Origin of the sequence: Microbacterium stercoris (assembly GCF_017592545.1) — a bacterium.
GTDB lineage: Bacteria > Actinomycetota > Actinomycetes > Actinomycetales > Microbacteriaceae > Microbacterium > Microbacterium stercoris.
The window spans coordinates 340,046-395,957 of record NZ_JAGFOA010000004.1 but is presented as its reverse complement, the minus strand read 5'-3'; the positions used below and the strand labels follow the sequence as shown (position 1 = coordinate 395,957).

Below are 55,912 nucleotides of genomic sequence, written 5' to 3'. Positions count from 1 at the left end.
GCCCCCAGAGCTGCTCTGAACGCCTCTCCTAAGGAGCACCTATGAGCCTTCGTCTGTTCACGTCCGAGTCCGTCACCGAGGGCCACCCCGACAAGATCTGCGACCAGATCTCCGACAGCATCCTCGACGGCCTCATCGCGAAAGATCCGGAGAGCCGCGTCGCGGTCGAGACGCTGGTGACGACGGGCCTGGTGCACGTCGCGGGCGAGATCCGCACCGACGCGTATGTCGAGATCCCGGCGATCGTGCGCGGGGTCATCAACCGCATCGGCTACACGTCGAGCGACATGGGGTTCGACGGCGACTCCTGCGGCGTGAGCGTCTCGATCGGCGAGCAGTCGGGCGACATCGCTGCGGGCGTCGACAACGCGCTCGAGACGCGCGACGGCTCCTCCGACACGTATGAGCAGCTCGGGGCGGGCGACCAGGGCATCATGTTCGGCTTCGCGGCGAAGGAGACGCCGCAGCTGATGCCGATGGCCGCGTGGACCGCGCACCGCCTGGCGGAGCGTCTGACCGAGGTGCGTCGCAACGGCGAGATGCCGTTCCTGCGTCCCGACGGCAAGACGCAGGTCACGCTCGGCTACGACGGCTTCACGCCCAAGACCGTCGACGCCGTGGTCATCTCCACGCAGCACCATCCCAAGCTCACCCAGGAGGAGATCCGGGCCGAGATCGAGGCGCGCGTCATCCGCCCGGTGCTCGAGCAGACGGGCCTCGACTTCGAGGCTCCCAAGCTCTACATCAACCCCGCGGGCCCCTTCGTGACGGGCGGCCCCAAGGGCGACGCGGGTCTGACGGGGCGCAAGATCATCATCGACACCTACGGCGGGGCATCGCGTCACGGCGGCGGCGCCTTCAGCGGCAAGGATCCGTCCAAGGTCGACCGCTCGGCGGCTTATGCGATGCGCTGGGTCGCCAAGAACGCCGTGGCGGCCGGGCTGGCCGACCGGCTCGAGGTGCAGGTCGCCTACGCGATCGGCAAGGCGAACCCGGTGGGCCTCTACGTCGAGTCGTTCGGCACCGGTCACGTCTCCGACGACGTGATCATCACGGCGATCCAGGCGGCGTTCGACCTTCGCCCGGCGGCGATCATCGAGCAGCTCGACCTGAAGCGCCCGATCTACGCCCAGACCGCGGCGTACGGCCACTTCGGTCGAGAACTGCCCGATTTCACCTGGGAGCAGACCAACCGCGTCGACGAGCTGCGTCGCGCCGCCGGTCTCTGACCGTCGCCGCGCAGGATCCGGGCAGAGGATGAGCGGGACCTCGCGGCGCGTCGCGCGTGTGCTGATCGACTCGCCGTTGCCTCAGCTCGACCGGCTCTTCGACTACGCCATCCCGGCGGAGCTCGCCGACCAGGCGGCTGCGGGGGTGCGTGTGAAGGCGCCCCTGCGCACCGCCGGTCGTGTGGTCGACGGCTACATCGTCGAGGTCGCGGATGAGGCCGACGGCGAGCGGGCGCTCTCCGAGCTCGATGCCGTCGTGTCGGCCGCAGAGGTGCTTCCGTCTCGCCTGCATGCGCTTGCGCGACGTGTCGCCGACCGGGCGGCGGGCTCGGCGGTGGACATCCTGCGCCTGGTGATCCCCAAACGCCAGGTGCGCGTAGAGAAGCAGTGGCTCGCAAGCGCTCCGGTCGAGTCACCCTCCGTTCAGGCTGAGATCCTGCTCGCCGCGCACACGGTGCTCGACGCCTATCCGGGCCTCGCCGACCGCCTGGCGGGCGCCGGGCGCATCGCTCTCGACGCGCCGGCCCGGCTCGAGGGCGATCGGCCCGCGTGGACGGCCGTGCTCGCCGCCGCCGCCGTCTTCACCCTCGCGGCAGGGCGGTCGGCCGTGCTCGCCGTGCCCGACTATCGCGATCTCGATGTCCTGCATGCGGCGCTCGAGGAGATCCTGCCCGCCGAGGCGGTGGTGCGTCTCGACGCCCGGCAGAGCGGGCCCGAGCGCTACCGCGCGTTCCTTCGCACGCTGGAGCCCGCTCCGGTCGTGGTGATCGGCAACCGCTCCGCTGTCTACTCACCCGTCGCGAACGTCGGCCTGCTCGCGATCTGGGACGACGGCGATCCGCTCTTCGAGGAGCCGCTGGCACCGTACGTGCACGCCCGGGATGCCGCACTCGTGCGTCAGGAGATTCCCGATGAGACGACGGGGGAGAAGCCGGCCCTGCTGCTGGCGGGGCACACACGCACCTCCGATGTCGAGCGGCTGGTGCTCCTCGGCTGGGTCGACGACGTGCCGGCGGCGCGTCGGTACGCTCCGAAGGTGGTGCTGAGCGCCACGAATGAGAGCGAGACGCCCGGCACGCGGATCCCGTCGGCGGCCTATCGAGCCGTGCGCGAGGCGCTCGAATCAGGGCCCGTGCTCGTGCAGGTGGCGCGGCCGGGTTATGCGCCGACGCTCGTCTGCGCCGACTGCCGTCATCCCGCGCGCTGCAAGCACTGCGGCGGCCCCCTTCACGCCAAAGGTCGGGGCGCGGTGCCGGTGTGCACCTGGTGCGGACGCTCCGCGACAGCGTGGGCCTGCGCCCAATGCTCATCGCCGCGCGTGCGGCTCGCGTCCTCGGGCAGCGAGCGCACCGCGGATGACCTGGGACGCGCGTTCCCCGGGACGCGCGTGATCGTCGCCGACGGCGCGCATCCGGTTCTCCGGGTGGATGCGCGGCCGGCGCTCGTGGTCGCCACGCGCGGCGCCGAGCCCCTGGCAGAAGGCGGGTACCGTGCGGTGCTGCTGCTCGATGGCGACCGCATGCTGCAGGCGCCAGAACTGCGCATCGGCGAGTCCTGTCTGCGCTGGTGGTCGAATGCGGCGGCGCTCGCGGCGCCGGACGCGCCGGTGCACCTCACCGGCGTCGAGGGCTCGGTCGCGCGGTCCCTGGCGACCTGGACGCAGGCCGCTTATGCCCGGGCTGAGCTGCACGACCGCGCCCCGCTGCGCATGCCGCCGACCGCGCGGGTTGCTCGCCTCGAGGGCGATGCGCCCGCCGTGGACCGGGCGCTCGCGACGCTTCGCTCGGATGTGCCCGAGCTGTCGGCCGACGCCGTGCTCGGCCCGGTGCCGATCGATCGGCAGGGGTATCCGGGGGCCCGCGCGCTCGTCCGGTTCGACTACGCACGCGGGCCGGCGGTGGCGGCGAGCCTGCGCGCGTCCGTCGTGACCGAGGCGGTCAACGCCCGCTCATCGCGACGCGGCCCGGCGAAGTCCCGGGCGCCGCGGAATATACTCACGACCAGGCTCGACATCGTCGAGCCGGAGTTGTGAAGAGCCCCGCTTCCGCGCCTCGTGCGCGTGATCGGAGCGGCTGGACGGGAGACCTGTGAGCACTGGATTTCGGATCGTCTTCGCAGGGACACCGGAGGTCGCGGTCCCGTCGCTGAAGGCGCTGCACGCGGCGGGGTACGACATCGCCGCCGTCGTCACGCGACCCGACGCCCCGCTCGGCCGAAAGCGCGTGCTGACGCCGTCGCCCGTCGCCGCGGCCGCGGCCGAGCTCGGTCTGCCCGTCATCAAGGCGGCCCGCCTCGACGATGCCGCCACCGCCCGGATCGCGGCCCTCGAGCCCCAGTTGGCGGTCGTCGTCGCCTACGGCGGTCTTGTGCGCGAGCCGCTGCTCTCCCTCCCGCCGCACGGCTGGATCAACCTGCACTTCTCGCTGCTGCCGCGCTGGCGGGGTGCGGCCCCCGTCCAGCGCTCGCTGATGGCGGGCGATCGCGTCACCGGCGCGGCGGTGTTCCAGCTGGTCCCGGCGCTCGACGCGGGCGATGTGTTCGCCCAGCTCGAGTACGAGGTGCCGCAGGACGCGACAGCCGGCGATGTGCTGGATGCTCTCGCCGACCGCGGCGCGACCCTGCTGGTCGACGTCGTCGCAGGCATCGCGGAGGGATCCGCGGTCGCGAGGCCGCAGGAGGGCGAGCCCACACACGCGGCCAAGCTCACGATCGAGGACGGTCTGCTCGACTGGACCGAGCCCGCCGAACGGGTGCTCGACCGCTTCCGGGGAGTCACGCCCGAGCCCGGCGCGCACACCGTCCTCGACGGCGCGCGCTTCAAGATCCTGGCCGCGCGGCGTGCCGAGGGCGCTGATGCGCTCCCGCCCGGTGTGGTGTCGATCGTGAAGGGCGGTGCCCTCGCCGGCACCGCGACGGAGCCGATCCTCGTCGAGCGGGTGCAGCCCGCGGGCAAGCCCGCGATGGCTGCAGCCGACTGGGCGCGCGGTGCCCGCGGCGACCTCGTGTTCGAGACGCGCGCCTCCGGAGAGAAGGCCTGATGGTCGAGCACCGCGACGGCGGACCCCGCCGTGAGAACCGCTCCGCCGGGCGCCCGAAGAGCACTCCGGCCGGTGCCGGGCAGCGTGAGCGCGCGCGTCCCAGCGCGAAGTCGTGGCGCCAGGTGCAGCCTGCGCGCCGAGCCGCGTACACGGTGCTTCGCGCCGTGCAGGAAGACGACGCCTACGCGAACCTGCTGCTGCCGAAGGAGCTCGACCGCCTCGGCCTGTCCGGCGGCGATGCGGCCCTCGCCACGGAGCTGACCTACGGCACCCTGCGCCGCCTCGGCACCTACGACGCGGTCATCGGCCTCGCCGCCGACCGCGATCCTGCGACGATCGACGCCGCCGTGCTCGACGCGCTGCGCCTCGGCGTGCACCAGCTCATGTCCACCCGTGTCGCCTCGCACGCGGCGGTGAACGAGTCTGTCGAGCTCGCTCGTGAGGCCTCCGGATCCGGCGCCGCGGGCTTCGCCAACGCCGTGCTGCGGCGCATCGCCCGTGACAACCCGGGCGACTGGCTGACCCGGGTGGCCGACACCGCCCGCTCCGACGATGAGCGGATCGGTCTGGAGTCGTCACATCCGGTCTGGATCGTGCGCGCCCTGCGTCGCGCTCTGGTCGCCGAGGGGCGCGGGGAGGAGCTCGACGACCTGCTCGACGCCGACAACGTCTCACCGCGGGTCACGATGGCGGCTCTGCCGGGGCTCGCCGAGCCCGACGGAACCCGCACCGCGTACTCGCCGGTGGGCTTCCGCCTTCGGGCGGGCGACCCCGAGCCCCTCGTGCGCGGATCGGGTGGCACCGTGCGCGTGCAGGACGAGGGCTCGCAGCTCGCCGCCCTCGCGCTGACGCGCCTCGCGCCGGTCGAGACGGGGGAGAAGTGGCTGGACCTCTGCGCGGGCCCCGGCGGCAAGACCGCGCTGCTCGCCGCCGACGCCCTGGCGCACGGTGCGACGCTCGAGGCCAACGAGCTGGTCCCGGCCCGCGCGGGGCTCGTGCGCAAGGCGATCGCGCCCGTGCCGCTCGAGGTCGTGGTGCACGAGCGCGACGGCCGCGAGCTCGCCGAGGAGCGGCCCGGCGCCTATGATCGCATCCTCGTCGACGCGCCCTGCACGGGCCTCGGCGCGCTGCGTCGCCGGCCCGAGGCGCGCTGGCGCAAGCAGCCGTCGGACGTCGCCGAGCTCGCGACCGTGCAGGCCGGCCTGCTGCGCGCGGCCGTCGGTGCGCTCAAGGTCGGCGGCACCGTCGCCTACGTGACGTGCTCGCCGCATCTGGCCGAGACGGCCGCGATCGTGAAGCAGATCACGGAGGAGCTCGGCGACGCCGTCGAGGAGCTCGACGCCCGCGCGGTGCTGCGTCGCGTGTCGCGGGGCGCGATCGACCTTCCCGCGCCCGCGTCGGGGGCCGGCCACGCCCAGCTGTGGCCGCACCGCCACGGCACCGACGCCATGTTCATCGCGCTGCTTCGCCGCGTCCGCTGATCCACGCCAGAATCGAGATCATGTCCCTGCCTGCCGCGCCGCGCATCAACCCGAGCATCCTCGCCGCCGACTTCGTGAACATGCAGGCCGAGCTGGCCCGCATCGCGAGTGCCGACTTCGTGCACGTCGACGTCATGGACAATCACTTCGTGCCGAACCTCACGTTCGGCCCGCAGATGGTCGAGCGCATCCAGGCGACGAGCCCCGTGCCGCTGGACGTGCACCTGATGATCTCCGATCCGGACCGCTGGGCGCCTGGGTACGCCGAACTCGGGGCCGCATCCGTGACCTTCCACCTCGAGGCGGCCGCTGATCCGATCCGGCTCGCGCGTCGCCTGCGCGAGATCGGGGCTCGTGCCGGGGTCGCGGTGAAGCCCGGCACCGAGGTCGAGGGGCTCTTCGAGCACCTGCACGAGTTCGACCAGATCCTCGTGATGACCGTGGAGCCCGGCTTCGGCGGCCAGGGGTTCATGCCCGAGACCATGCCGAAGCTGCGCCGCCTGGCCGAGGAGACCCGCCGCCGGGGCGCCGATGTCTGGCTGCAGGTCGACGGCGGCATCGCCGCCGACACGATCGGGCAGGCCGCGGAGGCGGGTGCCGACACTTTCGTGGCCGGATCAGCGGTGTTCGGGGCGGGGGACATCGATGCGGCGATCGCGGGTCTGCGCGAGACCGCGTCCGCGCACCACCGTCACTGACCTCCTGCCGCGAGCGGTAGCCTGGAGGGGTGAAGACTTTCGACGACCTGTTCGCCGAACTGAGCGAGAAGGCTCAGACGCGACCGGAGGGATCCGGCACCGTCGCCCAGCTGGACGCGGGTGTGCATGCCATCGGCAAGAAGATCGTCGAGGAGGCTGCCGAGGTCTGGATGGCCGCGGAGTACCAGTCGGACGACGAGGCGGCCGAGGAGATCTCGCAGCTGCTCTACCACCTTCAGGTCATGATGATCGCGAAGGGCCTGACACCGGCGGACGTGTACCGACATCTGTGAGCTCCGCTCCGGATCCGTCGACCTCACCCCTGAAAGCTGAAATGCTCCGCATCGCCGTTCCCAACAAGGGATCCCTCTCCGAGACCGCCGCCGAGATGCTCTCCGAGGCCGGTTACGCCGGCCGCCGGGACTCGAAGCAGCTCCACCTGATCGACGCGGCCAACGACGTCGAGTTCTTCTTCCTCCGCCCCCGCGACATCGCCACGTACGTCGCCTCGGGCGCGCTCGACGTGGGCATCACGGGCCGCGACCTTCTGCTCGACGTGCGGATGCCCGCCGCGCGCGAGATCGAGAAGCTGGGCTTCGCCGGCTCCACGTTCCGTTTCGCCGGCCGCCCGGGCCGCTTCGCGAATGTCGAGGACCTCGAGGGCCTGCGGATCGCGACGGCGTTCCCGGGGCTCGTCGACGCCTTCCTCGACGAGCACGGCATCGGCGTCGACATCGTGCCGCTCGACGGAGCGGTCGAGTCGGCTGTGCAGCTCGGTGTCGCCGATGCGATCGCCGATGTGGTCGAGACCGGCACGACCCTGCGCCAGGCCGGCCTGGAGATCTTCGGTCCGGTCATCCTCGAGTCGGAGGCCGTGCTGATCGCCGGCCCCCAGGAGGCCGAGGGGATCGACACGCTGCTGCGTCGCCTGCGCGGTGTGCTGGTCGCACGCAAGTACGTGATGCTCGACTACGACCTGCCCGCGGACCTCGTCGACCGCGCGGTCGAGATCGCCTCGGGGATGGAGTCGCCCACCGTGTCGCCGCTGCGCGATCCCGAATGGGTCGCGGTGCGCGTGATGGTGCCGCGCAAGGGCGTCAACAAGGTGATGGACGACCTGTACGAGCTGGGCGCGCGCGCCATCCTCGTCACCGCCATCGACAACGCGAGGCTCTGATCATGGCGGTCGCGACCCGCGTCATCCCGTGCCTGGACGTCGCGAACGGCAAGGTCGTCAAGGGCGTCAACTTCGAGAACCTCCGAGAGATGGGTGATCCCGTCGAGCTGGCGCGCGAGTACTTCGCGCAGGGCGCCGACGAACTGACGTTCCTCGACGTCACCGCGACGGTCGACGAGCGCGCCACGATGTACGACGTCGTGCGCCGCACGGCCGAAGAGGTCTTCATCCCTCTGACGGTGGGCGGCGGAGTGCGCACCACCGACGACGTCGCACGGCTGCAGGGCGTCGGCGCCGACAAGGTGGGCGTCAACTCCGCGGCGATCGCCCGTCCCGTGCTGCTGGACGATATCGCCGACCGCTTCGGCGCACAGGCCCTCGTGCTCTCGCTCGACGTGAAGCGCTCGCCTCGCACCCCTTCTGGCTTCGTCGTCACCACCCACGGCGGCCGGACCGAGACCGATCTCGATGCGCTCGCGTGGGCGCGCGAGGCGATCGAACGCGGCGCGGGGGAGCTGCTGGTCAACTCCATCGACGCCGACGGCACCAAGGCGGGCTTCGACCTGGAGCTCATCGGCCTCATGCGAGAGCTGGCGACGGTGCCCGTGATCGCCTCGGGGGGAGCCGGCGCACCCGAGCACTTCGCCCCGGCCGTCCAGGCCGGCGCCGATGCCGTGCTCGCGGCGAGCGTGTTCCACTCCGGCCACCTCACCATCGACGACGTCAAGCGCGCCCTGCACGCAGAGGGGATCGTGACGCGATGAGCGCCGACCTGGGACCGCTTCCCGAAGACCTCGAGGGTCGTATCGCCGCGGTCGTCTTCAACGACGACGGCCTCGCGCCCGCGATCGTGCAGCAGCACGACACGGGGGAGGTGCTGATGCTCGCCTGGCTGAACGCCGAGGCTCTGCGTCGCACGCTCACGACGGGCCGCGTCACCTACTGGTCGCGGTCGCGCCAGGAGTACTGGCGCAAGGGCGACACCTCCGGCCACATCCAGCGCGTCGTCGAGGCGCGTCTCGACTGCGACGGCGACGTGGTCCTCCTGAAGGTCGATCAGACGGGAGCCGCGTGTCACACCGGCGACCGCACGTGCTTCGACGCTCACGATCTCCACGCGGTGCCGGCCGATCTGACCGCAGGCGGCGACCCGGCGTGAGTGCTCGACTGCGCTCGCTCACGGTCGTCGCGCTGATCGCTGCCGGCGCGTTGGGCCTCATCGGCTCGACGCAGACCTGGATCATCGCCCGCCTCGCCGACGGCGACCTCCCCGTGCCCGGATCCACCGCCGTCCCGGTGCTGCAGCCGCTGATGCTGACCGCACTGGCGCTCGGCCTTGTGCTGACGCTCGTCGGCCGCGTCCTGCGGTACGTGCTCGGCGTGATCGCGATCGCGCTCGGGATCGGCGTCGGCGTCCTCACCGCGCCGATTCTGTACGGGATCCCGGCCAGCGCGGTCGCGCCGGCGGTCACCGAGCACACCGGCATCACGGGGGAAGCCGTGTCGGCACTCGTCGAGAGCGCAACGGCCACCCCGTGGCCGGTCGTGACGCTCATCGCGGCCCTCGTGATCGTCGGCGCCGGCGTCGTCGTCCTGCTGACGGCGCACCGGTGGACCCGCGCCGGACGCCGCTACGCCACCGCGCCCGCCGCGCCTCGTGATGAGGCTGCTCCGCTCGACGCCGTCGATTCCTGGGACGACCTGTCCCGGGGCGATGATCCGACGGATCCGGGCGCAGGCGCCCGATAGACTCTTCCCATCCCCGTAACGAAGGAGACATCCGAGATGAGCAACCCGAACGGCGACCCCGGCCACGGACACTCGCCCGCTGCCTGGACGGCCGTGATCATCATGCTGGTCGCGATCAGCCTCGGCACCGTCGCGCTGTTCATCGACCAGTGGACGCTCTTCTTCGTGGGCGTTGCTCTCCTCGTGATCGGCCCCATCGTCGGCTGGGTCATGACGAAGGCCGGCTACGGCGTGAACGGAACCAAGTACCAGGCCAAGGGCCACTGATGCTGCTCGCCGACCTCACGGCGGGCTCGGTGGAGGACGCGGAGAAGCGTCGTCTCACGCGTCCCCTCGCCGAGGTCGAGCGGGCCGCGCTGGCGCAGACCGGCGCGCGCGACGCGCTGGCCGCCCTCGCGCCCGCCGACGTCGTGCGTGTCATCGCAGAGGTCAAGCGCGCGAGCCCGTCGCGAGGTGACCTGGCGGCGATCCCCGACCCGGCTCTCCAGGCCAGCTTGTACGAGCAGGGCGGGGCGTCAGCGATCAGCGTGCTCACCGAGCAGCGCCGCTTCAAGGGCTCGCTGGACGACCTGACCGCGGTGCGCGAACGGGTCTCCCTGCCGGTGCTGCGCAAGGACTTCATCGCCACGCCGTACCAGGTGCTCGAGGCCCGTGCCGCGGGCGCAGATCTTGTGCTGCTGATCGTCGCGGCGCTCGAGCAGCCTCTGCTGGCCGAGCTGTACGCCCTGATCACCGAGCTCGGCATGACGCCGCTCGTCGAGACGCATTCGGCGGACGAGGTCGCACGGGCCGCAGACCTGGGCGCGCGTCTGATCGGCGTGAATGCCCGTGACCTGTCGACGTTCGAGCTGGACCGCGACCTGTTCGGACGCCTCGTCGAGCACATCCCGGCGGATGCGATCAAGGTGGCCGAGTCGGCGGTGCTCACGCCCGAGGACGTTGCCCACTACCGGGCCGCAGGCGCCGACGCGGTGCTGATCGGCGAGGCCCTGGTGACCGGCGATCCCGTCGCCACCCTCAAGACGTTCCTGGAGGCAGGCAGATGAGCGACACCACAACGAGCCTGCGTGACCAGCACGGGCCGTTCTTCGGCGACTTCGGCGGGCGATTTATGCCCGAGTCGCTCGTCGCGGCCATCGACGAGCTCGCGAATGCGCACCAGGCGGCCATGGCCGATCCGGCGTTCCGAGCCGAGCTGGCCGAGCTGCTGCTGAACTACGCCGGGCGCCCGTCGGCGCTCACCGAGGTGCCGCGCTTCGCCGAGCACGCCGGCGGAGCGCGAGTGTTCCTCAAGCGTGAGGATCTCAACCACACCGGCTCGCACAAGATCAACAATGTGCTCGGCCAGGCTCTGCTCACCAAGCGCCTGGGCAAGACGCGGGTGATCGCCGAGACCGGTGCGGGCCAGCATGGCGTCGCCACGGCCACGGCCGCCGCGCTGTTCGGGCTCGAGTGCACGATCTACATGGGCGAGGTCGACACGGAGCGCCAGGCGCTCAACGTCGCCCGGATGCGCCTGCTCGGCGCGGACGTCATCCCGGTCACGACCGGCTCGCGCACACTGAAGGACGCCATCAACGAGGCGTATCGCGACTGGGTCGCGAGCGTCGAGACCACCAACTACATCTTCGGCACCGCCGCGGGCCCGCACCCTTTCCCGGCGATGGTGCGCGACTTCCAGAAGATCATCAGCGAGGAGGCCCGGGCGCAGCTCCTTGAGCGCACCGGCCGCCTGCCCGATGCGGTTCTCGCGTGCGTCGGCGGCGGATCCAATGCGATCGGCATGTTCGATGCCTTCCTCGACGACGCCGACGTGCGGCTGTACGGCGTGGAGGCGGCCGGCGACGGCGTCGACACCCTGCGTCACGCGGCATCGATCGAACGCGGTCGCCCCGGTGTGCTGCACGGCGCCCGCACCTACGTGCTGCAGGACGAAGACGGTCAGACGGTCGAGTCGCACTCGATCTCGGCCGGACTCGACTATCCCGGGGTGGGCCCCGAGCACTCGTGGCTGGCGGACATCGGCCGGGCCGAGTACATCCCCGCGACCGACGACGAGGCCATGCAGGCGCTGCGCCTGCTGAGCCGCACCGAGGGCATCATCCCGGCCATCGAGTCGGCGCACGCGCTGGCGGGGGCACTGCGCATCGGTCGCGAGCTCGGCCCGGAGGCGATCATCGCCGTGTGCCTCTCCGGCCGCGGCGACAAGGACATGGACACCGCCGCTCGGTACTTCGAGCTGTACGACGAGCCGGAGGAGCAGGCGTGAGCGCCGTCGAAGCCGCCATCGCGAAGGCCCAGGCGGAGGGACGGGGCGCGTTCGTCGGCTACCTGCCGATCGGATACCCGGATCTCGAGACGAGCATCGAGGCGGCGGTCACGCTCGCGGAGAACGGCGTCGACATCCTCGAGCTCGGCCCGCCCTACAGCGATCCGGTGATGGACGGCCCGATCATCCAGGAGGCCACGCAGGCCGCCCTCGCCGCGGGATTCCGCACGCGCGACACCTTCACCGCCGTCCGCGAGATCGCCGCCCGGGTGGACGTTCCGGTGCTCGTCATGACCTACTGGAACCCGGTCGTGCAGTACGGCGTCGACCGCTACGCGGATGACCTCGCCGCGGCCGGGGGAGCGGGACTGATCACGCCGGACATCACCCCCGAGGCCGCGCCGGACTGGATCGCCGCGAGTGAGCGCACCGGGCTGGATCGGGTGTTCCTCGCCGCCCCGACGTCGAGTGACGAGCGTCTCGAGCTGGTGATCCGCAACACGACGGGCTTCGTCTACACGGTCTCCACGATGGGCATCACCGGCGAACGCGCGCAGCTGGACGCCGCGGCGCGCACGCTCGTGGGACGCCTGCAGCAGCACGGAGCCGCACGCGCCTGCGTCGGGATCGGCATCTCGACCGCGCAGCAGATCACGGACGTCCTGCAGTACGCAGACGGCGCGATCGTCGGCACCGCGCTGGTGCGCGCCCTGCGCGACGGCGGCCTCGAGCAGCTCGCGGCCACCACGCGCGAACTCGCCGCAGGCACCGCGCGCGCCTGACGGCGCGAGAACGTCTCGAGGACCGGATCGCATGGCGATCCGGTCCTCTCGGCTTTCGTAGGCGGCGACCCCGGGGCGCGCCGCGCGCGTCACGGGTGAACGTGTCGGGAGGCGCTCCCGCGGCTGACTAGACTCGAGATCATGCTGTCTACGGTCCTGGCGAGCGTCCCCCTGAGCATTCCGAGCCCCTCGGTGAGCTATTGGGACCTCGGCCCGCTGCGCATCCACTTCTACGCGCTGTGCATCATCGCGGGCATCATCGTGGCCGCGCTGATGACGAACCACCGTCTGACCAAGCGCGGCGCGGAGCCGTGGGTCGTGATCGACATCTGCCTGCTGGCCGTGCCGCTCGCCATCATCGGCGCGCGCATCTTCCACGTGCTGACCCACCCCGGGTTCTACTTCGGCGAGGGCGCAGACCTGTGGGCGGTGTTCCGGATCTGGGAGGGCGGCATCGCCATCTACGGCGCGCTCATCGGCGGCGCCGTCGGAGCGTGGCTCGGCTGCCGCTGGACCGGCATCCGCTTCTTCACCTTCGCGGATGCGCTGGCCCCGGGCCTCCTCCTCGCACAGGCGATGGGACGATTCGGCAACTGGTTCAACCAGGAGCTGTTCGGCTGGCCCACCGACCTGCCGTGGGGCCTCGAGATCGACGCCGACAACCCGGCCCGCCCGCTGGGCCTCCCCGCCGACACGCTCTTCCACCCCACGTTCGCCTATGAGGTGGTCTGGAACGTTCTCGGTGTCCTCTTCCTGCTCTGGATCGGCAACCGCCTGCGCCTGCAGTGGGGCCGCCTCTTCGCCCTCTACCTGATCTGGTACTCGGCGGGTCGAGTGGTCTGGGAGTCCATCCGGATCGACCCCAGCGAGATCTACCTGGGCCTTCGCACCAACGTCTGGGCGGCCATCGTCGGCGTGGTCCTCGGCATCGCCATCCTGATCGTCCAGCGACGCCACAAGGGCATCGAACCGTCGCCCTACGTGTCGCGCAGCAAGGGCCCCCGCGCTGAGGCGCTACAATCGGAGAACCCCACCGATTTCGTCGACGTCAGCGAACCGCCTGCGTCCGAGGTCACCAACGACCCCGCTGAGGCCACAAGCGACACAGCGAAGGGCTGAAACTCTGCCGTCCTTTCGGAAAGGACGCGAGGATCGATCGAAGCAGTCGGTGCGGTGATTCACCCGGGCCAACGACGCCCCGATCTCTCTTCGAGCCCGAGGACGGTAGAGCAACATGTACTTCCAGCCCCCGTACGGCGCCTCCGGCGCGTACCCCCCGAAGCAGGGCATGTACAACCCCGCGTTCGAGAAGGACGCGTGCGGCCTCGCGATGGTCGCGACCCTGAGCGGTGAGCCGCGCCACGAGATCGTCTCGCAGGCCCTCACCGCGCTCCGCAACCTGGAGCACCGAGGAGCCATCGGCTCCGACGCGGGAACCGGCGACGGCGCCGGCATCCTCACCCAGATGCCCGACGAGTTCTTCCGAGCCGTGGCCGGCTTCCCGCTGCCGCCCGCCGGAGAGTACGCCGCGGGTCTGATGTTCCTGCCGCGCGATGAGTCCGCTCGCGCGAAGCAGAAGGCGGGCATCGAGAGCATCGCCGCCGAAGAGGGCTTGACCGTCCTCGGATGGCGCGACGTGCCGGTCGATGACGAGCACCTCGGCCGCCTGGCGTACGAGGCGCGCCCCGCGTTCGAGCAGCTGTTCGTCTCGCGCACCGGGCTGTCCGGCATCGCACTCGACCGCGTCGCCTACCGGCTGCGCAAGCGTGCTCAGCATGAGCTCGACGCCTACTTCGTGACCCTCTCGAGCCGTACCATCGGCTACAAGGGAATGGTCACCACGCTCCAGCTGGAGCCCTTCTACCCGGATCTGCAGGACGAGCGCTTCGCCTCCGAGCTCGCTGTCGTGCACAGCCGGTACTCGACCAACACGTTCCCGTCGTGGCCGCTCGCGCAGCCGCTGCGCATGATGGCGCACAACGGCGAGATCAACACCGTCGGCGGCAACCGCAACTGGATGCGCGCCCGCCAGTCGCAGCTCGCCTCGGATCTGCTGGGCGATGTCCGCCCGCTTCTGCCGATCTGCCTCGACGGTCAGAGCGACTCGGCGTCCTTCGACGAGGTTCTCGAGCTGCTCACGCTGACCGGCCGCAGTCTGCCGCACGCGATGCTGATGATGGTCCCCGAGGCCTACGAGAAGCAGCCGGACATCGACGACGACCTGCGGGCGTTCTACGAGTACCACTCGCTGCAGATGGAGCCGTGGGACGGCCCGGCATCGCTCATCTTCACCGACGGCACGATCGTCGGCGGCATGCTCGACCGCAACGGCCTGCGCCCCGGGCGCTGGACCGAGACGACCGACGGCCTCGTTGTGATCGGCTCGGAGACGGGCGTGCTCGACTTCGAGCCGGAGCGCATCAAGCGTCGGGGTCGCCTCCTTCCGGGGCGCATGTTCGTCGTCGACACCGCGCAGGGGCGCATCATCGAGGACGCCGAGGTCAAGCGCGAGCTCGCGACCATGCAGCCGTGGCGCCAGTGGCTCGACAACGGCACCGTCCGCCTTGCCGACCTGCCGGACCGCGAGCACCTGGTTCACCCCGTCGCCTCGATCAACCGCCGCCTGCGCACCTTCGGGTACACGGAGGAGGAGGTCCGGATCCTGCTCGCGCCGATGGGGCGCACGGGAGCCGAGCCGCTCGGCGCCATGGGCTCCGACACCCCGATCGCCGTGCTCAGCAAGCGTCCGCGCCTGCTGTTCGACTACTTCGTGCAGCAGTTCGCGCAGGTCACCAACCCGCCGCTGGACTCGATCCGCGAGGAGGTCGTCACCAGCCTGAAGGTGGGCATCGGCCGCAGCGAGAACCTCCTCACGGAGAGCCAGGATCACGCGCGCTCCATCGGGCTCGACTTCCCGGTGATCGACAACGACGAGCTCGCGAAGATCCAGCACATCTCGAAGGCTCTTCCTGACCGCTCGAGCGCGACGATCCGCGGCCTGTACCACTTCGATGCCGGTCCCCAGTCGCTGCCGGAGCGCCTCGAGGAGATGTACGCCGAGGTCGACGCGGCCATCGCCGATGGCGCGGAGTTCATCATCCTGTCCGACCGTGATTCGAACAAGGATCTGACGCCCATCCCGTCGCTGCTGATGGTGTCGGCGATCCATCACCACCTGATCCGCAACGAGACGCGCATGAAGGTGGCGCTGATCGTCGAGGCAGGCGATGTGCGGGAGGTGCACCACGTCGCGACGCTGCTCGGCTACGGAGCGTCCGCGGTGAACCCGTACCTGGCGATGGAGACGGTCGAGAACCTCGTCCGCACGGGCGTCATCACCGACGTCACGCCCGAGAAGGCCGTCAAGAACCTGATCTACGCGCTCGGCAAGGGCGTGCTCAAGATCATGTCGAAGATGGGCATCTCGACGGTGTCGTCGTACGCCGGCGCGCAGGTGTTCGAGGCCGTCGGTCTGTCGGAGGAGTTCGTGGAGGAGTACTTCACGGGCACCGAGACGAAACTCGGCGGCATCGGCATCGAAGAGGTGTACGCCGAGAACCAGGAGCGTCACGACTACGCGTACCCCGAGGACGAGGCGGTCCGCTCGCACGAGCGCCTGTGGACCGGCGGCGAGTACCAGTGGCGCCGCGACGGCTCGCCGCACCTGTTCAGCCCGGAGACGATCTTCAAGCTCCAGCACTCGACGCGCACGCGCCGGTACGACATCTTCCGCGAGTACACGAAGCTCGTGGACGACCAGGCCACCGAGCTGAAGACCCTGCGCGGCCTCTTCCGCCTGCGCACGGGTGTGCGTCGCCCGGTGCCGATCGACGAGGTCGAACCCGTCTCCGCGATCGTCAAGCGGTTCTCCACCGGCGCGATGAGCTACGGCTCCATCTCGAAGGAGGCGCACGAGACTCTCGCGATCGCCATGAACCGGATCGGCGGCAAGTCGAACACCGGTGAGGGCGGCGAGGACGTCGACCGCCTGCTCGACCCCGAGCGTCGCAGCTCGATCAAGCAGGTCGCCTCGGGACGCTTCGGCGTCACGAGCCTGTACCTCACTGAGGCGGACGACATCCAGATCAAGCTCGCCCAGGGCGCCAAGCCCGGCGAGGGCGGTCAGCTGCCGCCGGGCAAGGTGTACCCGTGGGTCGCGCGCACCCGTCACGCGACGGCCGGTGTGGGACTCATCTCACCGCCGCCGCACCACGACATCTACTCGATCGAGGACCTCAAGCAGCTGATCTTCGATCTGAAGCGCGCCAACCCCTCCGCCCGCATCCACACTAAGCTGGTGAGCCAGTCGGGCATCGGCGCGGTCGCCGCGGGCGTCGCCAAGGCGCTCAGCGACGTGATCCTCGTGTCCGGCCACGATGGCGGCACGGGTGCCAGCCCGCTGAACTCGCTGAAGCACGCGGGTACGCCGTGGGAGCTGGGTCTTGCGGAGACGCAGCAGACGCTCATGCTCAACAACATGCGCGACCGCGTGTCCGTCCAGGTCGATGGTCAGCTCAAGACCGGCCGTGACGTCATCATCGGCGCTCTGCTCGGTGCGGAGGAGTTCGGATTCGCAACGGCTCCGCTCGTCGTGAGCGGATGCATCATGATGCGCGTCTGCCACCTCGACACCTGCCCCGTGGGCGTCGCGACGCAGAACCCGGTGCTGCGCTCGCGCTTCACCGGCAAGGCCGAGCACGTCGTGAACTTCATGGAGTTCGTCGCGGAGGAGGTGCGCGAGCACCTCGCCGCTCTCGGCTTCCGCTCCCTGGACGAGGTCATCGGTCGCGTCGAGCTGCTCGACGTCGACGGCGCCGTGGACCACTGGAAGGCGTCGGGCCTCGACCTGTCGCCGATCCTGATGGGCCCGCGTTTCGGCGAGGGCGAGCCCCGCCGCCAGACCACCGAGCAGGACCACGAGCTCGAGGACCACTTCGACATCCCGCTCATCGAGCGGGCGCGCGATGTGATCGAGCACGGTGGTCAGGTGACGATCGAGATGCCGGTGCGCAACACCGCTCGCGCGGTCGGGACCATGCTCGGCCACCACGTCACCAGGGCGCACGGCGAGCACGGTCTGCCGGCCGGATCCATCGAGGTCCGCCTCACCGGATCCGCCGGACAGTCATTCGGTGCGTTCCTTCCGAACGGCATCACGCTGCGACTCGAAGGCGACTCCAACGACTACGTCGGCAAGGGTCTCTCGGGTGGGCAGATCGCGATCCGTCCGCCGCGGGATGCGGCGTTCGACGCCTCCGAGAACGTGATCGCCGGAAACGTCATCGGCTACGGCGCCACGCAGGGCACGATGTTCCTGCGCGGCATCGTGGGCGAGCGGTTCTTCGTGCGCAACTCCGGAGCAACCGCCGTCGTCGAGGGCGTGGGCGACCACGCGCTCGAGTACATGACCGGCGGCCTCGCGGTGATCCTCGGCCGCACGGGCCGCAACCTCGGCGCCGGCATGTCGGGCGGCACCGCGTACATCCACCGCCTCAACGACGACCTCGTCAACCGCGAGTCCCTGGCGTCCGGTGAGCTCACCCTCACCGAGCTGGGCTCCGGCGACGCCGAGATCCTCCGCGACCTGCTCGAGCAGCACGTCGCCCAGACGGGGTCGGAGCTGGCCGAACGCCTGCTCGCCGACTTCGAGACCGAGGCGGCGAACTTCGTCCGGGTGCTCCCGCGCGACTACGCCGCCGTTCTGCAGACCCGCCAGGAGGCGGTCGCCGAGGGGCTCGACCCCGACGGCGACGTCGTCTGGAGCCGCATCCTGGAGGTGACCGGTGGCTGATCCCAAGGGCTTTCTGAAGGTGACGGAGCGGGAGCTTCCCGCCCGTCGTCCCGTGCCCGTGCGCATCCTCGACTGGAAGGAGGTGTACGAGCCCGGCGATTCGGCCGTGCTCAAGCGCCAGGCCGGTCGATGCATGGACTGCGGTGTGCCGTTCTGCCACCAGGGGTGCCCGCTGGGCAACCTCATCCCGGAGTGGAACGACCTCACCTGGCGCGGCGAGGGACGCACGGCGATCGATCGCCTGCATGCGACCAACAACTTCCCGGAGTTCACGGGCCGGCTGTGCCCCGCTCCCTGCGAGAGCGCGTGCGTGCTCGGCATCAACCAGCCCGCCGTCACGATCAAGCAGATCGAGGTGTCGATCATCGATCAGGCGTTCGGGAACGGATGGGTCGAGGCGCGCCCGCCGGCCCGTCTGACGGGCAAGACGGTTGCGGTCGTGGGCTCGGGCCCCGCCGGTCTCGCCGCCGCCCAGCAGCTCACGCGCGCCGGCCACACGGTCGCCGTGTACGAGCGGGATGACCGCATCGGCGGGCTGCTGCGCTACGGCATCCCCGACTTCAAGATGGAGAAGAAGCACGTCGAGGCGCGCCTTCGCCAGATGGAGAACGAGGGAACTCGGTTCCGCGCAGGCGTCGAGATCGGCAAGGACATCTCCTGGTCGGATCTGCGCGCCCGCTACGACGCTGTCGTGGTGGCGACCGGATCCACGGTGCCGCGTGATCTGCCCATCCCGGGTCGTGACCTCGCCGGCGTCCACTACGCCATGGAGTACCTCGTCGAGGGCAACAAGGTCGTGGCGGGGGACACCGTCCCGAACCAGATCACGGCGGACGGCAAGCACGTCGTGGTCATCGGCGGCGGCGACACGGGCGCCGACTGCATCGGCACGGCGCACCGCCAGGGCGCGCTGAGCGTGACGAACCTCGCCATCGGCAAGCGCCCCGGTGACGACCGCCCGGACCACCAGCCGTGGCCGATGATGCCGACCGTGTTCGAGGTCTCCTCGGCGCACGAGGAGGGTGGAGAGCGCCAGTACCTCGCATCCACCGTCGAGTTCGTCGGCAACGCCGCGGGCGAGGTCCGCGCGCTCGTTGTGGCCGATACCGAGTTCGTCGACGGCCGACGCGTGCCGAAGAAGGGCACCGAGCGGGAGATCCCCGCCGACCTCGTTCTGATCGCGATGGGCTTCACCGGCCCGGAGCGTGACGCTCTCGAGACGCAGCTCTCGACGCAGTTCACCTCGCGCGGCAACGTCGAGCGCGACGCGTCGTTCCAGGCCAGCACGCCCGGTGTGTTCGTCGCGGGTGACGCCGGCCGCGGCCAGTCGCTCATTGTCTGGGCGATCGCGGAGGGCCGTTCGGTCGCCGCGGAGGTCGACGCGTTCCTGATGGGCGAGACGGCGCTTCCGGCGCCGGTGCGGCCCACCGATGTCGCGATCGGTCTGCCGCCCGGCGTAGGCTGACAGAGGATCCCGAAGGCCGCCGCACGGATCGGAAGTTCTGCGGCGGCCCCCCCAACCCCACCCTGACCAAACCTTGTGCGGAGGTATGCAGTTGAGACGTGCCAAGATCGTGGCGACCCTCGGGCCGGCGACATCGACACGCGAGAAGGTCCGTGAGCTGATCGAGGCGGGTGTCGACGTTGCGCGTCTGAACCTCAGCCACGGCGACTACTCGGTCCACGACGCGAACTACGAGAACGTACGCGGCGCCGCCGCTGACCTCGGCAAGCCGGTTGCCGTGCTCGTCGACCTGCAGGGCCCCAAGATCCGTCTCGGGAAGTTCAAGGAGGGCCCCCACTACCTCGCCGAGGGTGACGTCTTCAAGATCACCATCGACGACATCGAGGGCACCAAGGACATCTGCGGCACGACCTACAAGGGTCTCCCGCAGGACGTGAAGCCGGGCGACTACCTCCTGATCGACGACGGCAAGGTCCGTCTGCAGGTCACCGAGGCCGACGAGCGCACGGTCACCACGAAGACGGTCGTCGCCGGAAACGTGTCCAACAACAAGGGCATCAACATCCCGAGCGCGGCGGTCAACGTGCCGGCGCTGTCCGAGAAGGACGAGCAGGATCTGCGCTGGGCCCTGAAGAAGGGCGCCGACATCATCGCGCTCTCCTTCGTGCGCAACGCGACCGATGTGCAGCGTGCTCACGTCATCATGGCGGAAGAGGGCCGTCGGATCCCGATCATCGCCAAGATCGAGAAGCCGCAGGCTGTCGAGGCGCTCGAGGGCATCGTCGACGCGTTCGACGGCATCATGGTCGCGCGCGGCGACCTCGGCGTCGAGCTGCCGCTCGAGGCCGTGCCGCTGGTGCAGAAGCGCGCCGTCGAGCTGGCTCGCCGCAACGCGAAGCCGGTGATCGTGGCCACGCAGATGCTCGAGTCGATGATCACCAACCCGGTGCCGACGCGCGCCGAGACGAGCGACGTCGCCAACGCCGTCCTCGACGGCGCCGACGCGGTCATGCTCTCGGGCGAGACGTCGGTCGGCGAGTACCCGATCGTCACGGTGGCCACCATGGCCCGCATCGTCGAGGCGACGGAGGAGCACGGTCTCCACCGCATCGGCAAGCTCACGAACAAGCCGAAGACCCAGGGCGGCGCCATCACGCTGGCGGCGGTCGAGGTCGCCGAGTTCGTCGAGGCGAAGTTCCTGTGCGTCTTCACGCAGTCGGGTGACTCGGCGCGGCGCCTCTCGCGCCTGCGTCCCGGCATCCCGATGATCGCCTTCACGCCCGACGTCGCGATCCAGAACCGCATGGCCCTCACCTGGGGCATCCGCTCGGTGCTCGTCGACATGGTGGAGCACACCGACGCGATGTTCCCGCAGGTGGACGACTACCTCCTGTCCAACGGTCTCGCGCAGATCGGTGACAAGGTCGTGGTCATCTCCGGTTCCCCTCCCGGAATCGCCGGCTCGACCAACGATCTGCGTGTGCACAAGGTCGGAGACGCCGTCAACGGCGCCGCTCCGGTCTACCAGCAGTAAGCAGGTCGAACGCGGCGTCCGCCGCTTCCGATGCCGCCTCGTCCGGAGTCATCCGGGCGAGGCGGTATCGTCGTTTTCGGGCCGGTGTGGCGGAATGGCAGACGCGGCGCACTCAAACTGCGCTGTCCGAAAGGGCGTGTGGGTTCGAATCCCACCACCGGCACTCACAAGACACTCCCGTCGTGAGGCGGCCCGGATCGATCCGGAGAATTAGGATGGCATCGTGACCGAAGAGCAGACCGGGCAGGCGCCCGCAGCCCCCCGCCGCGTCGTCGTGGCCGAAGACGAGTCGCTGATCCGCCTCGATATCGTCGAGATCCTGCGCGACAACGGGTTCGACGTGGTCGGCGAGGCCGGCGACGGCGAGACCGCCGTGCAGCTGGCGACCGAGCTGCGCCCCGATCTCGTCATCATGGATGTGAAGATGCCGCAGCTGGACGGCATCAGCGCGGCGGAGCGCCTGAACAAGAACCACATCGCGCCCGTGGTGCTGCTGACGGCGTTCAGCCAGAAGGAGCTCGTCGAGCGCGCGACCGAGGCGGGCGCCCTGGCGTACGTCGTGAAGCCGTTCACGCCGAACGACCTGCTGCCCGCGATCGAGATCGCGCTGGCCCGCTACGAGCAGATCATCACGCTCGAGGCCGAGGTCGCCGACATGGTCGAGCGTTTCGAGACGCGCAAGCTCGTCGACCGTGCCAAGGGACTGCTCAACGAGAAGATGGGTCTGTCCGAGCCCGACGCGTTCCGATGGATCCAGAAGGCCTCGATGGATCGTCGCCTCACCATGCAGGATGTCGCGAAGGCGATCATCGACCAGCTCTCGCCCAAGAAGGCGTAAGCACCTCGAACGTGCGGAAGGCGGGCCCGGAGATCCGGGCCCGCCTTCGCCGTCTGGGTGCGCCGCGCGCTCAGTTCGCCGAGCGCACGGGCGGGAGGTCCTTGATCAGGTTGGTGATGCGCACGGTGGAGCAGCGACGACCCGCTTCGTCCACCACGACGATCTCGTGCACGGTGGTGGTGCGGCCGAGATGGATGGCCGTGCAGGTCGCCGTGACGTGACCGAAGCGAGCCGAGCTGGTGTGCGTGGCGTTGATGTCGAGGCCCACCGCGAGCCGTCCGGGACCGGCGTGGTAGTTGGCCGCCATCGAGCCCATCGTCTCGCCCAGCACAACGTAGGCGCCGCCATGCAGGAGACCCACGGGCTGGGTGTTGCCCTCGACCGGCATGGTCGCCACGGAGCGCTCGGCGGAGAACTCCTGGAACTCGATGCCCATACGCTGCGCGAGCACTCCGGTGCCGCGCTTGTGCAGCCAGGCGAGGCCTTCGGAGACGACAGGGGAGAGGTCGGTCATGCATGCTCCTCGGGATGTCCCTGGCCCTCGTTAGGCTGGCAGGGTGACGGACTCCGCAAAGCCTACCCTTCTGGTCGTCGACGGCCATTCGCTCGCGTACCGGGCGTTCTACGCCCTCCCGGTCGACAACTTCACGACCAAGGACGGCCAGCACACAAACGGCATCTACGGCTTCCTGTCGATGTTCGTGAACCTGCTGAAGGCCGAGAAGCCGACCCATCTGGCCGTCGCCTTCGATACATCTCGCGAGTCGTTCCGCACCCGCGAGTACACGGAGTACAAGGCGAATCGGGCCGAGACGCCGTCTGAGTTCCGCGGACAGATCCCCCTCCTCCAGGAGTGCCTCGAGGCCATGGGGGTGACGGTGCTGACCAAGCCCGATTTCGAGGCCGATGACATCCTCGCCACGCTGGCCACCCAGGGCGTCGAAGCAGGCTTCCGGGTGCTTCTGTGCTCGGGCGACCGCGACACGATCCAGCTCGTCAACGACGACGTCACGCTCCTTTATCCGTCGGTGCAGGGCGTCTCCCAGCTCAAGCGCTACGACCCGCCCGCGGTCGTCGAGAAGTACGGTCTCGCACCCGAGATGTACCCCGACATCGCCGCTCTGGTGGGTGAGACGAGCGACAACCTGCCCGGCGTGCCCAAGGTGGGCGAGAAGACCGCGGTCAAGTGGCTCACCCAGTTCGGATCCCTCGACGCGCTCCTTGAGGGCGCCCACACCATCAAGGGCGTTGTGGGCGGCAATCTCGTGGCCCACGTGGAGGACGTCCGCCGCAATCGCAGGCTCAACCGTCTTCTCCGCGACGTCGAGCTGCCGGTTCGGCCCGAGGAGCTCATCCGGCAGCCCCTGGATGCCCAGGCGGTTCGCGACATCTTCGCGCGCCTGGAGTTCCGCACCCTGCTGCCCCGGGTGTTCGAGGCCGCCGGAGAGGTCGCCCAGGATGAGCCCCAGGCCGCGGCGGAGCCCGCGCCGCAGGCGCGCCAGGCGAGCGCCACCGAGCTCGCGGCGTGGGCCGGTGGCTCGCAGGTCGAGACGGGCGTGACCGTGACGATCCTCGGCGGTCTGCCCGAGCGCATCGGCCTGGCGCGCATCGTCGAGGGCCAGGGCGCGGAAGCCGTGGAAGCCACTTGGTCGGATGAGGTCGCGGAGGCGCTGGCCGCCTGGCTCGCGTCCGACGCGCCGAAGGTGCTGAGCGACGCCAAGCCGCAGCTCAAGGCGCTCGGCCGAGCGGGGCTCCGGGTCTCGGGCATCGCCTACGACCCCATTCTGGCCGGATGGCTGCTGCGCCCGAGCTTCCCCGACAAGACGCTCGGCGATCTCGTCGAGCGCTACCTCGGCGAGAAGCTGCCGGAAGCCGATCCGTCGCAGCTTGTGCCCGAGACCGAGGGCGCGACTCCGGGACAGCTCTCCTGGTACGCGCTGCGCGTGGTCACCGGACTCCGGGATGAGCTGGCGGAGAGCGTCGCTTCGGTGCTCGTCGACATCGAGCTGCCCACGCTGTCCACGTTGGCGGACATGGAGCTCGCGGGTGTCGCGGTCTCGCATGAGAAGCTCTCTCGCTTCTCGGGCGAGCTCGGCACGCGCGCCGATGCCATCGCTCAGGAGGCATACGCCGCCATCGGCCGAGAGGTGAACCTCGGCTCGCCGAAGCAGCTGCAGGAGGTGCTGTTCGAAGAGCTCCAGCTGCCCAAGACGCGCAAGACCAAGACGGGGTACACGACCGACGCCGCCGCGCTGGCCGACCTGCAGGAGAAGGCTCACCACCCGTTCCTCGACATGCTGCTGCAGCACCGCGAGGCCACGAAGCTCAAGCAGATCATCGACGGGCTCGACGCCGCGATCGCTCCCGACGGTCGCGTGCGCACCACGTACGTGCAGACGGGAAGCCAGACCGGTCGGCTCTCGAGCACCGACCCGAACCTGCAGAACATCCCGGTGCGCACCGAGGAGTCGCGCCGTATCCGTGCCGCCTTCGAAGTGGGTGACGGCTACGACTCGCTCCTGACGGCGGACTACTCGCAGATCGAGATGCGCATCATGGCGCACCTGTCGGGCGACCCCGGGCTCATCGAGGCGTTCAACACGGGCGAGGACCTGCACCGATTCGTCGGCGCGCGGGTGTTCGGCGTGGAGCCCGAGGACGTCTCGCCGGCCATGCGCACCAAGGTCAAGGCCATGTCCTATGGCCTTGTGTACGGCCTTTCCGCGTTCGGCCTCGCCAAGCAGCTGCGCATCGATCAGTCCGAGGCGAAGTCGCTGATGATCGAGTACTTCGCGCGGTTCGGCGCCGTGCGCGACTACCTGCGTTCGTCGGTCGAGCAGGCCCGTGTCGATGGCTACACCGAGACCATCTTCGGCCGCCGCCGGCCGTTCCCCGATCTGACGAGCCCCAATCGGCAGCTGCGCGAGAACGCCGAGCGCGCCGCGCTCAACGCGCCGATCCAGGGCAGCGCGGCCGACATCATGAAGATCGCGCTGTTCCGCATCCATAACGACCTGCGCGATCTGCGATCGCGGGTGCTGCTGCAGATCCATGACGAGCTCGTGGTTGAGGTCGCTCCGGGGGAGTGGGACGAGGTCGAACGCATCGTGCGTGAGCGCATGGGCACGGCGGCGCAGCTCACGGTGCCGCTCGATGTCCAGGTGGGACGCGGCGCCGACTGGAACGAAGCCGCGCACTGAGCGCGGTTCGAAAGAAGACGAGAGGATTCGACGAGGATGACGGATCAGCGGGAGCAGACCGAGATCGACCGGATCGCTGAGAGCTGGGTCGACGAGGTCGTGCGGCTGTCACCGATCGCGGCGACGTACATCGGTCGTACGGAAGCGAACGACCGCTATGACGACTTCAGCCCCGCCGGCCACGAGGAGTCGGTCGCAGCGGGCCGCCGCACACTGGAGGCGCTGGATGCGGCCACGCCGGTCGACGACGTCGACCGCGTGACCCAGACCGATCTGGGCGCCGAGCTGCGCCTGGCCGCCGAGCTGCACGAAGCGGGGTGGCATCTGCGCGACCTGAATGTGATCGCGAGCGCCGCCCAGGATGTGCGCCAGGTGTACGACCTGATGCCCACCGCCACCGTGGATGACTGGGCGGTCATCGCGACGCGCATGTCGGCGATTCCCGATGCGCTCGACGGCTACACCGAGACGCTCGCCGAGGGCATCTCACGCGGGATCGTCCCGGCGGTGCGCCAGGTGCGCGAGGTCGCCCAGCAGGTCGCCCGCTACTCGGCGGAGGACGGCTTCTTCGCGGATCTCGCCGGCCGTGCGGCACCCGAGAACGGCACGCTGCCGGAGTCCGTGAAGGCCGACCTCGATCGCGCCGCGACCGCTGCGCGCGCTGCGTACGACCGCCTCGCCGACTTCCTGTCGGGTCCGCTGGCCAATGCCGCGACAGAGACCGACGCGGTGGGTCGCGACCTCTATGCGCTGCACTCCCGCCGGTTCCTCGGGGCCTCCATCGACCTCGATGAGACCTACGAGTGGGGAATCGAAGAGCTCGCCCGCATGACGGAGGAGCAGGAGGCGATCGCACGCGAGATCCTCCCCGGCGCGACGGTCGCCGAGGCCGTCGCGCACCTCGAGTCGGACGCGTCGCGGAAGCTCGTCGGCACCGACGCGCTGAGAGAGTGGATGCAGCAGACGAGCGATCGCGCGGTAGAGGAGCTCGGTCGCACGCACTTCGAGATCCCGCCCGAGGTGCGCCGTCTCGAGTGCATGATCGCCCCGACGCAGGAGGGGGGCATCTACTACACCGGGCCGACCGATGACTTCTCGCGACCGGGGCGCATGTGGTGGTCCGTGCCGGAGGGGGTCACCGAGTTCGACACCTGGCGCGAGCTGACGACGGTCTATCACGAAGGCGTCCCCGGCCATCACCTGCAGATCGGGCAGGCGGTCTACAACCGCGCGCAGCTGAACTCCTGGCGGCGCCTGCTCGCGGGCACCTCGGGCCACGCCGAGGGCTGGGCGCTGTACGCCGAGCGCCTGATGGAGCAGCTGGGCTATCTCGATGACCCCGCCGATCGCCTCGGCATGCTCGACGGGCAGCGCATGCGTGCGGCCCGCGTGGTGCTCGACATCGGTGTGCACCTGGGCAAGCCGCGGCTGGACGGGGCCGGCACGTGGGATGCCGACTACGCGCTCGACTTCCTGCGCGCCAATGTCAACATGTCCGATGAGTTCGTGCAGTTCGAGGTGAACCGGTACCTCGGCTGGCCCGGCCAGGCTCCCGCCTACAAGGTGGGCCAGCGCCTCTGGGAGCAGGTGCGAGACGCCTACCGCGCTGCCCGGGGTGACGCGTTCTCCATGAAGGAGTTCCACAAGCGCGCGCTCGATCTCGGTGGTGTCGGCCTCGACACTCTCCGCAGCGCCTTGCTCGACTGATCGGGAATGCGTCGACCTCACCCGCGTTACATGCGAGTGAATAGGAAGGATCCCCATGGAGATCGAGCTCGGCCTGGACACATTCGGCGACGTCACCCGCGGCGCGGATGGGAAGCCCGTCAGTGACGCACAGGCGATCCGCGACGTCGTCGCTCAGGCGAAGCTCGCCGACGAGGTCGGCCTGCAGTTCTTCGGTGTCGGCGAACACCATCGGCCAGAGTTCGCTGTCTCCAGCCCGGAGATCGTCCTCGCGGCGATCGCGTCGGTGACGAAGGACATCCGTCTCGGCACGGCCGTGACGGTGCTCTCCAGCGACGACCCCGTGCGCGTGTACGAGCGTTTCGCCACGCTCGACGCCGTCTCGAGCGGTCGTGCGGAGGTGATCCTCGGGCGCGGCTCCTTCATCGAGTCGTTCCCGCTGTTCGGCTACGACCTGCACGACTACGAGGTGCTCTTCGAGGAGAAGCTCGACCTGTTTGTGCAGCTGATGGGGGAGAAGCCCGTCACCTGGCACGGCCTGAAGCGCGCGGGTCTCGAGAACGCCGACGTGTACCCCAAGACCGCGAACGGCCTCACGGCATGGGTGGGCGTCGGTGGATCCCCGGAGTCCGTGGTGCGCACAGCGCGTCACGGACTCGGACTGATGCTCGCGATCATCGGCGGGTCGCCAGCGCGATTCCGTTCGTACGTCGACCTCTTCCACCGCTCGCTGGACTCGTACGAGAAGCCGCTCGCGCCCGTGGGGGTGCATTCTCCCGGTCACGTGGCTGAGACCGACGAGCAGGCTTGGGACGAGCTGTATCCCGACCTGGCGCAGCAGCGCGAGAAGATCGGCCGCGAACGAGGCTGGCCCGGCACCTACAACCGCCTGCAGTTCCAGAGCGAGGTCGGTCCGGAGGGCGCGGTCTACGCCGGTTCGCCGGAGCGTGTCGCGCAGAAGATCGCTTCCACCGTGCGCACCCTGGGGCTCTCGCGCTTCGACCTGAAGTTCTCCAACGGCGGGCTCGAACAGGACAAGCTCCTCAAGAGCATCGAGCTCTACGGCACGCAGGTCGCTCCGCGCGTGCGAGAACTGCTCGCGGACGAGTGATCCTCGGCACCGCACCGTCGCGTGCGACGGCTGTCCCCGCGCGACCAATATGCTGTCGGCCATGACCGCGCCGTCCGCCCGCCTCGACGCCCTGCCATTCACCCGACGACACCTGCGCCTGCTCACCGGCTCGGGCATCGGGTGGGCTTTGGACGCGATGGACGTAGGGCTGATCTCCTTCGTCATCGCCGCGCTGGCCGTCGAGTGGCAGCTGTCGCCCGTTGAGACGTCGTGGATCGCCTCGGCCGGATTCATCGGGATGGCGATCGGAGCGAGCGTCGGCGGGCTCCTCGCGGATCGCCTCGGCCGACGGCAGGTCTTCGCTCTGACGCTGTTGATCTATGGACTCGCGACGGGAGCGAGCGCGCTGGTCGGCGGCGTGGCGGCGCTGTTGGTTCTGCGGTTCGTGGTCGGGCTGGGTCTGGGCTCCGAGCTCCCCGTGGCCTCCACCTATGTCAGCGAGTTCGCGCCCGCGCGCATCCGAGGCCGCCTCGTGGTCATCCTCGAGGCCTTCTGGGCCGTCGGATGGACGATCGCCGCGCTCATCGGCTACTTCGTCGTGCCGATGCAGGACGGGTGGCGGTGGGCCTTCGCCGTGGGAGCCGTCCCGGCTCTCTACGCGCTGATCGTGCGCTGGGCGCTTCCGGAGTCGCCGCGATACCTCGAGAGCGTGGGACGCACCGCAGAGTCCGAGAGGATCGTGCGCGCGTTCGAGGCCTCGGCGGGGCGACCGGTGAGCCGCGTCGAGGCGCCCGTGATCGATCCGACCACCGCGCCCGTGCCGACAGCGCCACGCGGCCTCGCCGCGGTCGCCGCACTGTGGGAGCCGGCGCTGCGGATGCGCACGGGCGCCCTCTGGCTCGTCTGGTTCTGTGTGAACTTCTCGTACTACGGCGCATTCATCTGGATCCCGTCGATTCTGTTCGCGCAGGGATTCGACCTCGTGAAGTCGTTCGAGTTCACGCTCGTCATCACACTGGCCCAGCTCCCCGGCTATGCGGTGGCCGCATGGCTCGTCGAGCGCTGGGGGAGACGCCCGACTCTGGCGGTGTTCCTCGTGGGCTCCGCCTTCTCGGCACTTCTGTTCGGCAATGCTCTCGAGGTATGGCAGATCATCGCGGCGGGATGTGCGCTCTCGTTCTTCAACCTCGGCGCGTGGGGCGCCCTGTACGCGGTGACCCCGGAGGCGTATCCCACGCAGCTGCGCGCGACCGGATCCGGATGGGCGGCCGCCGTAGGTCGGATCGCGTCGATCATCGCGCCCCTCTTCGTCCCCTGGGCGATGGCGTTCGGTGGAGCACCCCTGCTGTTCGCCGTGTTCTCGGTGTTCTTCGCCATCGCAGCGCTCGGGGTGATCCCCCTGGCGGAGAAGCGCGGTGCGGCTCTGGAGGAGCGTCTCACCGCCGGAGCGTGACGCCGGTCGTAGACTGACGCGGTGTCTGCAGACGTTCGCTTCGTGGCCATCGGCGATTCGTTCACGGAGGGCGTGGGCGACGAGCTTCCGGACGGCACCCCACGGGGGTGGGCAGACCTCGCCGCGCAGGGGTGGGCGCGGGGGATCGGCGCGCCCATCGAATACGCGAACCTCGCTATCCGGGGGCGACTGGCCTGGCCGATCGTCGACGAACAGCTCGAAGCGGCCCTCGCGTTGAAGCCGACGCACCTCTCCTTCAACGGCGGCGGCAATGACATGCTGCGGCCCCGCACCACGCTCGAGCGCATCGCCGATGCCTTCGAGCAGGTGCTCCGCCGCTGCGATGAGGAGGGCGTGACAATGATCCTGCTCTCGGGTGCCGACCCCACCGCCGGTCTGCCCCTGGGCTCGGTCGTCAAGCGCCGGGGCGACCAGCTGTCCGCCGTTGTCGAGGCGCGTCTCGGCGGACGCTCCGATGTGGTGCGCGCCTTCAACTGGCCGGACCGCGAGCTCGCCACGGGCGACTTCTGGGCGCCCGACAGGCTGCACATGAATGCGCGAGGACATCACCGCGTAGCCGCCCGTGTGCTCACGGCGCTCGGAATCGAACCGGATCCGTCGTGGTGGGAGCTGCCGCTCGACGCCCTGGAACCGGGGGAGCGGCTCAGGGGAGCGGCGTACTACCGCGAGCACGTCGGACCGTGGCTCAAGCGCCGTCTCACGCGCACCTCGTCCGGAGACAATCGCGTCGCGAAGTTCGCGGACTGGCAGACCATTCATCCGGATGGAATTTCCGCGGCCTGACGACGGTTGCAGTCGACGTGAAGAAGATCGGGTTCCTGTCCTTCGGCCATTGGACGCCGCACCCTCAGTCGAGCGCCCGCAGTGCGGGTGACATGCTGCTGCAGTCGATCGACCTTGCCCAGGCCGTCGAGGACATCGGCGGCGACGGCGCGTACTTCCGTGTGCACCATTTCGCGCGCCAGATGAGTTCGCCCTTCCCGCTGCTTGCGGCGATCGGCGCGAAGACCTCGCGCATCGAGATCGGGACCGGCGTCATCGACATGCGCTACGAGAACCCGCTCTACATGGTCGAGGACGCCTCATCCGCCGACCTCATCGCCGAGGGACGACTGCAGCTCGGCATCTCGCGTGGTTCACCCGAGCAGGTGATCGACGGGTGGCGTCACTTCGGCTACCAGGTCGATGAGGACGACGCGGACGGCGCGGCGATGGCGCGCGGGAAGACCGAGCTCCTGCTGCAGCTGCTCGAGGGACAAGGTTTCGCCGAGCCCAACCCTCGGCCGATGTTCCCGAACCCGCCAGGCCCGCTGCGTCTCGAGCCGCACTCGGAGGGCCTGCGGGAGCGGATCTGGTGGGGAGCCGGCGCGAATGCGACGGCGGTGTGGGCGGCACAGCAGGGCATGAACCTGATGAGCTCCACGCTGAAGTTCGACGAGACGGGTGAGCCTTTCCACGTGCAGCAGGCGGGGCAGATCCGGATGTTCCGCGAGGAGTGGGCGAAGCACGACTGGGGCTTCGAACCGCGCGTGTCGGTGTCGCGTTCGATCGTCGCCATCACCGATGAGCGCGACCGCCGCTACTTCGTAGGCGGCGGCGACCGTGAGGATCAGATCGGGTACATCGAGGCGAATCAGCGCGCGATCTTCGGTCGCTCGTATGCCGCCGAGCCCGAGGTGCTCATCGAGGAGCTGCGTCGCGACGAGGCGATCGCGGAGTCGGACACCCTGCTCATCACGATCCCGAGCCAGCTGGGTGTGGACTACAACGCCCACCTCATCGAATCGATCGTGAAGGACGTCGCACCGGCACTCGGCTGGCGGTGAACGGCATCACGCCCCGGCCGACGGGCCGGGGCGCTCCGCCAGGGCCGCGACCTCGGCGATGACCCGTGGATGGGCGAGGATCCGGAAATGTCCGCCGGTGTCGAGCATGACGTTCGTCGCACCGGGCAGGTGGCTGCCGCCGGGAATGTGCGGGTCGAAGACGCCGTAGATCGAGACGATGCGGGAGTCGACCGCGGTCTCGCGTGCGAGCGCCAGGATCGTCGCGTCGCGTGGTGAGAAGCTGCGCAGTGTGCGCGTGAGCATCAGGCGCGCGTAGAGCGATCCCGAGAAGGGCGTCGCCACGGCGACCATGCCGCGGATCCGATCCGCCGCCGGCCCGATGGCCATGACGTGCTTGCCGATCAGTCCGCCCTTGCTGTGCGCGACGATCACGACGTCGTGCAGGTCGTGCAGTCGCAGATGATCGGCGACGATCCGGGCACCCGCGGTGACGGGTACGCGGTTGTCGCGCAGAGGGTCGATCACGTGCACCGGATGGCCCCGGTCGTGAAGAGCCTCGACGAGCGGCTGCAGAAAGCGCCAGGACTCGTAGACCCCCGGAACGACGACGATCGGAGTGCGATCGCCCGTTCGATAGCGCGCGGCATCCGTCCGGTCGACGAAGGCCCGCGCCTGCCAGGCCAGCGCGTACGCGTAGTCACCCGCCCACCAGAGCGCCCTCCTGAAGGGCCCGATCACATCGGCTCCGCCTCGAGGAACGCCTCGATCTCCCGTGCGACTGGTTCGGGTGCGGTGTGCTGCACCAGGTGGGGGTGGCCTGCCACTTCGACGAAGCGCCCGCGCGCGGTGCGACGGGCGATGTCGCGCGACCACTCCGGTCCGGCAATCGGGTCGCGCCCTCCCCGGAGCACGAGCAACGGCACGCTCAACTCGGCCACCCGCTTCTCGATCGGATAGTCGAGCATGTGGCGCACCTGCTGCGCGTACCAGCGGGGGCCGCACCGCGCGTACTCGACGAACACGCGCGCGTTCGCGCTCGGGGGCTCGCGGAGACTGTCGAGCCCCAGCGCGGTCGCCTGTTCGAGGAGGCTCCGGTGGCGGGAGTCCGCGACAGGCCCGATTGCGATCACGTGCGAGACGAGGTCGGGGCGCTGTGTCGCGAGCTCGACGACCCACTGCGTGCCCATCGAGTCGCCGACCGCCACGACCGGACCGATCTGGAGACGATCGAGGACCCGGCCGAGATCGGCGGCCATCGCCTCGACGTCGCGGTCCGTGGAGGGCTTCGGCAGCCCACCGAAGCCCGGGAGGTCGAGCGTATGCACGCTGTGCTCTGCGCTCAGCACGCCATGGAGGCGTGAGAACAGCCGGTGTGAGATCCCCACCCCGTGAACGAGCAGGAACTCGCGTCCGGCGGAGACCCGCTCGGAGGAGAACACGCGGAATCGTCGGTCGTCGAGGTCGATGGTCCGGATGTTGCGCACCTCCCCATCCTTGTCGCTCGGACGTCCCGGGTGTGACGGGTTGACAGGGTGGAGTCCCGTGAGCGACACCGCCGACACCCTGCGCCCGGGGCGTTACTGGGCTACGTTCGCGACATGGCGGATCGCGGGATGTCTCCCCAGCCCTGGGTGCTGCACGTGGATATGGACCAGTTCATCGCCGCGGTCGAGGTGCTCCGGCGTCCCGAACTGGCGGGGCGGCCCGTCATCGTCGGCGGACGCGGTGACCCGACCGAGCGCGCGGTGGTCTCGACCGCCTCGTACGAGGCGCGAGCGTTCGGCATCGGTTCAGGCATGCCGCTGAAGATCGCCGCGCGAAAGGCACCCGAAGACGCTGTCTTCCTTCCCGTCGACCACGAGGCGTACGAAGCGGCATCGGATGAGGTCATGCGGGCGCTTCGTGCGCTCCCCGACGTCGTTGTGGAGGTGCTCGGCTGGGATGAGTGCTTCCTCGGGGCGACGACGGACGATCCGGAGTCACTCGCGCGCCACGCGCAGGAGGCGGTGCTCGCGGCCACGCACCTGCACTGCACCGTGGGGATCGGCGACAACAAGGTGCGCGCCAAGATCGCGACCGAGTTCGGAAAGCCGCGCGGGGTGTTCCGGCTCACCGAGGCCAACTGGTTCGAGGTGATGGGGGAGCGCCCGACCCGTGCATTGTGGGGCGTCGGCGCGAAGGTCGCCAAGCGCCTAGCCGTGCACGGGATCACCACCGTGGCGCAGCTCGCCGCCGCCGACCCTGGCGAGCTGATCACCGAGTTCGGACCGCGAATGGGCATCTGGTATCACGAGCTCGGGCGCGGAATCGGTCCCGCACAGGTCGACGATTCGCCGTGGATCGCGCGCGGGCGCAGCCGCGAGACCACCTATCAGCGCAACCTGGTGAGCGCCGAGGAGGTGCGAGCAGCGGTGCGAGTTCTCTCCGAGCAGGTGCACGCCGACTGCGTCGCGGAAGGCCGAGCGATCTTTCGCGTGAACCTCAAGGTGCGCTACGCCCCGTTCGAGACGAAGACGATCGGTCGCAAGCTGCCCGAGCCCACCCTCGAGAGGGAGGAGGTCGTCGCGGCGGCTCTGGCACTGTGCGACAGGCTCGAGCAGCGTGAGGTGCGCCTGCTGGGCGTGCGCGCCGAGATGGTGATGCCCGGCGAAGGCGACACCGTGGAGCGCACGCCCGTGCGCGGCCGCCTCTGACTCAGCGCGCTCCGCGCGCGATGAGCTCGTCCGTCGTGGTGACGGTCGCGAAACCTCCGCCGTGCAGGTTGGTTGCGGTCACCGCCATAAGCGTCGCCGCAGGCGTCGCCACTCCGTCCGGGCCGACGAGGTCGAACGTGCGCGTGGCATCGATCGGCACCTCGACCTCGAAGCCGAGGTTTCCCGCCATGCGGGCGGTGGTCTCCACGCACATGTTCGTCTGGATGCCGCAGACGACGATGCGGGAGATGCCGGATCCGCGCAGCCACCCTTCGAGGTCGGGTTCTCCATAGAACGCGGAGTTCACGCTCTTCGTCACCAGGATCGCCGGGTCGGCAGCCGCGACCGCGTCCATGAGGGAGTTGCCGGGGTTCGCCGGATTCAGCGGCGAGCGCTCGCTCGTGCTGTCGTGACGCACGACGACGATCGGATCGCCCGTCGCTCGCCATGCCTCGATCAGGCGGGCGACGTTGTCCTCGCATCCCGGGCGGTTGGTCGTGGGCCCCCAGAAGGCGTCGTCGAAGCCCTGCTGCATGTCGATCACGATGAGTGCGGTGGTCACCGTTCCATTCCACACCGTGCATGCGGCGCGCGACGGCCAGGGGTGATCCGGATCCTGCCATCGTGGCGCGCGGGAGGATGGGTCCATGGACGACATCGAGCTGGCCCACATCCCGGGCGGCAGCGTGACGCTGCACGACGCCCGCACGCGCAGTCGCCGGACGGTCGAGCTTGCTCCCTTCGAGATCGGCGTGTTCGCGGTGACGCAGGAGCAGATGGCGGAGATCCTGGGCGACGCGTTCCCCGGCGCCGATGTCGCGCATCCTCGGCGTCCGGCGACCGATCTCAGCTGGCAGCGAGCGATCCGGTTCTGCAACGCCGCCTCCGAGTGGGAGGGGCTGGATCCGGCGTATTCGTACGACGGGGAGACCGTGACCTGGCACGTCGAGTCCGATGGGTATCGTCTGCCCACCGAGGCCGAATGGGAGTTCGCCTGCCGGGCGGGGTCCACCGGCGCGCACTACGGACTGCTGAAGGACATCGCCTGGACGTCCGCTGATGGGGTGAGCACCCCGCAGGACGTGGGAGGCAAGATGCCGAACCTGCACGGTCTGTTCGACACGCTCGGCAACGTCTGGGAGTGGTGCTGGGACCTGCTCGACCCGGCGCGTTACGGCGACTACCGCGTCTTCCGCGGAGGCGGCTACGACGACGACTCGCACAGCGTGCGCGCCGGGGTGCGCCGCGGCGGGGGACCGCGCATGCATCATCCGGACCTCGGCTTCCGGCTCGCGCGGGGCGCTTTCGACACTCCCGACGAAGCGCAGGGCTGGTCGGCGATGGCCGATCGAGAGCGCTCCGACGTGCGCGGGCCCATTCCGTTCGGCTGGACTCCTATGCGGTGAGCCGGTGCGACGTCAAGGGCTGTTCGGCCACCCACGTGGTGCGTACCGTTCGGGGCATGCTCATCGTCGGCTCCATCGTCATCCGTGTTCGCGATCTCGAGCGCCAGATCCGCTTCTGGACCGCGGCGCTCGACTACGTCGTGCGCGAGCCCCGCGAGGAGACGTTCGTTGTGCTCAAGCCCCGCCACGGGCAGGGTGTGCAGATCGCCCTCGACCTGCGGGAGTCGGAGCGAGTGCTGCCTCCGCGGATCCATCTGGACCTGTACGCGCACGATCAGCAGGGGGAGATCACGCGGCTCACCGCGCTGGGCGCGAGGGCGATCTCCTGGGACGATCGTCCCGAGGACGCCGACTACTACGTGCTCGAGGATCCGGAGGGCAACCGGTTCTGCATCGTCGACGCGGAGGAGTGGTCCGGGTGGGCGGCGCGAACGGGCCAAGGCAGCTAGCCTCGGCGTATGACCACCCCCGCACTCATCCGTCCCCTTCACGGCCGCGGCATCGCGGGCGTCTGCGCTGCGGTAGCCAACCGGTTCGACATGAGCGTCACGCTCGTGCGTTTCCTGGCGCTGCTCGGGCTGTTCCTCGTCGGCGGCACGATTCCGGTGTACATCGCGCTCTGGCTCATCATCCCGTCGGAATGACCGACGCAGACCGCATCTCGCCCGGCATCTACGAGCACTTCAAGGGCAGCCGCTACGAGGTGATCGGCGTCGGACGCCACAGCGAGACCGAGGAGGAGCTGGTCTTCTACCGGAAGCTGTACGACGATTACAGCTTCTGGATCCGGCCCCTCGCGATGTTCTCCGAGCACGTGGCGCGCGACGGCTACGACGGCCCGCGGTTCCGCCGCGTCGCCTGAGCCGCCCCTAGGCTGAACGGCATGCCCTTCACGCTGCACCGCCCGACCGCGGACGACTGGGAGAAGTTCCGCGAGCTGAGGCTTCGGATGCTCGCCGACACCCCGATCGCCTACGGCGAGACGCTGGCGCAGTCGCTCGCCTACATCGACGAGGAGTGGCAGAACCGTGCCGCACACGCGAACGCCGGCACGAACGCCGCCGTCGTGGCCGTCGCGCAGGATGGCGAGTGGATCGGCATCATGCGCGGCTACCTCTCGCCGCGCACCGGTCCGATGCTCGTGGGCGTCTTCGTCGATGCGCGCCACCGCGGCCGTGACGAGGGCGTCGCGGATGCGCTGCTCGACGGCATCGTCGAGTGGGCCAGGGGAGTGGGCCCGCAGCTGCGTCTCGAGGTTCACGCCGACAATCCGCGCGCCATGGCCTACTACCGCCGCCGCGGCTTCGTCGAGACCGGGAACCGCCGCCCGTACGAGCTGCCGCCCTATGGCGACGAGGTCGAGATGGAGCTGAGGCTCTGAGCGCCGCCCGTCGCCGCCTGATCGCGATCGCGGCGGCCGCCCTGGGGACCCTCGGGCTTCTCGCGGCGCTCATCTGGTCGGGTGTCATCTGGCCCGGGCGCATCTTCGCCGCGGGCCACGACGTGCGCGGCGTCGACGTCTCGTCCTATCAGGGGGAGATCGACTGGCCGGTGCTCGCCGAGCAGGGCATCGACTTCGCGTACATCAAGGCGACCGAGGGATCGTCGACGGTCGACTCCCGCTTCGAGGCCAATTGGCCTGGGGCCCTCGATACCGACCTGCTTGTCGGCGCCTACCACTTCATGAGCTTCGAGACCCCTGGAGCCCGCCAGGCGCAGCACGTCATCGACACGGTGCCGGATGGGGCGACCCTGCCGATCGCCGTGGACGTGGAGTTCTACGGCGACTTCTTCCAGGATCCGCCGTCTCGCGCTGACGTCGACGCCATCCTCGGCCCGCTTCTCGACCGCCTCGAGCAGCATTACGGCGTCCCGGCGGTGATCTACGCCACGCCCGAGGCGTACGACCGGTACATCTCAGGCGGCTATCCGGACAATCCCATCTGGATCCGGTCGGTGGTGCTGCCGCCGGCGTTGGACGACGGTCGCGAATGGGCGATCTGGCAGTACTCGCATCGCGACCGTCTCTCCGGCTACCGGGGCGACGAGCACTACATCGACATGAACGCGTTCTCCGGTACGACCGAGGAACTGGCCGGACTGATCGACCGCTGATCTGCGTGGCCCCTGAGCTGCGCGGCCGCGCGGGAGTTCCTGGCAGTCCCCTCCATACGTTGTTACCTTTCCGTGATCATCACGTAGCGTGGCTACCTCGCGGAGGACCGCCGTCGAACCCGCCCGAGAGTCCTCCGTACCCGAACACACTGATGTTCCGGCCGGCGGGCGCGCACACGGTGAGTCCTTGTGCCGAGACGGGGCCGTGGAGGTCCTTGTGAACCTGAAGACGCATTCCCGATCGAAGAACGAGACGCGCCGATCGACACGAGCTGTGCGCGGCGGACTCGTCGCGGCAGGCCTTGTCGCCGTCGCCGCGGGAGCTCTCGTTCCGACGGCTGCGAACGCCGCAGACGGCGCCACCTGGGACGCGCTCGCGCAATGCGAGTCGGGTGGCAACTGGGCGATCGACACAGGCAATGGGTACTACGGCGGGCTCCAGTTCTCGCTGTCGACCTGGCAGGCGAACGGCGGCAGCGGCAACCCCGCCGCCGCATCCCGCGAAGAGCAGATCCGCGTGGCCGAGAACGTGCTCGCGACACAGGGCTGGGGCGCCTGGCCGACGTGCTCGGCGAAGATCGGCGCGTCGGGCTCAGCGGACACGAGCGCCCCGGCTGCGCCTGCACCCGCCCCGGCCCCGGCTCAGGCCGCCCCGTCGTCCGCGCCGGCGTCTGGCGCTCAGGCCGCGACGCCCGCGCCGGTCGAGGAGACCTACGCGCTGCCCGACGTGGAGCCGTCCGACAAGACCTACACGGTCGAGGCGGGTGACACCCTCTTCGACATCGCCGAGGATCTCGCACTCGACAGTGGCTGGCTCGGCATCTTCGCGGTGAACCAGGACTCCATCTCCGATCCCGACCTCATCGAGGTGGGCGACGAGCTGGTGCTCCCCGCGGAGTGACGACTCGCGGCTGCGGGCAGACGCCGGTGACGGTGTCTGCCCGCAGCCGCCGGCCGGCGGAGGCGGTGATGCACCGGGACCCCGCCGTCGGCCGATAGGTTCTGGACATGCGACTGGAAGACATCTGGCCGATCTTCGGTCTCGAGATCGAGACGCCCCGCCTCTTGTTGCGCCCCGTGCGCGACGACGACCTGCCAGGTCTCGTCCACGCAGCGCTCGATGGCATCCATGACCCCTCGCGGATGCCGTTCGGCGTCCCGTGGACCGATGCGCCTCCGGAGGACCTGCCGCGCAACACGGCTGCCTTCCAATGGCACCTCCGCGGGCAAGTGACGCCCAGCCACTGGCACATCGCCTTCGCCATCCACCACGAGGGGCGGGTGATCGGGTCGCAGGACCTCTCCGCGCATCAGTTCTCGGACCGACGCACCGTTGAGACCGGATCCTGGCTCACGCAGAGCGCGCAGGGTGACGGGATCGGCACCGAGATGCGGGCGGCGCTGCTGCAGTTCGCCTTCGATCACCTCGGAGCGGAATGGGCGGAATCGAGCGCGGCCGCGTGGAACGAGGCGTCGCTCGGTGTGTCCCGCAAACTCGGCTACCAGCCGAACGGGGTCTCGCGGGTGTCGCCGCGTGCGGGCGAGCCCGTCGACCACCAGAAGGTGCGGCTCGCGAAGCAGGATTTCGTGCGTCCCGACTGGACCATCGCCGTGCGCGGCGCGGGGCCAGCGCTCGCACAGCTCGGCATCGATCCGGCCACCTGAGGAAGGGACGACGCCGCGGAGCGTGCCGCTCGCACCCGTCCGGATCAGGCGTCGCCGGGCTGCGCCTGCTGCTGCTCGGCGACCGCGGCACGCACCTGATCCATGTCGAGAGCGCGGGCCTGCGCGATGAGGCTGTCGAGTGCCGGCTTGGGCAGCGCGCCTGCCTGCTGGAAGAGGCCGATGCCGTCGCGGAAGACCATCAACGTGGGGATCGCCTGAACGCCCAGCGCCGCGGAGAGCTCCGGGTTCGCCTCGGAATCGACCTTGCCGAAGACGATGTCAGGGTTTTCGGTCGCAGCTGCGTCGTAGATCGGCGCGAACTGCTTGCACGGGCCACACCACTCGGCCCAGATGTCGACGAGGACGATGCCGTCTCCCGTCACGGTGGGCTCGAAGGTCTCGGCGGTCAGCTCCACGGTGCTCATGTCTCCAGTCTCTCTCGGATCTCGGCAGCCGGCGCCAGCGGATGAGATTCGCGAAGGGACCGCCGGTCGGGTGCAGCGGTCGAGTGTGCGCGAGCGACCGCGGCGTCCTCATAATGAGCGGATGGAACCGTGGGAGCTGCACGAATGGCATGCCGACTTTCTCGACGCGTGCAATCGTCACGATCTCTCGCGCATCGAGGAGTTCCTCGACCCGGCGGTGCGGCGTGCGCACCTGCCTGGCGGCGCGGCCGCGTGGCTCGCCGATCTCGCCGACCTGTTCGTGGCTTTCCCCGACTGGAGATGGCGCCGCATTCAGGTCGTCGCCGAGGATGACCGGATCGCCGTGCACCTGCGGGGGAGCGGCACTCATCTCGGCGTGTTCGGCGGGATGGCACCCACCCGTCGTCACGCGAACGTGGCCGAGTTCGCGATGTATCGCGTCGACCGCGGCCGCATCGTCGAAGCAACCGGTTCGTCCAGCGCGCTCGAGCTGCGCGACCAGATCCGGGGAGCGGGTCGCGGCTGAAGGAAGCTGACGGATCACCGGTTCAGTCGGGGAGGGCCGGCTGAGAAACGGGGGCCGCGCTCGTGATGGTGTCCTGACGAGCTGACATAATGTGCATTATCAGCGTTCATCTGCGGGAGTGAGAACCGCCCACAGATCCTCCGCCTCTGTGTCGCGCGAGACTTCCTCAGCTCCCCACAGCGCCGCCCATGCCTCGGCGGGCGTATCGGGCTGGATGTCGAGGATGTCGAGCGAGCATGAATGCTTGTGCTTGGCGGCCATCAACATGCCCTCGCGCAATGCGACATGACACGCGCCGTCGCAGGCTCTGAGCCGCCTGGCTCACCCCGTCCCGCGTGCGCGAACGCGCGGTCGGTGTCCCGACGTCGTGGCGACGCCCGTCGACCGAGCAAACTCACACCGAAACTTCGACCCCAGAGCCTCTTGATCACCGCCACACACTAAAGAAAGTGCGCCGTTCCGATTGGCCAGGACGACGTGCACAGAACAGCTTTCCGTGCGGAAGTCCAAAGTCTCCGTGGGCGAGAATCGGAATTGCGGCCCGGAGTGCCTGTGCTTGCGTGTGCGACGCCGGCTACGCAACCCCGGGTGCCCTGATCCCGTGGCGCGCGATGCCCGCCGCAGCGCGGCAGCGCAAGGGACGCGCCACGCCGGTCGCCGCACCCAGATGACTGCACTCGCATCAATTCTCGATGCAAGAGTAAACGCACGTTCCCGTCAAGCTGAGCAACATTACCGCGAATGAATTTCGCCTAACCGGCGAATATCACCCGAGAAAATCGCAACAAAGCGCACAGGATATCGCCCTTTCCCGGATGCGACGCAAGGAGGCGTCGGCGCAATGGGTGCAGCCTTGGCCCCTGAGCCAGCCGCTCAGATCGCCGACGACAGGCTCTGCGACAGCACGAAGCGATCGATCTCGATCCTCAGCGCCACCCGCTCGGGATTGGGCCGGGGCGTCTTGTATCGCGCCGCATACATCGCCTCGGCGCGCCGAACCGATCCGACATCTTCCAGTACGCGCGCCGTTCCCTCGAGCGTGGACCAGTGCCGACCGTCGACCTGGCAGGCCGCGATCCGGGGATCCTTCCGCACGTGAACGGCCTTCCACGACCGACGTGACGTGATGACCCACGCGCAGCGCTGCTCCAGGTCCAATGCCACACCGACGGGGGTCACGTGCGGCCGGCCGTCGGCACGCAGTGTGGTCAGGGTGCACAGATGACGCTCGGTCCAGAAGTCGAGGAGCGCGGCCGGAATGTCGTCCCACTGCGGTCGCCAGGAAGTCACCGGCCTATCGTCGCACGGTCCGCGACTCCCCTGGTCCCTCTGCCAGACGTCCACCCGATCCGCGCGGCACGAGAGCGCGTCGAGCCTGCGTGCCGCGTGCCATCCGTGTCAGGCGCCGACGTATGTCGCCAGATGCACGCCCGTGAGCGTGGACTTCGTGGAGACCAGCTCAGCCGGCGTGCCCTCGAACACAACGCGACCGCCGTCGTGACCGGCGCCGGGGCCGAGATCGATGATCCAGTCGGCATGCGCCATCACCGCCTGATGGTGCTCGATGACGATCACGGTCTTCCCGGAGTCGACGAGCCGATCCAGCAGTCCCAGCAGATTCGAGACGTCGGCAAGGTGAAGGCCGGTGGTGGGCTCGTCGAGCACGTAGACGTCGGCCTTCTCCCCCATCTGATTCGCCAGCTTGATGCGCTGCCGCTCGCCGCCCGAGAGGGTCGAGAGCGGCTGGCCGATCGTGAGGTACCCCAGCCCCACATCCTCCAGGCGCCCCAGGATCGCCGCGGCCGCAGGGATCTTCGCGTCACCATCGGAGAAGAACGGGCGTGCCTCGGCGACGGGCAGGTCGAGCACCTCGGTGATGTCCTTGCCGCCCAGCTTGTAGTCGAGCACGGCCGCCTGGAAGCGCTTGCCTCCGCAGTCCTCGCAGGGCGTCTCCACGGTGTCCATAAAACCGAGTTCTGTCACGATCACGCCCGCACCCTTGCAGGTCGGGCAGGCGCCCTCGGAGTTGGCGCTGAACAGCGCCGGCTTCACCCCGTTCGCCTTCGCGAAAGCCTTGCGGATCGGTTCGAGCAGCCCGGTGTAGGTCGCAGGGTTGCTCCGCCGCGATCCGCGGATGGCGCTCTGATCGATCGAGACCACACCCTCGCGCGGGGAGACAGAGCCGTGGATCAGCGAGCTCTTGCCCGATCCCGCCACACCTGTCACCACCGTCAGCACCCCGAGGGGAACGTCGACGTCCACGTTCTGCAGGTTGTTGCCCGATGCGCCCCGCACCTCGATCGCTCCCTTCGGCGACCGCACCGAGGCCTTCACGGAGGCTCGGTAGTCGAGGTGCTCCCCCGTCAGCGTTCCGCTGGCCTTCAGGCCCGCCACGGTGCCTTCGAAGCAGATCGTGCCTCCGGCCGATCCGGCGCGCGGGCCGAGGTCGACGACGTGGTCGGCGATCTCGATCGTCTCGGGCTTGTGCTCGACGACGAGCACGGTGTTGCCCTTGTCGCGCAGCTCGAGCAGCAGACCGTTCATGCGCTGAATGTCGTGCGGGTGCAGACCGATCGTCGGCTCGTCGAACACGTAGGTGACGTCGGTGAGCGACGAGCCGAGGTGGCGCAGCATCTTGATGCGCTGCGCCTCTCCCCCGCTCAGCGTGCCCGACGGACGCTCCAGGCTGAGGTATCCGAGACCCAGTTCGACGAAGGCGTCGAGGTTCTTCTGGAGAGCGGCCAGCAGCGGACCGGATCCGGGCATGTCCAGCGACCGCACCCAATCGGCCAGGTCGGTGACCTGCATCCGGCAGGCGTCGGCGATCGACTTGCCGTCGATCTTCGAGGAGCGGGCTCCCTCGGTGAGGCGGGTGCCATCGCACTCGGGACAGGTCGTGAACCTCGCGACGCGCTCCACGAAGGCGCGGATGTGGGGCTGCAGCGCATCGAGGTCCTTCGACAGCATCGACTTCGTGATCTTCGGGATCAGGCCCTCGTAGGTCATGTTGATGCCGCTGATCTTCACCTTCGTCACCTCTCCGTAGAGGAAGAGATGACGCTGCTTCTCGCTGAAAGACGCGATCGGCTTGTCGGCGGGATAGAAGCCCGACTCCGAGAAGCCCTTCACCATCCAGCCGTCGGCCGTGTAGCCGGGCACCTGGATCGCGCCGTCGTTGAGCGACTTCGATTCGTCGATCACCTGCGACAGGTCGATGTCGGACACCGCTCCCCTGCCCTCGCATCGCGGGCACATGCCGCCGAGGTAGATGGCGTCCTTCACGATCTTCTTCTCGCCGTTCGCTCCGGTCATCACTCCCGACGCCTTCTGCGTGGGGATGTTGAAGGAGAACGCCGTCGGCCCGCCGATGTACGGCTGCCCGAGCTTGGAGAACAGGATGCGCAGCATCGCGTTGGCATCGGTGACCGTACCGACGGTCGAGCGCGGGTTGGCTCCGAGGCGTTCCTGGTCGACGATGATCGCGGTGGTGAGTCCTTCGAGCACGTCGACATCGGGGCGCGGCACCGACGGCATAAAGCCCTGCACGAACGCGCTGTACGTCTCGTCGATCATGCGGCGGGATTCGGCGGCGATCGTGTCGAACACCAGCGAGCTCTTGCCCGATCCGGAGACGCCGGTGAACACCGTCAGCCTGCGCTTGGGGATCTCGACGGAGACGTCCTTGAGATTGTTCTCGCGGGCGCCCTGGACGCGGATCATGTCGTGGCTGTCGGCGATCGTCACCGGCTGCTCCTTCTCGAGAGGGATCGGATGGTGTGGGGAGAAAACGGGATCAGCGCTGCTGCACGCGGATCATGTTGCCGGCGGGGTCTCGGAGGGCGAAGTCGCGCAGGCCGTAGTCCTGGTCGATCGGCTCCTGCACGATGTCGACGTCAGGCAGGGCCTGGATCCTCTCGAACAGAGCGTCGACATCCGGCGTCGCGAGCACGATGCCGGCATAGGTGCCCTTGGCCATCATCTCGAGGATGACACGGCGCTCGTCGTCGGTGATGCCGGGATCGAGGGCGGGCGGGGTGAGCACGATGGAGGTGTCAGGCTGGTCGACGGGTCCGACGGTGATCCATCGCATGGCGCCGCCGCCGACGTCGAGGCGCACCTCGAACCCGAGCACCTCCCGATAGAAGGCGAGGGAGGCCTCCGGATCGGTGTGGGGCAGGAAACTGGCGTTGATCGTGATGTTCATGTCCGTCACGCTATTTGCCTCCCCCGGCGGTCGCTTCTCGATTCCTGATCGGTCTTGTGACCGACTTCACCACGAGGGACGGCAGCCCCTCAAGACCCGTCTCCGCGCCGCGTCTGTACTCGCTGGGCGTCATCCCGACGAGTTCGGTGAAACGGGTGCTGAAAGTGCCGAGCGACGCGCATCCGACCGCGAAGCAGACCTCTGTGACCGACAGATCGCCACGGCGCAACAGCGTCATCGCCCGTTCGATCCGGCGCGTCATCAGGTACGCGTACGGCGATTCGCCATAGGCGAGCCGGAATTGGCGGCTCAGATGCCCCGCGGACATGTGCACGCCTCGCGCGAGTGCTTCGACGTCAAGAGGCTGCGCGTACTCGCGATCCATGCGGTCGCGCACGCGCCGCAGCAGAGCGAGATCGCGAAGGCGGGCATCGTCGGCGGGCACGGATCGATCCTGCCAGCGGCCACCGACAAACGCGGAGTCAGACGCGCGGTGCCTCGTGCGGCGCGAACTTCGGCGCCGGCGGCGTCCAGTTCTCGAGGGCGCTGATGAGGCCTCGAGGACTGGAGACGATGAGCAGCGAATCGCGGAACGCGTCCGTGACGAAGCCCTCCTCGACCATGCGGTCGATCATCGTGAGCATCGGACGCCAGAAGCCGCGCACGTCGTAGACCACCACGGGCTTCTGATGGATCCCGAGCTGCAGCCAGGTCCACACCTCGAAGAACTCCTCGAGCGTGCCGATCCCGCCGGGAAGCGCGACGAAGGCGTCGGCGAGATCGGCCATCCGCATCTTCCGAGCGTGCATGTTGGGGACGATCTCGAAGGTCGTGAGGTTGGGGTGGGCGACCTCCTTGTCGACGAGCGCCTCCGGCATGACGCCGTGCACGTCGCCGCCTGCCTCTCGCGCGGCGGTGGACACCGCGCCCATGAGGCCGACATTCCCGCCGCCGTACACGACATGGATGCCGCGCGCCGCGAGCGCCTGACCCACGTCCACCGCGGCACGCTCGTACGCGGGGTGTGCGCCCGACGCGGATCCGGTGAAGACGGTGACGGCCTTGATGGGTCGGTCGCTCTCGCCGACAGGCTCCGTGACGGGCGTGGTGCTGCTCATGGGGCCAGCCTACGGGCGTAGGTTGAAAGGGTGACCGCCTTGACAACGCTCCCCCCGGCGGTGGCGTTGTGATCGGCGTGCTGACGGGGTTCGCGGTGGTCGGACTGGCGATCGTCACGGGCTATGTCATCGCCCGCATCGACCTGCTGGGCGAGCATGCGCGCTACGTCCTCAGCCGACTCACGTTCTTCGTGCTGAACCCGTTTCTGCTGTTCGCGGTGCTGTCCGACGCGAACCTCAGCCTGCTCTTCTCGGCGCTGCTGCCGGTGTCGATGCTCGCCGCCGTCGCCATGTTCCTGGTGTACGGACTCATCGCTCGCCTCGTATGGAAGCGCGGCATCACAGAGACGGTGATCGGCGCGCTCGGCGCCGGCTACGTCAACGGCAACAACATCGGCATCCCGATCGCCACCTATCTGCTCGGCAGCGGCGCGTATGCCGCCCCCGTCATCCTCGTGCAGCTGCTGCTGTTCACACCCGCTGTTCTCACGCTCTTCGATACGGTCACGAGCGGGGGCGCGGCCGGCTGGCGGGGTCTGCGGAAGGCGCTGATGCGCACGCTCCGCAACCCCATGATCATCGGGGCGGCGCTCGGTGTGCTCGTCGCAGTGACCGGGATCCGGCTGCCGGAGATCGTCGTGGCGCCCATCGAGCTCATCGCCGGCGCCGCGGTGCCCGTGCTGCTCATCAGCTTCGGCATGTCGCTGCACGGCCAGCGGGTGCTCACGACCCGGGCCTCCCGGCCCGACGTGCTGCTCTCGACCGCGATGAAGCTGGTGCTGATGCCGGTGACCGCCTGGCTGATCGGCCTTGCCTTCCAGCTCGACGCCCACGCGATGCTCGTGGTCGTGGTGCTGGCCAGTCTCCCGAGCGCGCAGAACGTCTTCAACTATGCGCAGCGATACGGCGTCGGCGAGATCCTCGCACGCGATGTCGTGTTCCTCACGACGTTCGGGTGCATTCCGGTCGTGTTCGCGGCGGCGCTGGTCTTCGGCGCCTAGCGGCGGGAGGATCGGGCTCAGCCCTGCAGTGCCCGCAGCAGGCGCTCGGCCTTCCACTGCGACTCGGCGAACTCCTCGTCGACGTCCGACTGCACCGTGATGCCGCCGCCGGTGCCGAGCGTGTAGGCGCCTGAACCGTCGGTCATGACGGTTCGGATGATCACGCCGAGATCGGCGCGCCCGTCCGCGGAGATCCATCCGAGAGCGCCCGAGTACGCGCCGCGCGGGGTCCGCTCCACCTCATCGATGATCTGCATCGTGCGCAGCTTGGGCGCGCCCGTCATCGAGCCTGCCGGAAACAGCGCGCGGAGCGCGTCGAGCGTGCGCACCTCCGGACGCAGACGGCCGCGCACCGTCGAGACGAGCTGGTGCACGGATGCATACGACTCGACCGCCATGAGGGAGGGCACCTGCACGGATCCGACCTCGCACACCTGCGCGAGATCGTGGCGGAGCAGATCGACGATCATCAGGTTCTCGGATCGGAACTTCTGGTCGGTGCGCAGGCGCTCCGCGGCGGCCGCGTCCTCCGCTGTCGTCTCGCCGCGCGGCATGGTGCCCTTGATGGGTTTCGCCTCGAGCGAGCGCATCGCATCGATTCGCGCAAAGCGCTCGGGAGACGAGCCCGCGAGGAATGCGCGCGCTCCGGGCACGTCGTGATGGAGATACGAGGCATACGGCGCGGGGTTGAGGGCCCACAAGCGCTCGAACACCTCGAGCGGCGAAAGCGCGCTGCGCTCCCGGGCGCGGTAGGTCAGATTGACCTCGTACGAGTTGCCCGCGTGCAGGTGCTCCTGCACCGCCTCGAATGCAGCGCGGTACCAGCCGGGCGTCGAGCCCGGCGGGCCTCCTCCCCCGGCGGACGGGGATGCGCCGGGCAGGTCGAGGCGTTCGATCCGCGAGGGGCGCATCCACACGGCATCCGGCAGCTCCCTGTCGGTGCGCGCGGGCAGATCCGTTCGCGCGGCGTACCCGAAATATCCGAACCACCGGTCCTCGGGGAGGCCGGCGGCGAGCTCGGCGGCGAGCACCGTGAAGATGTCGTCGCCGATGACGTCACGGCGTCCGGATGCGTGTCGGGTCACCTCCCTACGCGTGGCGTCGTATGTGAGCGAGACGTCGTCGGGCTCGAGCCAGGCGAGCTGTGCCCCGCCGTCGCCGGCGTTCAGCCAGACGCACCGTCCCCGCGTGGCGGCGTGTGCCATCCGCGGATTCACGCGCGCTCCAGGAAGTTGCGCACGACGTCCGCTCCATGCTCGGTGAGGATCGACTCGGGGTGGAACTGCACACCGGCGATCGGGAGCTCCCGGTGCGCAACCGCCATCACGAGGCCCGTCCGGGCGTCGGTCGCGGTGGTCACCACGTCGTCCGGGAGCTCGAGCGCCGCGAGCGAGTGGTACCGGATCGCCCGGAACCCGTCCGGAACGCCCGCGAAGAGGCCGGCGCCCCCGTGGTGCACGGTCGCCTCGATGCCGTGGCCGGGCTCGACACGGCCGACGTGACCGCCGAAGGCCGTGACGATCCCCTGCATGCCGAGACACACGCCCAGCACCGGCTTCTCCCCCGCGCGCAGCACCTCGCGTCCGACGGCGAAGTCGTGGGGGTCGTCCGGATGCCCGGGGCCGGGCGAGAGCACGATGAAATCGTGTGCGAGCACCTCGGCGACGGTGCACTCGTCGTGCTCGACGATGCGCGGCAGCGCGCCCGTGACGGAGGCGATCAGGTGCGCGAGATTGCCCGTGTAGCTGTCGTGGTGATCCACGACGACGACATCGTGCGAGGGCATGGGTCCATTGTGCGGTGACGGGGCTCCGCTCCGGCGCCGCGGGACGTCACTCGTCGGCAGAAGCGTCTTCGGTGGCGAACGCCGACACGTCGCCGATGAGGCGTGTGTTGTCAGCCGGCACGGGATCGACGGCCGCCTGGGCCACCTCGGCCGCGAACTCGGCGACGTTGTAGAGCTTTCCGGCCGACTCGCGGCGAGCCTCGATCGCACCGGGGTTCGCGCGCTCGAGCAGGGTCGCCGTGATGGTTCCCTCGATCATGTCGCCCGAGACCACGGTGAAGCCGACGCCCTGCTCCTCGAGCGCCGGGATCAGCTCGCGCAGCGCATCCTCGCCCGCGCGCTTCGAGAGCGCGACCGGCAGGTACTCCGGCATCGTCGGTGTGGTGCGGATGAAGTGCGCCTGGTGGCTCGTGACGAACACGATGCGCGCACCCTCATTCAGGATCGGCAGCGCCGACTGCAGCGCGCTCACCTGCGCGTCGCGGTTCAGCTTCAGCGCGTAGTCCTCGCCGAGTCCGGCTTCCATTCCACCCGAGGCGTTGAGGACGAGGATGTCGAGGCCGCCGAACTCCGCCTTCGCGGCCGCGTACATCGCCGCGACCGACTCGGGGTCGGTGAGGTCGGCGCCGACGACGAGAGCCCGCACACCGAGCTCGCGCACCTCGTTCGCCAGCTTCTCGGCGCGGGGAGCCTTGTTCCGGAAGTTGATGACGACGTCCGCACCGGCCTGGGCGAAGTAGCGGATCGTGTCGGCGCCGATGCCGCGCGATGATCCGGTGACGAGGGCGACCTTGCCCGCCAGGGTGCCGGGGGCGATGGGCTGCGAGGGGGCGTCGGTCACGGGAGCTCCTGAGTGTTGCGCTCGGAAGACGCGGATCGGATACATCTCCCGCGTCTGGGGACTGTTCGACAGTACCAACGCGGTGTCGCGGGGCTCTGTCGGATCGCTCCAACGTCGCGGCTTCGCCGTTGTTCGCCCTCTTGTCCCCGGCCGGTGGTACGTTTCGCGGAAGGAGGCCTGTCATGGAGTTCATCGAACAATGGGCATGGGTCGGCTGGCTGGTGCTGATCGTGCTGTTCCTGGCGATCGAGGTCGCCGCCGGCGAGATGACCTTCCTGATGCTCGCCCTCGGCGGCATCTCCGGCATCATCGCGGCTGTGGCGGGTGCGCCGATCTGGCTGCAGGTGGTGATCGCCGCCGTCGCGGCAGTCGCCGCGCTGGCGCTGCTGCGGCCGCCCCTGTTGAAGCGGCTGCGCAGGAGTTCCGATCCCAAACGGTTCAACGTCGAGGGACTCATCGGGCTCTCTGGCATCGTCATCTCGACCGTGACTGCGCTCGGCGGCCGCGTCAAGCTCTCGAACGGCGAGGAGTGGACCGCACGCGTCAGCGGCGGCCGCGACCTGCCGCCGCACACTCCCGTCGTCGTGGACGACATCCAGGGCGCCACGGCCATCGTCACCGGCACCGGGGTCACCCCGGCCGCCCCCAACCAGGAGGTCTGAGTCATGGAGGACTTCGGTCCGATCCTGCTGTGGATCCTCGCCGCGGTGGTCGTGATCTTCGTGATCTCGATCATCGTCCAGGCGATCCGCATCGTTCCGCAGAGCGAGGCGTTCATCATCGAGCGCCTCGGAAAGTACCACCGCACCCTTTACGGCGGCCCGCACCTGATCTTCCCGATCATCGACCGTGCGCGCTCGCGGGTCGATCTCCGTGAGCAGGTCGTCTCGTTCCCGCCCCAGCAGGTCATCACGGAGGACAACCTCTCGGTCGCCGTCGATGTGGTCGTCTACTTCCGGGTGACGGATCCGCGGGCCGCCACCTACGAGATCGCGAACTACCTCGGCGCCGTCGAGCAGCTGTCGATCACCACGCTTCGCAACGTGGTCGGTGGTCTGAACCTCGAGGAGGCCCTCGTCAGTCGCGACGTCATCAACGGAAAGCTCAGCGCGACCCTCGATGAGGCCACGGGTCAGTGGGGCATCAAGGTGGGACGTGTCGAGCTGAAGGCCATCGATCCGCCCGCCTCGCTGCGCGACGCGATGGAGAAGCAGATGCGCGCAGAGCGCGATCGGCGCGCGGCGATCCTGTCCGCCGAGGGTCACAAGCAGTCACAGATCCTCGTCGCAGAGGGAGCTCGACAGGCGGAGATCCTCAAGGCGGAGGGCGAGAAGCAGGCCGCGGTGCTGCGCGCACAGGGCGAGTCGGAGGCGATCCAGAACGTCTTCGGCGCGATCCACGCGGGCATGCCCGATGAGAAGCTGCTGGCCTATCAGTATCTGCAGACGCTGCCGAAGATCGCCGAGAGCCAGTCGAGCAAGCTCTGGATCGTGCCGAGTGAGCTCACGGAGGCGCTGAAGGGCATCGCCGGCGGCTTCTCGCGGGGCGGGGCTGCGCCGACCGAACGCGCGTGACACACCCGTACCTGCTCGGCGCGGAACACCCTCGGGTGCTCGCGCACCGCGGCCTCGCGGTCCCGGGAGCGGACGTCGCCGAGAACTCCTTCGCCGCGATCGCTGCCGCCCATGCGGCGGGTGCGTCCTACGTCGAGTCAGACTGCCATCTCACGGCTGACGGCCATGTGGTGCTCTTCCATGACGACACCCTTTCTCGCGTCACAGGCGATCCCCGCGCTGTCGCCGACCTCTCGCTCCGAGAGCTCGAGGCTCAGATGGAGGATCGCGGGGGCATCGCCACGCTCGCGCAGGCCCTCGAGTCGTTCCCGGATGTCAGGTTCAACCTCGACGTGAAGGCAGCGGCCGCCGCTGAACCGGTCGGGCGTCTGGTGGCGCCCCACGCAGGCCGTGTGCTCGTGACGAGCTTCTCGGACGAACGCCGACTTCTGGCCCTCGCGGCCGCGCTTCCGTCGCATCCGGCTACGTCCCCCGGCTCGCGCACGTTGACGCGCCTCGTGGCCGCCGCCGCGGTGGGCCTGCGCCCGCTCGGCTTCCGTCTGCTTCGCGGGGTCGACGCCCTGCAGATCCCCGAGCGCCAGGGCCGGATCAGGGTGCTGACTCCGCGTCTTGTGCGCTGGGCGCACGAAGCGGGCGTCGAGGTGCACGTCTGGACCGTGAATGACCCGGAGCGCATGCGGCAACTCGTTGCGATGGGGGTGGACGGCATCGTCACCGACCGCGCGGATGTGGCCCTCGACGCGCTCACCCGATGAGCGCTGCGCGGCATCCGCGCGGAGACGCGCCGGGGCGTCCGCCCTCACTGGGATTCGACTGAGAAAGCCGCATCTGTGTCCCCCATTCGGATGACGCGCACAGGTGAGCGCGTTATACCTGACACCGACGAGAGGACCACACAATGGCAGATCGCAGCCTTCGCGGAATCCGACTCGGCGCCCAGAGCCTCCAGAGCGAGGAAGGCGTCGTGTTCATGGAGCGCGCCCAGCACACGTACCACTGTGCCGCCTGCAATCGCGACACCACCCTCACGTTCGCGGCCGACGCCGAGGCTCCCGCGACCTGGGAGTGCCGCACCTGCGGTGGCGAGGCCCTGCTGACGGTGGACGGCGACACGGTGGAGGTCGACCACAGCGGCGACAAGGCCGCTCGCACGCACTGGGACATGCTCCTGGAGCGCCGCACCATCCCCGAGCTGGAGGAGATCCTCGCGGAGCGCCTCGAGTTCGTTCGCGCCCGCCGCGGCGCCGCCGCTGATCGCGCTTCGGCCTGATCCGCGTAAACTCCTGACGACGTCGACCCCTCCGGGGTCGGCGTCGTTTGGTTTCTCGCACTGGAACCGCTCCCATAGGCTGTACCCCATGGCGAACAGCGTGGAGCGTGCGGTCGGTATCGACATCGGCGGCACGGGTATGAAGGCCGGCATCGTGGACCTCGTGAACGGCGAGCTCGTCAGTGAGCGCGTCCGCATCCCCACGCCGGAGGGCGCGAAGCCCAAGGATGTCCTCAAGACGGTCAAGGAGCTGCTGGATCTGCTCGGTCCCGACGCGAAGGGGCTGCCGGTTGGCATCTGCTTCCCGACGATCGTCAAGAACGGCAAGACGCTGTCGGCGGCCAACGTCTCCAAGAAGTGGATCGACTTCGAGGCCGACGCCTTCTTCGAGGAGGGTCTTGGCCAGCCCATCCACTTCGTCAACGACGCCGACGCCGCCGGGCTCGCCGAGCTCCGCTACGGCAGCGCCAAGGAGCAGCCGGGCCTCACGATCCTGACGACGCTCGGAACGGGCATCGGCTCCGCGGTGCTGTTCAATGGCGAGCTCGTCCCGAACGCCGAGCTCGGACACCTCCAGTGGAACGGCGAGTCGATCGAGAAGTACGCGGCCACCAGCGCCCGCGAGCGCCTCGATCTGTCGTGGAGCGAGTGGGCCGGTCGCCTGCAGGAGTTCTACGACCACCTCGAGTTCCTCTTCTCCCCCGACCTGATCCTGATCGGCGGCGGCGTCTCGAAGAACCCGGAGAAGTTCCTCCCCCTGATCAAGACGCGAGCGGAGATCCGCATCGCCACGCACGCGAACAACGCCGGCATCATCGGCGCCGCCTCGCTGGCGCTCTGACACGCGAGAAATGCGAAGCGCCCGGATCCGATCAGGATCCGGGCGCTTCTGCATGTCACGTCACGAGAGCGTGGAGTCGTTCCACCGCCACACGTCGTCCCCTCGGAGGGTCGCTTCCGCGCCGCCGTCGATGTAGATCGTCTGGCCGGTGGTGTGCGTGTTCTCTGCACTCGCCAGCCAGATCAGAAGCTCAGCGACGGACTCAGGCGACTGGTGGCCGTTCAACGGCATCGGAACGGCCCCGTCCACCATGGCCACACCCTCCGGTGTCGACAGCAGATCCTTGGTCATCGGGGTGAGGACCGTGCCGGGTGCGACGGCGTTCACCGGAATCCCTGCGCCCGCCCACTCAGGCGAGATCGCGGCGCGGCGCACCCATCGCGAAAGCGCGCGCTTCGACGACGGGTAGTTCAGGTAGCCCTGCTGAGCTCCCTCCTGTGCAAGCGCGTCGCCGATGGCGAGCGTCGCCTCCTCGTCGCCGCTGAGTGCGGCATCGACGAGAGCGCTCGAGTTCTGCTGCAGACTGGCCATCGAGGACACGACCGCCGCGCGCGGTGCAGCGGACGCGGCCAAGGCGGGGCGGATCGCCGTCAGCAGCTCGACGACGCCGAAGTAGTTGATCGCCATGGTCTTGGCGATGGGCGCGGAGATGCCGGCGCAGGCGATGACCGCATCAAGCTGCCCGCCCGCCAGTTCGACGGCCTCTGCGGCCGCTCGCAGCCGGCCCTGCGGGGCGGACAGGTCGGCCGTGACCTCGGCGTCGTGCAGATCGACGCCGATCACGCGGTGTCCACGGTCACGCAGAAGCCGGGCGGTCGCCTGCCCGACACCGGATGCTGAGCCGGTGACGACATAGGTACGAGACATGAGAGTGCCTTTCGATTCGTGCGATCCTCCGGTCGTGAGGCCGGAGGTGCCACGTCATGCCGTTTCGGGTCGCGGCGTGACATCCGGTGCCGGATCGACCTCGGCGATGAGGCCGTCGACGAAGACAGAGAGCAGCGCGTGCAGGTGCTGCACGTCCGCGGCGCTCCATCCTTGGAGCGCGTGCGCGACCATCGTCTGGCCGGCGCCGACGAGCGTCCGCAGCGTCTCGTGGCCACGGGGCGACAGGGCGATGCTCGACACCCGTCCGTCCTCAGGGTCGGGCTGGCGTTCGATCAGCCCGTCTGAGGTGAGGCGCGCGATGAGCTTCGACGCGGTGGGCCTGGTTAACTGCAGCCTCTCGGCGAGCGCGCTCGGGCGCACCGCCTCCGTCGCATCCCCCAGAAGGTAGAGCGCGCGCATCTGCGTGGGATCCAGGTGCACACCGACACTCGCCGCGACGTGCGTCTGCACGTCGCGCGAGGACCATCGGGCCACGAGGCGCGTGAGAGTCGTGAGCAGCGATGTCTGCACCTGGTCCCCCGCACGGATCGTCATAAGACCAGTGTGCCACTGATTGCCTCAGGCAACTAACTCTGCACCGACTGCGCTGCGCTCGCGGGCAGAAGACCCCGGCCAGCAGGGCGCAGCGCAGTCGTTATGCCCCGAAGTCCTCCCCGTACGGCTCCAGCAGGTCACCCGTGTCCCGGGCGTCGTACTCGACGGTCTCATCGGTGAACATCACCTGAGCGCCCGACGACACGAGCACGCTCACCGAGCGATTGCCCACGACCGTGAACTCGACGAACCGCGCCTGGGTTCCGACCGCTTCTATGCGTCTCCTCAGGTCCTGAACGTCCTGCCCCTGTGCGAGCAAGAACGCCGATCCATTGACCGTGACCTCCGTCCGAACCATCGTGTGCGTCTCGTCCATGAGCACAAGCTACGCGTGCACTCGCATGATGCGAACGGGGTTGCGGGCTGGGCCGCTGACCGATAGCGGCGAGCCTCTGCGGCGCCCGGGAACACGAAACCGCCCGCTCCGCGGGTGCGGAGTGGGCGGCAGTCGAGACACGGGACTATTCCTTGTTCAGCGCGTCCTGAACCTTGCCTGCGACCTTCTCGACGACATTCGGCACCTCGGTCGTGCCGTAGAAGCGCACGTCGGGGTGCGTCGGCGCCGGCATCGGCGCCGTGGTGGTCGGGCCGTCGTGGTACGAGAACTCCCCCTTGCCGTCGGGGGTCGGCCCGCTGGCCCAGCGCCCGTCCGCGGCGGCCGCCCCGTCACTGAAGTTGAGGTACTGGTAGGACACCTCGCGCTTCTCCTCCGCAAGCGGGAAGTTGCTCGGCACCGGCAGCTCCTCCGCACCGTCGGCCTTCAGCTCCTCGATCGCGGCGATCCACTGGTTCTGGTGCATCGTGTCGCGCGCGATGAGGAACGACAGCAGATCCCGCACACCCGAGTCGTCCGTCATGTGGAAGAGTCGCGCGGCCTGCAACCGACCCTGCATCTCTCCGTTCGCGTTCGCCGTGAAGTCGGCGAGCAGATTGCCGCTGGCGGTGATGTAGCTGCCCTGCCACGGATTGCCGTTGCTGTCGACGGGTCGCGCCCCGGCACCCGCGACAATCGCCTGCTGTACGTCGGTGCCCCCGACAATCGCCGCGACCACCGGATCATCCTGGACCGCATCCTCCGTGATCCCCAGCGGCGACTTCTCGAGCAGCTGCGCGATCATGATCGCGAGCATCTCGACGTGCCCCATCTCCTCGGCGCCGATGCCGAAGACCAGGTCACGGTACTTGCCGGGGATGTGCATGTTCCACGCTTGAAACTGATATTGCATCGCGATGGTGATCTCGCCGTATTGACCGCCGAGCACCTCCTGCAGCTTGCGGGCGTACACCGCGTCCGGTGCGTCCGGCTTCGCCGTGTGCTGCAGTTCCTGCCTGTGAAAGAACATGCCTGTCTCCTCTGCCCTGATGGCGTCCGTGTGAGTGAGGCTCAGTCGACGCCTCGAATGGGCAGCAGCACACGGGCTGGTTCGCACCGCGCCGAGGTGGCAGAATGCCAGGCCTGTCTCAGATGCGCAGCGAACGCGCGCATCCGGGCACCACAGTCAGGGTGGATAAGGCGAATGGGCCGGCCTGTACGCCGGGTTCTGTTCAGGGGCTCACGCCCCCTTGACGACCATCTCTCTCGGCGACACGTCACCATGCCGCTCTAGCGATCTACCCGGGGATTCGGCGGGCCGCCTCATCATCCCCTGTCTGATCTTGCTCCGGACGAGGTTTACCGAGCGGATCGCGTCACCG

At 69.1% G+C, this 55,912-nt stretch carries 59 protein-coding genes, 1 tRNA gene and 1 other RNA gene (1 of these 61 only partly in view); 42 read left to right on the top strand and 19 right to left on the bottom strand.

All coding sequences use genetic code 11. The annotated features are described in order from the left end of the window. Positions 1-41: 41 nt before the first annotated feature. From metK to J5V96_RS12015, 20 genes are all read left to right on the top strand, one after another. Complete coding sequence (gene metK / locus J5V96_RS12110; RefSeq protein WP_208504105.1) at positions 42-1,229, top strand: methionine adenosyltransferase; 1,188 nt, start codon at positions 42-44, stop codon at positions 1,227-1,229. A 28-nt stretch (positions 1,230-1,257) separates the two neighbouring features. Further along, positions 1,258-3,261: a primosomal protein N' family DNA-binding protein gene (locus J5V96_RS12105; protein ID WP_208504102.1), complete on the top strand. Its 2,004-nt coding sequence runs from the start codon at positions 1,258-1,260 to the stop codon at positions 3,259-3,261. A 55-nt stretch (positions 3,262-3,316) separates the two neighbouring features. Beyond that, positions 3,317-4,267 carry a methionyl-tRNA formyltransferase gene (gene fmt / locus J5V96_RS12100; RefSeq protein WP_208504100.1) on the top strand — a complete coding sequence of 317 codons (951 nt, stop codon included), beginning with the start codon at positions 3,317-3,319 and terminating at the stop codon, positions 4,265-4,267. Then, positions 4,267-5,748 (top strand): RsmB/NOP family class I SAM-dependent RNA methyltransferase, encoded by a 1,482-nt coding sequence (locus J5V96_RS12095; RefSeq protein ID WP_208504098.1) that lies wholly within the window; start codon positions 4,267-4,269, stop codon positions 5,746-5,748. Before fmt ends, J5V96_RS12095 begins: the two co-directional genes overlap by 1 nt. Before the next feature lie 20 nt (positions 5,749-5,768). Further along, positions 5,769-6,446, top strand: coding sequence for a ribulose-phosphate 3-epimerase (gene rpe, locus J5V96_RS12090; RefSeq protein ID WP_208504096.1), 678 nt, complete (start codon positions 5,769-5,771; stop codon positions 6,444-6,446). A 29-nt stretch (positions 6,447-6,475) separates the two neighbouring features. After that, a complete protein-coding gene (locus J5V96_RS12085) occupies positions 6,476-6,739 on the top strand; it encodes a phosphoribosyl-ATP diphosphatase (RefSeq protein WP_203138573.1) in 264 nt (87 codons plus the stop codon). Between the two features lie 41 nt (positions 6,740-6,780). Further along, a complete protein-coding gene (gene hisG / locus J5V96_RS12080; protein ID WP_208504093.1) occupies positions 6,781-7,623 on the top strand; it encodes an ATP phosphoribosyltransferase in 843 nt (280 codons plus the stop codon). A gap of 2 nt (positions 7,624-7,625) precedes the next feature. Then, on the top strand, positions 7,626-8,387 hold the full coding sequence (gene hisF, locus J5V96_RS12075) for an imidazole glycerol phosphate synthase subunit HisF (RefSeq protein ID WP_208504091.1): 762 nt from the start codon (positions 7,626-7,628) through the stop codon (positions 8,385-8,387). Beyond that, positions 8,384-8,782 carry a phosphoribosyl-AMP cyclohydrolase gene (gene hisI / locus J5V96_RS12070; protein ID WP_208504087.1) on the top strand — a complete coding sequence of 133 codons (399 nt, stop codon included), beginning with the start codon at positions 8,384-8,386 and terminating at the stop codon, positions 8,780-8,782. Before hisF ends, hisI begins: the two co-directional genes overlap by 4 nt. Continuing rightward, positions 8,779-9,372, top strand: a complete 594-nt coding sequence (locus J5V96_RS12065; protein WP_208504085.1) for a Trp biosynthesis-associated membrane protein — start codon at positions 8,779-8,781, stop codon at positions 9,370-9,372. Before hisI ends, J5V96_RS12065 begins: the two co-directional genes overlap by 4 nt. Positions 9,373-9,408: 36 nt before the next feature. After that, positions 9,409-9,639, top strand: coding sequence for an HGxxPAAW family protein (locus J5V96_RS12060; protein WP_208504083.1), 231 nt, complete (start codon positions 9,409-9,411; stop codon positions 9,637-9,639). A 2-nt stretch (positions 9,640-9,641) separates the two neighbouring features. Further along, entirely contained in the window at positions 9,642-10,418 is a 777-nt protein-coding gene (gene trpC, locus J5V96_RS12055; RefSeq protein ID WP_208504261.1) for an indole-3-glycerol phosphate synthase TrpC, read from the top strand. After that, positions 10,415-11,641 (top strand): tryptophan synthase subunit beta, encoded by a 1,227-nt coding sequence (trpB, locus tag J5V96_RS12050; protein WP_208504081.1) that lies wholly within the window; start codon positions 10,415-10,417, stop codon positions 11,639-11,641. Before trpC ends, trpB begins: the two co-directional genes overlap by 4 nt. Further along, the gene (trpA, locus tag J5V96_RS12045) at positions 11,638-12,423 is read left to right on the top strand and encodes a tryptophan synthase subunit alpha (protein ID WP_208504079.1); all 786 of its coding nucleotides are present in this window, start codon (positions 11,638-11,640) and stop codon (positions 12,421-12,423) included. The genes trpB and trpA overlap by 4 nt, the downstream gene beginning before the upstream one ends. 141 nt (positions 12,424-12,564) lie before the next feature. Continuing rightward, entirely contained in the window at positions 12,565-13,542 is a 978-nt protein-coding gene (gene lgt, locus J5V96_RS12040) for a prolipoprotein diacylglyceryl transferase (RefSeq protein ID WP_208504077.1), read from the top strand. A gap of 115 nt (positions 13,543-13,657) precedes the next feature. Next, positions 13,658-18,214 carry a glutamate synthase large subunit gene (gltB, locus tag J5V96_RS12035; protein ID WP_208504075.1) on the top strand — a complete coding sequence of 1,519 codons (4,557 nt, stop codon included), beginning with the start codon at positions 13,658-13,660 and terminating at the stop codon, positions 18,212-18,214. After that, positions 18,207-19,679: a glutamate synthase subunit beta gene (locus J5V96_RS12030; protein WP_208504073.1), complete on the top strand. Its 1,473-nt coding sequence runs from the start codon at positions 18,207-18,209 to the stop codon at positions 19,677-19,679. The genes gltB and J5V96_RS12030 overlap by 8 nt, the downstream gene beginning before the upstream one ends. Positions 19,680-19,770: 91 nt before the next feature. Then, entirely contained in the window at positions 19,771-21,213 is a 1,443-nt protein-coding gene (gene pyk / locus J5V96_RS12025) for a pyruvate kinase (protein ID WP_208504258.1), read from the top strand. A gap of 80 nt (positions 21,214-21,293) precedes the next feature. Next, positions 21,294-21,376, top strand: a tRNA-Leu gene (locus J5V96_RS12020). A 57-nt stretch (positions 21,377-21,433) separates the two neighbouring features. Beyond that, positions 21,434-22,051, top strand: a complete 618-nt coding sequence (locus J5V96_RS12015; RefSeq protein ID WP_372439944.1) for an ANTAR domain-containing response regulator — start codon at positions 21,434-21,436, stop codon at positions 22,049-22,051. A 70-nt stretch (positions 22,052-22,121) separates the two neighbouring features. Here J5V96_RS12015 and J5V96_RS12010 read toward each other — a convergent pair whose 3' ends face one another. Next, positions 22,122-22,565: a hotdog fold thioesterase gene (locus J5V96_RS12010; protein WP_208504069.1), complete on the bottom strand. Its 444-nt coding sequence runs from the start codon at positions 22,563-22,565 to the stop codon at positions 22,122-22,124. 43 nt (positions 22,566-22,608) lie between these two features. On the opposite strand from J5V96_RS12010, the gene polA reads away from it, so the two are divergent. The 6 genes from polA to J5V96_RS11980 are packed head-to-tail and all read left to right on the top strand — an operon-like array spanning position 22,609 to position 31,309. After that, positions 22,609-25,251 (top strand): DNA polymerase I, encoded by a 2,643-nt coding sequence (gene polA / locus J5V96_RS12005; protein WP_208504067.1) that lies wholly within the window; start codon positions 22,609-22,611, stop codon positions 25,249-25,251. 36 nt (positions 25,252-25,287) lie between these two features. Further along, a complete protein-coding gene (locus J5V96_RS12000; RefSeq protein WP_208504065.1) occupies positions 25,288-26,958 on the top strand; it encodes a DUF885 domain-containing protein in 1,671 nt (556 codons plus the stop codon). A 55-nt stretch (positions 26,959-27,013) separates the two neighbouring features. Beyond that, positions 27,014-28,048: an LLM class flavin-dependent oxidoreductase gene (locus tag J5V96_RS11995; RefSeq protein ID WP_208504063.1), complete on the top strand. Its 1,035-nt coding sequence runs from the start codon at positions 27,014-27,016 to the stop codon at positions 28,046-28,048. A 49-nt stretch (positions 28,049-28,097) separates the two neighbouring features. Further along, positions 28,098-29,462, top strand: coding sequence for an MFS transporter (locus tag J5V96_RS11990; RefSeq protein WP_208504061.1), 1,365 nt, complete (start codon positions 28,098-28,100; stop codon positions 29,460-29,462). 21 nt (positions 29,463-29,483) lie between these two features. Next, complete coding sequence (locus J5V96_RS11985) at positions 29,484-30,266, top strand: SGNH/GDSL hydrolase family protein (RefSeq protein ID WP_208504059.1); 783 nt, start codon at positions 29,484-29,486, stop codon at positions 30,264-30,266. A 17-nt stretch (positions 30,267-30,283) separates the two neighbouring features. Beyond that, the gene (locus J5V96_RS11980) at positions 30,284-31,309 is read left to right on the top strand and encodes an LLM class flavin-dependent oxidoreductase (protein WP_208504058.1); all 1,026 of its coding nucleotides are present in this window, start codon (positions 30,284-30,286) and stop codon (positions 31,307-31,309) included. 6 nt (positions 31,310-31,315) lie between these two features. On the opposite strand, the gene J5V96_RS11975 is transcribed toward J5V96_RS11980, so the two are convergent. Both J5V96_RS11975 and J5V96_RS11970 read right to left on the bottom strand, forming a co-directional pair. Beyond that, on the bottom strand, positions 31,316-32,008 hold the full coding sequence (locus J5V96_RS11975; RefSeq protein ID WP_208504056.1) for an esterase/lipase family protein: 693 nt from the start codon (positions 32,006-32,008) through the stop codon (positions 31,316-31,318). Continuing rightward, positions 32,005-32,754, bottom strand: a complete 750-nt coding sequence (locus tag J5V96_RS11970; RefSeq protein ID WP_307793618.1) for an alpha/beta fold hydrolase — start codon at positions 32,752-32,754, stop codon at positions 32,005-32,007. Before J5V96_RS11970 ends, J5V96_RS11975 begins: the two co-directional genes overlap by 4 nt. Before the next feature lie 129 nt (positions 32,755-32,883). Between J5V96_RS11970 and J5V96_RS11965 the strand changes: the two genes are divergently transcribed. Beyond that, on the top strand, positions 32,884-33,963 hold the full coding sequence (locus J5V96_RS11965; protein WP_208504054.1) for a DNA polymerase IV: 1,080 nt from the start codon (positions 32,884-32,886) through the stop codon (positions 33,961-33,963). Between the two features lies 1 nt (position 33,964). Here the strand turns inward: J5V96_RS11965 and J5V96_RS11960 are convergent, their stop codons facing one another. After that, positions 33,965-34,525 carry a cysteine hydrolase family protein gene (locus J5V96_RS11960; RefSeq protein WP_307793616.1) on the bottom strand — a complete coding sequence of 187 codons (561 nt, stop codon included), beginning with the start codon at positions 34,523-34,525 and terminating at the stop codon, positions 33,965-33,967. An 85-nt stretch (positions 34,526-34,610) separates the two neighbouring features. On the opposite strand from J5V96_RS11960, the gene J5V96_RS11955 reads away from it, so the two are divergent. The 8 genes from J5V96_RS11955 (at position 34,611) to J5V96_RS11920 (ending at position 39,149) form a co-directional block, all read left to right on the top strand. Continuing rightward, positions 34,611-35,369 carry a formylglycine-generating enzyme family protein gene (locus J5V96_RS11955; RefSeq protein ID WP_208504050.1) on the top strand — a complete coding sequence of 253 codons (759 nt, stop codon included), beginning with the start codon at positions 34,611-34,613 and terminating at the stop codon, positions 35,367-35,369. 56 nt (positions 35,370-35,425) lie between these two features. Beyond that, complete coding sequence (locus tag J5V96_RS11950) at positions 35,426-35,818, top strand: VOC family protein (protein ID WP_208504048.1); 393 nt, start codon at positions 35,426-35,428, stop codon at positions 35,816-35,818. A gap of 9 nt (positions 35,819-35,827) precedes the next feature. Then, positions 35,828-36,013 (top strand): PspC domain-containing protein, encoded by a 186-nt coding sequence (locus J5V96_RS11945; protein ID WP_208504045.1) that lies wholly within the window; start codon positions 35,828-35,830, stop codon positions 36,011-36,013. Next, complete coding sequence (locus tag J5V96_RS11940) at positions 36,010-36,231, top strand: DUF1653 domain-containing protein (RefSeq protein WP_208504043.1); 222 nt, start codon at positions 36,010-36,012, stop codon at positions 36,229-36,231. The genes J5V96_RS11945 and J5V96_RS11940 overlap by 4 nt, the downstream gene beginning before the upstream one ends. A gap of 21 nt (positions 36,232-36,252) precedes the next feature. Next, on the top strand, positions 36,253-36,750 hold the full coding sequence (locus J5V96_RS11935; protein WP_208504041.1) for a GNAT family N-acetyltransferase: 498 nt from the start codon (positions 36,253-36,255) through the stop codon (positions 36,748-36,750). Between the two features lie 122 nt (positions 36,751-36,872). Continuing rightward, positions 36,873-37,484 (top strand): GH25 family lysozyme, encoded by a 612-nt coding sequence (locus tag J5V96_RS11930; RefSeq protein WP_307793614.1) that lies wholly within the window; start codon positions 36,873-36,875, stop codon positions 37,482-37,484. Positions 37,485-37,758: 274 nt separating this feature from the next. Beyond that, positions 37,759-38,385: a transglycosylase family protein gene (locus J5V96_RS11925; protein WP_307793613.1), complete on the top strand. Its 627-nt coding sequence runs from the start codon at positions 37,759-37,761 to the stop codon at positions 38,383-38,385. A gap of 107 nt (positions 38,386-38,492) precedes the next feature. Next, positions 38,493-39,149, top strand: a complete 657-nt coding sequence (locus J5V96_RS11920) for a GNAT family N-acetyltransferase (protein WP_208504039.1) — start codon at positions 38,493-38,495, stop codon at positions 39,147-39,149. A gap of 44 nt (positions 39,150-39,193) precedes the next feature. Here the strand turns inward: J5V96_RS11920 and J5V96_RS11915 are convergent, their stop codons facing one another. Next, positions 39,194-39,574 (bottom strand): thioredoxin family protein, encoded by a 381-nt coding sequence (locus J5V96_RS11915; RefSeq protein ID WP_208504037.1) that lies wholly within the window; start codon positions 39,572-39,574, stop codon positions 39,194-39,196. A gap of 121 nt (positions 39,575-39,695) precedes the next feature. Here J5V96_RS11915 and J5V96_RS11910 point away from each other — a divergent pair, with 121 nt between their 5' ends. Then, positions 39,696-40,100, top strand: coding sequence for an ester cyclase (locus tag J5V96_RS11910; protein ID WP_208504035.1), 405 nt, complete (start codon positions 39,696-39,698; stop codon positions 40,098-40,100). 99 nt (positions 40,101-40,199) lie between these two features. On the opposite strand, the gene J5V96_RS11905 is transcribed toward J5V96_RS11910, so the two are convergent. From J5V96_RS11905 to J5V96_RS11880, 6 genes are all read right to left on the bottom strand, one after another. Then, positions 40,200-40,361, bottom strand: a complete 162-nt coding sequence (locus tag J5V96_RS11905) for a hypothetical protein (RefSeq protein WP_208504033.1) — start codon at positions 40,359-40,361, stop codon at positions 40,200-40,202. 612 nt (positions 40,362-40,973) lie between these two features. After that, positions 40,974-41,390, bottom strand: a complete 417-nt coding sequence (locus tag J5V96_RS11900) for a PPOX class F420-dependent oxidoreductase (protein WP_208504031.1) — start codon at positions 41,388-41,390, stop codon at positions 40,974-40,976. Positions 41,391-41,498: 108 nt separating this feature from the next. After that, on the bottom strand, positions 41,499-43,820 hold the full coding sequence (locus tag J5V96_RS11895) for an ATP-binding cassette domain-containing protein (RefSeq protein ID WP_208504249.1): 2,322 nt from the start codon (positions 43,818-43,820) through the stop codon (positions 41,499-41,501). Positions 43,821-43,893: 73 nt separating this feature from the next. Then, positions 43,894-44,304 (bottom strand): VOC family protein, encoded by a 411-nt coding sequence (locus tag J5V96_RS11890; RefSeq protein ID WP_236014757.1) that lies wholly within the window; start codon positions 44,302-44,304, stop codon positions 43,894-43,896. A 10-nt stretch (positions 44,305-44,314) separates the two neighbouring features. Then, entirely contained in the window at positions 44,315-44,689 is a 375-nt protein-coding gene (locus tag J5V96_RS11885; RefSeq protein WP_208504247.1) for a helix-turn-helix transcriptional regulator, read from the bottom strand. Positions 44,690-44,786: 97 nt separating this feature from the next. Continuing rightward, positions 44,787-45,422: an LOG family protein gene (locus J5V96_RS11880; protein WP_236014756.1), complete on the bottom strand. Its 636-nt coding sequence runs from the start codon at positions 45,420-45,422 to the stop codon at positions 44,787-44,789. Positions 45,423-45,490: 68 nt separating this feature from the next. Between J5V96_RS11880 and J5V96_RS11875 the strand changes: the two genes are divergently transcribed. Then, the gene (locus J5V96_RS11875; RefSeq protein ID WP_208504026.1) at positions 45,491-46,423 is read left to right on the top strand and encodes an AEC family transporter; all 933 of its coding nucleotides are present in this window, start codon (positions 45,491-45,493) and stop codon (positions 46,421-46,423) included. 17 nt (positions 46,424-46,440) lie between these two features. Here the strand turns inward: J5V96_RS11875 and J5V96_RS11870 are convergent, their stop codons facing one another. Genes J5V96_RS11870 through J5V96_RS11860 form a run of 3 tightly spaced genes read right to left on the bottom strand, consistent with a single transcriptional unit; the run spans position 46,441 to position 49,050 of the window. After that, on the bottom strand, positions 46,441-47,628 hold the full coding sequence (locus J5V96_RS11870) for an anthranilate synthase component I family protein (RefSeq protein WP_208504024.1): 1,188 nt from the start codon (positions 47,626-47,628) through the stop codon (positions 46,441-46,443). A gap of 8 nt (positions 47,629-47,636) precedes the next feature. Next, entirely contained in the window at positions 47,637-48,209 is a 573-nt protein-coding gene (locus J5V96_RS11865) for an anthranilate synthase component II (protein ID WP_208504022.1), read from the bottom strand. A gap of 46 nt (positions 48,210-48,255) precedes the next feature. Then, positions 48,256-49,050 carry an SDR family oxidoreductase gene (locus J5V96_RS11860; protein WP_307793612.1) on the bottom strand — a complete coding sequence of 265 codons (795 nt, stop codon included), beginning with the start codon at positions 49,048-49,050 and terminating at the stop codon, positions 48,256-48,258. A gap of 182 nt (positions 49,051-49,232) precedes the next feature. On the opposite strand from J5V96_RS11860, the gene J5V96_RS11855 reads away from it, so the two are divergent. The 5 genes from J5V96_RS11855 to ppgK all read left to right on the top strand — a co-directional run bounded on the left by J5V96_RS11855 (position 49,233) and on the right by ppgK (position 52,735). After that, entirely contained in the window at positions 49,233-49,712 is a 480-nt protein-coding gene (locus tag J5V96_RS11855) for an NfeD family protein (protein ID WP_208504018.1), read from the top strand. Between the two features lie 3 nt (positions 49,713-49,715). Next, positions 49,716-50,624: an SPFH domain-containing protein gene (locus tag J5V96_RS11850; RefSeq protein ID WP_208504016.1), complete on the top strand. Its 909-nt coding sequence runs from the start codon at positions 49,716-49,718 to the stop codon at positions 50,622-50,624. After that, positions 50,621-51,379, top strand: a complete 759-nt coding sequence (locus tag J5V96_RS11845) for a glycerophosphodiester phosphodiesterase family protein (RefSeq protein ID WP_208504014.1) — start codon at positions 50,621-50,623, stop codon at positions 51,377-51,379. Before J5V96_RS11850 ends, J5V96_RS11845 begins: the two co-directional genes overlap by 4 nt. A 143-nt stretch (positions 51,380-51,522) precedes the next feature. Beyond that, a complete protein-coding gene (locus tag J5V96_RS11840) occupies positions 51,523-51,894 on the top strand; it encodes an RNA polymerase-binding protein RbpA (RefSeq protein ID WP_208504012.1) in 372 nt (123 codons plus the stop codon). A gap of 88 nt (positions 51,895-51,982) precedes the next feature. Beyond that, entirely contained in the window at positions 51,983-52,735 is a 753-nt protein-coding gene (gene ppgK, locus J5V96_RS11835) for a polyphosphate--glucose phosphotransferase (protein ID WP_208504010.1), read from the top strand. A gap of 60 nt (positions 52,736-52,795) precedes the next feature. Here the strand turns inward: ppgK and J5V96_RS11830 are convergent, their stop codons facing one another. From J5V96_RS11830 to rnpB, 5 genes are all read right to left on the bottom strand, one after another. Then, entirely contained in the window at positions 52,796-53,602 is an 807-nt protein-coding gene (locus tag J5V96_RS11830; protein WP_208504008.1) for an SDR family oxidoreductase, read from the bottom strand. 54 nt (positions 53,603-53,656) lie between these two features. Further along, the gene (locus J5V96_RS11825) at positions 53,657-54,157 is read right to left on the bottom strand and encodes a MarR family winged helix-turn-helix transcriptional regulator (protein WP_208504004.1); all 501 of its coding nucleotides are present in this window, start codon (positions 54,155-54,157) and stop codon (positions 53,657-53,659) included. 100 nt (positions 54,158-54,257) lie between these two features. Beyond that, complete coding sequence (locus J5V96_RS11820; RefSeq protein WP_208504002.1) at positions 54,258-54,533, bottom strand: hypothetical protein; 276 nt, start codon at positions 54,531-54,533, stop codon at positions 54,258-54,260. 145 nt (positions 54,534-54,678) lie between these two features. After that, entirely contained in the window at positions 54,679-55,560 is an 882-nt protein-coding gene (locus J5V96_RS11815; protein WP_208504000.1) for a manganese catalase, read from the bottom strand. A 171-nt stretch (positions 55,561-55,731) separates the two neighbouring features. Next, an RNA gene (gene rnpB, locus J5V96_RS11810) (RNase P RNA component class A) lies at positions 55,732-55,912 on the bottom strand; it runs 193 nt beyond the window's last position.

Excerpts from the sequence above, each read along its gene's own strand:
- metK (WP_208504105.1), top strand. The coding sequence starts at position 42 with ATGAGCCTTCGTCTGTTCACGTCCGAGTCCGTCACCGAGGGCCACCCC.
- J5V96_RS12105 (WP_208504102.1), top strand. The coding sequence starts at position 1,258 with ATGAGCGGGACCTCGCGGCGCGTCGCGCGTGTGCTGATCGACTCGCCG.
- J5V96_RS12095 (WP_208504098.1), top strand. The coding sequence starts at position 4,267 with ATGGTCGAGCACCGCGACGGCGGACCCCGCCGTGAGAACCGCTCCGCC.
- rpe (WP_208504096.1), top strand. The coding sequence starts at position 5,769 with ATGTCCCTGCCTGCCGCGCCGCGCATCAACCCGAGCATCCTCGCCGCC.
- hisG (WP_208504093.1), top strand. The coding sequence starts at position 6,781 with ATGCTCCGCATCGCCGTTCCCAACAAGGGATCCCTCTCCGAGACCGCC.
- hisF (WP_208504091.1), top strand. The coding sequence starts at position 7,626 with ATGGCGGTCGCGACCCGCGTCATCCCGTGCCTGGACGTCGCGAACGGC.
- hisI (WP_208504087.1), top strand. The coding sequence starts at position 8,384 with ATGAGCGCCGACCTGGGACCGCTTCCCGAAGACCTCGAGGGTCGTATC.
- J5V96_RS12060 (WP_208504083.1), top strand. The coding sequence starts at position 9,409 with ATGAGCAACCCGAACGGCGACCCCGGCCACGGACACTCGCCCGCTGCC.
- trpB (WP_208504081.1), top strand. The coding sequence starts at position 10,415 with ATGAGCGACACCACAACGAGCCTGCGTGACCAGCACGGGCCGTTCTTC.
- lgt (WP_208504077.1), top strand. The coding sequence starts at position 12,565 with ATGCTGTCTACGGTCCTGGCGAGCGTCCCCCTGAGCATTCCGAGCCCC.
- gltB (WP_208504075.1), top strand. The coding sequence starts at position 13,658 with ATGTACTTCCAGCCCCCGTACGGCGCCTCCGGCGCGTACCCCCCGAAG.
- J5V96_RS12010 (WP_208504069.1), bottom strand. The coding sequence starts at position 22,565 with ATGACCGACCTCTCCCCTGTCGTCTCCGAAGGCCTCGCCTGGCTGCAC.
- J5V96_RS12000 (WP_208504065.1), top strand. The coding sequence starts at position 25,288 with ATGACGGATCAGCGGGAGCAGACCGAGATCGACCGGATCGCTGAGAGC.
- J5V96_RS11995 (WP_208504063.1), top strand. The coding sequence starts at position 27,014 with ATGGAGATCGAGCTCGGCCTGGACACATTCGGCGACGTCACCCGCGGC.
- J5V96_RS11990 (WP_208504061.1), top strand. The coding sequence starts at position 28,098 with ATGCTGTCGGCCATGACCGCGCCGTCCGCCCGCCTCGACGCCCTGCCA.
- J5V96_RS11965 (WP_208504054.1), top strand. The coding sequence starts at position 32,884 with ATGTCTCCCCAGCCCTGGGTGCTGCACGTGGATATGGACCAGTTCATC.
- J5V96_RS11955 (WP_208504050.1), top strand. The coding sequence starts at position 34,611 with ATGGACGACATCGAGCTGGCCCACATCCCGGGCGGCAGCGTGACGCTG.
- J5V96_RS11950 (WP_208504048.1), top strand. The coding sequence starts at position 35,426 with ATGCTCATCGTCGGCTCCATCGTCATCCGTGTTCGCGATCTCGAGCGC.
- J5V96_RS11945 (WP_208504045.1), top strand. The coding sequence starts at position 35,828 with ATGACCACCCCCGCACTCATCCGTCCCCTTCACGGCCGCGGCATCGCG.
- J5V96_RS11940 (WP_208504043.1), top strand. The coding sequence starts at position 36,010 with ATGACCGACGCAGACCGCATCTCGCCCGGCATCTACGAGCACTTCAAG.
- J5V96_RS11935 (WP_208504041.1), top strand. The coding sequence starts at position 36,253 with ATGCCCTTCACGCTGCACCGCCCGACCGCGGACGACTGGGAGAAGTTC.
- J5V96_RS11920 (WP_208504039.1), top strand. The coding sequence starts at position 38,493 with ATGCGACTGGAAGACATCTGGCCGATCTTCGGTCTCGAGATCGAGACG.
- J5V96_RS11915 (WP_208504037.1), bottom strand. The coding sequence starts at position 39,574 with ATGAGCACCGTGGAGCTGACCGCCGAGACCTTCGAGCCCACCGTGACG.
- J5V96_RS11910 (WP_208504035.1), top strand. The coding sequence starts at position 39,696 with ATGGAACCGTGGGAGCTGCACGAATGGCATGCCGACTTTCTCGACGCG.
- J5V96_RS11905 (WP_208504033.1), bottom strand. The coding sequence starts at position 40,361 with ATGGCCGCCAAGCACAAGCATTCATGCTCGCTCGACATCCTCGACATC.
- J5V96_RS11895 (WP_208504249.1), bottom strand. The coding sequence starts at position 43,820 with ATGATCCGCGTCCAGGGCGCCCGCGAGAACAATCTCAAGGACGTCTCC.
- J5V96_RS11890 (WP_236014757.1), bottom strand. The coding sequence starts at position 44,304 with ATGAACATCACGATCAACGCCAGTTTCCTGCCCCACACCGATCCGGAG.
- J5V96_RS11885 (WP_208504247.1), bottom strand. The coding sequence starts at position 44,689 with ATGGATCGCGAGTACGCGCAGCCTCTTGACGTCGAAGCACTCGCGCGA.
- J5V96_RS11880 (WP_236014756.1), bottom strand. The coding sequence starts at position 45,422 with ATGAGCAGCACCACGCCCGTCACGGAGCCTGTCGGCGAGAGCGACCGA.
- J5V96_RS11870 (WP_208504024.1), bottom strand. The coding sequence starts at position 47,628 with ATGGCACACGCCGCCACGCGGGGACGGTGCGTCTGGCTGAACGCCGGC.
- J5V96_RS11865 (WP_208504022.1), bottom strand. The coding sequence starts at position 48,209 with ATGCCCTCGCACGATGTCGTCGTCGTGGATCACCACGACAGCTACACG.
- J5V96_RS11855 (WP_208504018.1), top strand. The coding sequence starts at position 49,233 with ATGGAGTTCATCGAACAATGGGCATGGGTCGGCTGGCTGGTGCTGATC.
- J5V96_RS11850 (WP_208504016.1), top strand. The coding sequence starts at position 49,716 with ATGGAGGACTTCGGTCCGATCCTGCTGTGGATCCTCGCCGCGGTGGTC.
- J5V96_RS11840 (WP_208504012.1), top strand. The coding sequence starts at position 51,523 with ATGGCAGATCGCAGCCTTCGCGGAATCCGACTCGGCGCCCAGAGCCTC.
- ppgK (WP_208504010.1), top strand. The coding sequence starts at position 51,983 with ATGGCGAACAGCGTGGAGCGTGCGGTCGGTATCGACATCGGCGGCACG.
- J5V96_RS11830 (WP_208504008.1), bottom strand. The coding sequence starts at position 53,602 with ATGTCTCGTACCTATGTCGTCACCGGCTCAGCATCCGGTGTCGGGCAG.
- J5V96_RS11825 (WP_208504004.1), bottom strand. The coding sequence starts at position 54,157 with ATGACGATCCGTGCGGGGGACCAGGTGCAGACATCGCTGCTCACGACT.
- J5V96_RS11820 (WP_208504002.1), bottom strand. The coding sequence starts at position 54,533 with ATGGACGAGACGCACACGATGGTTCGGACGGAGGTCACGGTCAATGGA.
- J5V96_RS11815 (WP_208504000.1), bottom strand. The coding sequence starts at position 55,560 with ATGTTCTTTCACAGGCAGGAACTGCAGCACACGGCGAAGCCGGACGCA.